47 protein-coding genes (1 of these 47 running past the window's edge) are annotated in these 57,671 nt (G+C 29.9%); 45 read left to right on the forward strand and 2 right to left on the reverse strand.

Annotation, left to right across the window (positions count from 1 at the left end):
• Positions 1–310: 310 nt before the first annotated feature.
• From L1S46_RS17595 to L1S46_RS17700, 22 genes are all read left to right on the forward strand, one after another.
• Positions 311–1,099: a phage replisome organizer N-terminal domain-containing protein gene (locus tag L1S46_RS17595; RefSeq protein ID WP_238900574.1), complete on the forward strand. Its 789-nt coding sequence runs from the start codon at positions 311–313 to the stop codon at positions 1,097–1,099.
• A gap of 303 nt (positions 1,100–1,402) precedes the next feature.
• Positions 1,403–2,611, forward strand: coding sequence for an NADP-dependent isocitrate dehydrogenase (locus L1S46_RS17600; protein WP_238900575.1), 1,209 nt, complete (start codon positions 1,403–1,405; stop codon positions 2,609–2,611).
• A gap of 815 nt (positions 2,612–3,426) precedes the next feature.
• On the forward strand, positions 3,427–3,636 hold the full coding sequence (locus L1S46_RS17605; RefSeq protein WP_012060355.1) for a FeoA family protein: 210 nt from the start codon (positions 3,427–3,429) through the stop codon (positions 3,634–3,636).
• 13 nt (positions 3,637–3,649) lie between these two features.
• Positions 3,650–3,871 (forward strand): ferrous iron transport protein A, encoded by a 222-nt coding sequence (locus L1S46_RS17610; protein WP_012060354.1) that lies wholly within the window; start codon positions 3,650–3,652, stop codon positions 3,869–3,871.
• 74 nt (positions 3,872–3,945) lie between these two features.
• Positions 3,946–6,105 (forward strand): ferrous iron transport protein B, encoded by a 2,160-nt coding sequence (gene feoB / locus L1S46_RS17615; RefSeq protein ID WP_238900576.1) that lies wholly within the window; start codon positions 3,946–3,948, stop codon positions 6,103–6,105.
• 63 nt (positions 6,106–6,168) lie between these two features.
• Positions 6,169–6,333 (forward strand): FeoB-associated Cys-rich membrane protein, encoded by a 165-nt coding sequence (locus L1S46_RS17620; RefSeq protein WP_012060352.1) that lies wholly within the window; start codon positions 6,169–6,171, stop codon positions 6,331–6,333.
• Between the two features lie 458 nt (positions 6,334–6,791).
• Positions 6,792–7,838 (forward strand): sulfate ABC transporter substrate-binding protein, encoded by a 1,047-nt coding sequence (locus tag L1S46_RS17625; RefSeq protein WP_275299021.1) that lies wholly within the window; start codon positions 6,792–6,794, stop codon positions 7,836–7,838.
• A 542-nt stretch (positions 7,839–8,380) separates the two neighbouring features.
• Positions 8,381–9,424: a sulfate ABC transporter substrate-binding protein gene (locus L1S46_RS17630; protein ID WP_343217274.1), complete on the forward strand. Its 1,044-nt coding sequence runs from the start codon at positions 8,381–8,383 to the stop codon at positions 9,422–9,424.
• Positions 9,425–9,623: 199 nt separating this feature from the next.
• A complete protein-coding gene (cysT, locus tag L1S46_RS17635) occupies positions 9,624–10,448 on the forward strand; it encodes a sulfate ABC transporter permease subunit CysT (RefSeq protein WP_238900577.1) in 825 nt (274 codons plus the stop codon).
• A 27-nt stretch (positions 10,449–10,475) separates the two neighbouring features.
• Complete coding sequence (gene cysW / locus L1S46_RS17640) at positions 10,476–11,291, forward strand: sulfate ABC transporter permease subunit CysW (RefSeq protein ID WP_238900615.1); 816 nt, start codon at positions 10,476–10,478, stop codon at positions 11,289–11,291.
• A 5-nt stretch (positions 11,292–11,296) separates the two neighbouring features.
• On the forward strand, positions 11,297–12,361 hold the full coding sequence (locus L1S46_RS17645; RefSeq protein ID WP_012060347.1) for an ABC transporter ATP-binding protein: 1,065 nt from the start codon (positions 11,297–11,299) through the stop codon (positions 12,359–12,361).
• A gap of 46 nt (positions 12,362–12,407) precedes the next feature.
• Complete coding sequence (locus tag L1S46_RS17650) at positions 12,408–14,114, forward strand: adenylyl-sulfate reductase subunit alpha (RefSeq protein ID WP_238900578.1); 1,707 nt, start codon at positions 12,408–12,410, stop codon at positions 14,112–14,114.
• Entirely contained in the window at positions 14,098–14,415 is a 318-nt protein-coding gene (locus L1S46_RS17655; RefSeq protein ID WP_065418791.1) for a ferredoxin family protein, read from the forward strand. The genes L1S46_RS17650 and L1S46_RS17655 overlap by 17 nt, the downstream gene beginning before the upstream one ends.
• Positions 14,416–14,547: 132 nt before the next feature.
• On the forward strand, positions 14,548–15,447 hold the full coding sequence (gene cysD, locus L1S46_RS17660) for a sulfate adenylyltransferase subunit CysD (protein WP_023973163.1): 900 nt from the start codon (positions 14,548–14,550) through the stop codon (positions 15,445–15,447).
• A gap of 1 nt (position 15,448) precedes the next feature.
• Positions 15,449–17,137: a GTP-binding protein gene (locus L1S46_RS17665; RefSeq protein WP_238900579.1), complete on the forward strand. Its 1,689-nt coding sequence runs from the start codon at positions 15,449–15,451 to the stop codon at positions 17,135–17,137.
• Positions 17,138–17,403: 266 nt separating this feature from the next.
• Positions 17,404–18,450, forward strand: coding sequence for an HD-GYP domain-containing protein (locus L1S46_RS17670; protein WP_238900580.1), 1,047 nt, complete (start codon positions 17,404–17,406; stop codon positions 18,448–18,450).
• A 667-nt stretch (positions 18,451–19,117) separates the two neighbouring features.
• Positions 19,118–19,543, forward strand: coding sequence for a chemotaxis protein CheW (locus L1S46_RS17675; protein WP_238900581.1), 426 nt, complete (start codon positions 19,118–19,120; stop codon positions 19,541–19,543).
• Between the two features lie 11 nt (positions 19,544–19,554).
• Entirely contained in the window at positions 19,555–21,711 is a 2,157-nt protein-coding gene (locus L1S46_RS17680) for a chemotaxis protein CheA (RefSeq protein WP_238900582.1), read from the forward strand.
• Positions 21,712–21,744: 33 nt separating this feature from the next.
• The gene (locus L1S46_RS17685) at positions 21,745–26,166 is read left to right on the forward strand and encodes a methyl-accepting chemotaxis protein (protein WP_238900583.1); all 4,422 of its coding nucleotides are present in this window, start codon (positions 21,745–21,747) and stop codon (positions 26,164–26,166) included.
• A 160-nt stretch (positions 26,167–26,326) separates the two neighbouring features.
• Positions 26,327–27,139 carry a protein-glutamate O-methyltransferase CheR gene (locus tag L1S46_RS17690; protein ID WP_238900584.1) on the forward strand — a complete coding sequence of 271 codons (813 nt, stop codon included), beginning with the start codon at positions 26,327–26,329 and terminating at the stop codon, positions 27,137–27,139.
• Positions 27,139–28,203, forward strand: coding sequence for a chemotaxis response regulator protein-glutamate methylesterase (locus L1S46_RS17695; RefSeq protein ID WP_343217276.1), 1,065 nt, complete (start codon positions 27,139–27,141; stop codon positions 28,201–28,203). Before L1S46_RS17690 ends, L1S46_RS17695 begins: the two co-directional genes overlap by 1 nt.
• A 215-nt stretch (positions 28,204–28,418) precedes the next feature.
• Positions 28,419–29,333 carry an AEC family transporter gene (locus tag L1S46_RS17700; RefSeq protein WP_238900586.1) on the forward strand — a complete coding sequence of 305 codons (915 nt, stop codon included), beginning with the start codon at positions 28,419–28,421 and terminating at the stop codon, positions 29,331–29,333.
• 9 nt (positions 29,334–29,342) lie between these two features.
• Here L1S46_RS17700 and L1S46_RS17705 read toward each other — a convergent pair whose 3' ends face one another.
• Positions 29,343–29,894 carry an XRE family transcriptional regulator gene (locus L1S46_RS17705; RefSeq protein ID WP_238900587.1) on the reverse strand — a complete coding sequence of 184 codons (552 nt, stop codon included), beginning with the start codon at positions 29,892–29,894 and terminating at the stop codon, positions 29,343–29,345.
• A 120-nt stretch (positions 29,895–30,014) separates the two neighbouring features.
• Here L1S46_RS17705 and L1S46_RS17710 point away from each other — a divergent pair, with 120 nt between their 5' ends.
• The 16 genes from L1S46_RS17710 (at position 30,015) to L1S46_RS17780 (ending at position 46,908) form a co-directional block, all read left to right on the forward strand.
• Entirely contained in the window at positions 30,015–30,749 is a 735-nt protein-coding gene (locus tag L1S46_RS17710; protein WP_238900588.1) for an AzlC family ABC transporter permease, read from the forward strand.
• Complete coding sequence (locus tag L1S46_RS17715; RefSeq protein WP_238900589.1) at positions 30,746–31,066, forward strand: AzlD domain-containing protein; 321 nt, start codon at positions 30,746–30,748, stop codon at positions 31,064–31,066. Before L1S46_RS17710 ends, L1S46_RS17715 begins: the two co-directional genes overlap by 4 nt.
• A gap of 124 nt (positions 31,067–31,190) precedes the next feature.
• Positions 31,191–32,435 carry a sensor histidine kinase gene (locus L1S46_RS17720; protein WP_238900590.1) on the forward strand — a complete coding sequence of 415 codons (1,245 nt, stop codon included), beginning with the start codon at positions 31,191–31,193 and terminating at the stop codon, positions 32,433–32,435.
• Positions 32,436–32,462: 27 nt separating this feature from the next.
• Entirely contained in the window at positions 32,463–33,353 is an 891-nt protein-coding gene (locus tag L1S46_RS17725) for a response regulator (protein WP_238900591.1), read from the forward strand.
• A 274-nt stretch (positions 33,354–33,627) separates the two neighbouring features.
• Positions 33,628–34,350 (forward strand): amino acid ABC transporter ATP-binding protein, encoded by a 723-nt coding sequence (locus tag L1S46_RS17730; RefSeq protein ID WP_077855316.1) that lies wholly within the window; start codon positions 33,628–33,630, stop codon positions 34,348–34,350.
• A gap of 82 nt (positions 34,351–34,432) precedes the next feature.
• On the forward strand, positions 34,433–35,245 hold the full coding sequence (locus tag L1S46_RS17735; protein WP_012060329.1) for a transporter substrate-binding domain-containing protein: 813 nt from the start codon (positions 34,433–34,435) through the stop codon (positions 35,243–35,245).
• Positions 35,245–35,973, forward strand: coding sequence for an amino acid ABC transporter permease (locus L1S46_RS17740; RefSeq protein ID WP_012060328.1), 729 nt, complete (start codon positions 35,245–35,247; stop codon positions 35,971–35,973). The genes L1S46_RS17735 and L1S46_RS17740 overlap by 1 nt, the downstream gene beginning before the upstream one ends.
• 2 nt (positions 35,974–35,975) lie before the next feature.
• On the forward strand, positions 35,976–36,608 hold the full coding sequence (locus tag L1S46_RS17745) for an amino acid ABC transporter permease (protein WP_238900592.1): 633 nt from the start codon (positions 35,976–35,978) through the stop codon (positions 36,606–36,608).
• A 368-nt stretch (positions 36,609–36,976) separates the two neighbouring features.
• A complete protein-coding gene (locus L1S46_RS17750) occupies positions 36,977–37,648 on the forward strand; it encodes a response regulator transcription factor (protein WP_023973148.1) in 672 nt (223 codons plus the stop codon).
• Positions 37,645–38,658 (forward strand): sensor histidine kinase, encoded by a 1,014-nt coding sequence (locus L1S46_RS17755; RefSeq protein WP_077855312.1) that lies wholly within the window; start codon positions 37,645–37,647, stop codon positions 38,656–38,658. Before L1S46_RS17750 ends, L1S46_RS17755 begins: the two co-directional genes overlap by 4 nt.
• 341 nt (positions 38,659–38,999) lie before the next feature.
• Positions 39,000–39,767, forward strand: a complete 768-nt coding sequence (locus L1S46_RS17760; protein WP_017211416.1) for an ABC transporter ATP-binding protein — start codon at positions 39,000–39,002, stop codon at positions 39,765–39,767.
• Positions 39,757–41,784, forward strand: coding sequence for an FtsX-like permease family protein (locus L1S46_RS17765; protein WP_238900593.1), 2,028 nt, complete (start codon positions 39,757–39,759; stop codon positions 41,782–41,784). The genes L1S46_RS17760 and L1S46_RS17765 overlap by 11 nt, the downstream gene beginning before the upstream one ends.
• A gap of 149 nt (positions 41,785–41,933) precedes the next feature.
• Positions 41,934–43,703, forward strand: coding sequence for an HD domain-containing phosphohydrolase (locus L1S46_RS17770; protein WP_238900594.1), 1,770 nt, complete (start codon positions 41,934–41,936; stop codon positions 43,701–43,703).
• A gap of 507 nt (positions 43,704–44,210) precedes the next feature.
• Complete coding sequence (locus tag L1S46_RS17775; protein ID WP_238900595.1) at positions 44,211–44,588, forward strand: spore germination protein GerW family protein; 378 nt, start codon at positions 44,211–44,213, stop codon at positions 44,586–44,588.
• Between the two features lie 94 nt (positions 44,589–44,682).
• Entirely contained in the window at positions 44,683–44,805 is a 123-nt protein-coding gene (locus tag L1S46_RS26385; protein ID WP_275297312.1) for a hypothetical protein, read from the forward strand.
• 354 nt (positions 44,806–45,159) lie between these two features.
• A complete protein-coding gene (locus L1S46_RS17780) occupies positions 45,160–46,908 on the forward strand; it encodes an HD domain-containing phosphohydrolase (protein WP_238900596.1) in 1,749 nt (582 codons plus the stop codon).
• Positions 46,909–47,073: 165 nt separating this feature from the next.
• Here the strand turns inward: L1S46_RS17780 and L1S46_RS17785 are convergent, their stop codons facing one another.
• A complete protein-coding gene (locus L1S46_RS17785) occupies positions 47,074–47,838 on the reverse strand; it encodes a MerR family transcriptional regulator (protein WP_238900597.1) in 765 nt (254 codons plus the stop codon).
• Positions 47,839–48,054: 216 nt separating this feature from the next.
• Between L1S46_RS17785 and L1S46_RS17790 the strand changes: the two genes are divergently transcribed.
• The 7 genes from L1S46_RS17790 to L1S46_RS17820 form a co-directional block, all read left to right on the forward strand.
• Positions 48,055–49,767, forward strand: coding sequence for a methyl-accepting chemotaxis protein (locus L1S46_RS17790; RefSeq protein WP_238900598.1), 1,713 nt, complete (start codon positions 48,055–48,057; stop codon positions 49,765–49,767).
• A 213-nt stretch (positions 49,768–49,980) separates the two neighbouring features.
• Complete coding sequence (gene htpG / locus L1S46_RS17795; protein ID WP_238900599.1) at positions 49,981–51,915, forward strand: molecular chaperone HtpG; 1,935 nt, start codon at positions 49,981–49,983, stop codon at positions 51,913–51,915.
• Between the two features lie 249 nt (positions 51,916–52,164).
• Positions 52,165–54,633, forward strand: coding sequence for a LuxR C-terminal-related transcriptional regulator (locus L1S46_RS17800; protein ID WP_238900600.1), 2,469 nt, complete (start codon positions 52,165–52,167; stop codon positions 54,631–54,633).
• A gap of 199 nt (positions 54,634–54,832) precedes the next feature.
• Positions 54,833–55,096: a PTS transporter subunit EIIB gene (locus tag L1S46_RS17805; protein WP_012060315.1), complete on the forward strand. Its 264-nt coding sequence runs from the start codon at positions 54,833–54,835 to the stop codon at positions 55,094–55,096.
• A 209-nt stretch (positions 55,097–55,305) separates the two neighbouring features.
• The gene (scfA, locus tag L1S46_RS17810; protein ID WP_003371542.1) at positions 55,306–55,443 is read left to right on the forward strand and encodes a six-cysteine ranthipeptide SCIFF; all 138 of its coding nucleotides are present in this window, start codon (positions 55,306–55,308) and stop codon (positions 55,441–55,443) included.
• Between the two features lie 61 nt (positions 55,444–55,504).
• The gene (gene scfB / locus L1S46_RS17815; protein ID WP_238900601.1) at positions 55,505–56,866 is read left to right on the forward strand and encodes a thioether cross-link-forming SCIFF peptide maturase; all 1,362 of its coding nucleotides are present in this window, start codon (positions 55,505–55,507) and stop codon (positions 56,864–56,866) included.
• Positions 56,867–57,243: 377 nt separating this feature from the next.
• A protein-coding gene (locus L1S46_RS17820) for a pitrilysin family protein (RefSeq protein ID WP_238900602.1) crosses the window boundary here: on the forward strand, positions 57,244–57,671 show its 5' end (the start). It continues 817 nt past the right edge of the window; the window shows 428 of its 1,245 coding nt (coding positions 1–428); the start codon lies at positions 57,244–57,246; its stop codon lies beyond the right edge, outside the window.

A 57,671-nucleotide genomic window follows, 5' to 3' on the forward strand; every position in this document is an offset into this window, starting at 1 on the left:
TGCCTCTAAATATAAATATTTATTTTAAAAAACCTACTAAAAAAGTGTTGATTTTTCTTAGCAGGTTTTTGCGTATATATTAATTGGAAGGATAAATATGCACCGATAAAAAGAGCAGCTATGCTGCAATGCGGAACCTTTCTGAATATAGTAACCTTTTTTGGATTAATTTATTAAGAAGTAAATATGGGGGAAATGATGAATATGAGAGAAAGAAGATACGCACATTGAAAAGAGCAGCTATGCTGCATATAAGAACATTTTTTTGAATTAATTAGTGGTATATGAGTATGAAAGGGGATTGATGAGCATGAGAGAAAGAAAGTATGTTAAATTTAGAGTTGATATGTATGATGACACAAAATTTAAAATAATAGATAGAATGTCTAATAGAGATCTTATTCACTATGTTTGGAACAGGATGGTTGTTTTAGCTGGAAAGGTAAATCAAGAGGGAGAATTATATATGTCAAGAAATATTCCATACACAGTAGAGAGCTTATCAATAGAATTTAATAGAGAGATAAGTGAAGTAAAAGCTGCGTTAGACGTTCTAATGAATTTAGAAATGATTGAAATCGTAGATAATAATGTATACAAGGTGAAAAATTTTGTAAAGCATCAAAATATCAAAGTCAAGGAAAAATCTGAAATTGTAAAAAAAGAAAATGAGATAGAAATTTTAGAAAAGACTGATATGGATAAAAGTAAGAATATAGAAGTAAGTTCTAAAGGTATGACTAACATACAAGGAAAAGTAGATATTAAAGAAAATAAGAATGATGAAATAGCACTTTTAAAAGTAGATGATCCAAAACTAAATAGTGAAAATGAATTTGATAACAATAGTAATGTGACGGAAGTAAAGAAGGATGAGATTGATCAACATAATAATTTTCCTGTAATTTTTGAAGTTAAAAAAGATGTAGGTAAGAAGAGAAAAGTAAATAAAAAGAAAAATGAGAGTATTATAGAAGTGTATGATGAGGATGATTCTACAGATAATAGACATAGGGATGATGCTATTTGCTGGCTTAGTGACGGTGATATTACTTTAGGAGAAGGAGAAACTATAATAGCTGAGTGGTCTTTTGAGTAATTGTAATATATATGGCAATTCACAATTACGGTTAAAATTCTTGCAATATTTTTAGAAGTATCATGAAGAATTATTATATATATTAAAATTGAGTTTCGATATTTTGCCTTAATTAAGTGCTTAGCCTATTAGAAATTTAAATATGAATTTATTATTAAAACATATATAATAATGCTAATTGTTTGAAAATAGGGAGTTAATATTGTATAATTATTTATAGAAATTAAGATATCTAAAAGGAAAAAGAAAGTTAGTTTCTAAAGATTTTTAAAGTAAATATAAGCAATATAGGAGGCAATAAATATGGAAAAAATAAAAATGTCAACTCCGTTAGTTGAAATGGATGGAGATGAAATGACAAGAATTATTTGGGGCGCAATAAAAGAGGAATTATTAAATCCTTTTATCGAATTAAATACAGAATATTATGATCTTGGATTAGAGTATAGAAATGAAACTGACGATCAAGTTACTGTAGATGCTGCAGAAGCTATCAAAAAGTATAAAGTTGGTGTGAAATGTGCAACTATTACACCAAATGCAGCAAGAGTTAAAGAGTATGATTTAAAAGAAATGTGGAAAAGTCCTAATGGAACTATAAGAGCAATATTAGATGGAACAGTATTTAGGGCACCAATTATAGTAGAACCAGTTAAGCCATATGTTAGAACATGGAAAAAGCCTATTACGATAGCAAGACATGCTTATGGGGATGTATATAGGGATGTTGAAATGAAAATAGAAGGTAAAGGTAAATGTGAACTTGTATTTACCTCTGAGACTGGCGAAGAAAAAAGAGAGTTAGTACATAACTTTGCAGGTGATGGAGTAGTCCTTGGTATGCATAACCTTAATAAGTCTATTGAAAGTTTTGCAAGAGCTTGCTTTAATTTTGCACTAGATACTAAACAAGATCTATGGTTTGCAACTAAAGACACAATTTCAAAGAAATATGATCATACATTTAAGGATATTTTTCAAGATATTTTTGATGATGAATATAAAGCTAAGTTTGATGAGGCAGGAATTGAATATTTCTATACGTTAATTGATGATGTTGTTGCTAGAGTTGTTAAATCAGAAGGTGGAATTATCTGGGCTTGTAAGAACTACGATGGAGACGTAATGAGTGATATGGTTGCTACAGCATTTGGTTCACTTGCAATGATGACATCTGTACTTGTCTCACCAGAAGGAAACTATGAATATGAAGCGGCACATGGAACTGTTCAAAGGCATTATTATAAACACTTACAAGGTGAAGAAACATCAACAAATTCTATTGCAACAATATTCGCATGGTCTGGAGCCTTAAAGAAAAGAGGAGAATTAGATAATAATTCAGCTTTAGTGGATTTTGCAGATAAATTGGAAAAGGCTTCAATTAAAACAATTGAAGATGGAATAATGACTAAAGACCTAGCATTACTTGCTGAGCATGATAACATTCAAACATTAAATACATTTGACTTTATTAAAGCTATAAGAAAGACATTAGAGGAGATACTTTAATCTTATTTTGTGTGATTTAATATTTAAGAATGAATACACGCAATGTTATATCTGTGTTTTAATAATAGATTTATATTTAAAGTCTAGCACAACAAGTGCTAAGTTATGTTGAAAATTTAGAAATTTAACTAATACATATATAAAGTATAAATGAAAATAGGCTGTGCAAGATAGAATGTTTTTCTATTTTGGATAGTCTATTTTTTATATTCATTTTGAATAAAATGAATATAAAAAATATAGGAAACTTAGTTGATGATGTTATGTATATATATATGTTGCAATTTAGAATGTACATTTTACAATTCACAATAATTCTAAAAAAATTTTGCAATATTTTTAGAGTTAGGATGAAGAATTATTTTGGTAATATATATTGAAATACACGGCATATGTTTGAGAATTTTAGTTAATAAAGTTTTTGAATAAGAGTAGAGTCTATATATTTAGCTAATAAAAATATATGTTTCTATAGTAAGAATTCTTATTTTTTATGAAAAAGTCATTTGAATTATTGAAGTTCATAGAATCAAATAAGATATTAACAATTATAAATTTATTAAAATAATTAAGTAAATTTAACAAAAAAAGCAAAAATGCAATAATAAAACGTTACCAATTAATGAAAATATAATTTTTAAAAAAAGTCATTGAAAATCATTTTCAATGGGAGTGAAAAGTGCTATTATTATTTATAGAGAAGTTAATTAAAATCATTATCAATTGATTGTGACTTTAATTGGCGATAAAATATAAGGAATTATACATAAATAATTTATACAAAGATTAGTGAATCTAATTAAGGGGGAAGCATTATGCCATTAATATTAGCTAATAAGGGAAATGAAATGAATATTAAAAAGATTACTGGAAATGATGAAACAAAAAGATTTTTAAACAGTTTAGGGTTTGTTACAGGTGAAACGGTTAAAATTATTTCTGAACTTGGAGGAAATCTAATAATAAATGTTAAGGATAGCAGAGTTGCATTAGATAAAAGAATGGCAAGTAGAATTATAGTTTAGGAGGATTTTTATAATGAACACATTAAAGGAGATTAAATGTGGACAAACTGTTAAGGTTAAAAAGGTTGATGGGTTAGGACCAGTCCGTAGACGTATTATGGATATGGGAATAACAAGAGGGTGTGAAGTGTATGTTCGTAAAGTGGCGCCACTTGGAGATCCAATAGAAGTAACAGTTCGTGGATATGAATTATCACTTCGTAAAGCTGATGCAGAAATGATACTTGTAGAGTAATTCAATACAAAAAAATATATACCATAGTTCAATTTAATAAAGAAAGGTATATATAGTGATGAGGAGGAATAGAAATGTCAATTAAAATAGGGCTTGCAGGTAACCCTAATTGTGGAAAGACAACTATGTTTAATGAACTTACAGGTTCATCACAATATGTTGGTAACTGGCCAGGGGTAACTGTTGAAAAAAAGGGTGGTAAGTTAAAAGGACATAAGGAAGTTGAAATTGTCGATTTACCAGGAGTTTATTCTCTATCACCATATACACTTGAAGAAGTTGTAACACGTAATTTTATGATAAATGATAGACCAGACGCAGTAATTAATATTGTGGATGCATCTAATATAGAAAGAAATTTATATTTAACAACTCAGATTTTGGAATTAGGAATTCCTACAGTTATAGCACTTAACATGATGGATATTGTAGAGAAAAATGGAGATAAAATAGATATTAATAAATTATCAAAAACTCTAGGGTGTCCAGTAGTTGAAACTTCTGCACTTAAAGGGAATGGTGTTAAAGCAGCAGCGGAAAAGGCTATAGAAATAGCTAATTCAAAGAAAAAGCCAAATTTTCAAGTGCCATTTTCAAAAGAAGCTAGAGATGCTTTTAAAGAGATAGAAAAAATTGTCCAAGGTAATATACAAGGTAAAGATACTAATATTAATTGGCTTTCTATAAAATTATTTGAGCGTGATAAAAACATAATAGATAATTTAAAAATTCCAGAAAAAATATTAAGTGATATAGAAGCAGTAATACAGAAATATGAAAATGAACTTGATGACGATAGTGAAAGTATTGTTACTTCAGATAGATATGCATTTATAGGAGATGTAGTTTCAAGTGCGATTAAAAAGAGCAGTAATGGAAGAGAAACAACATCAGACAAAATTGATAAAATTGTTACAAATCGTTTCTTGGCATTGCCAATTTTTGTGGTTATTATGTATGCAGTATATTATATTGCAATAACAATAGGGACAATAGGAACTGATTGGATTAATGATACGTTATTTGGAGAGATAATTCAAGGAAGTGCTTCAGATTGGATGGCAAGTGCAAATGTAGCTGACTGGTTACAAGGATTAGTCATTAATGGAATAATTAGTGGAGTAGGTTCGGTAATTGGATTTGTACCACAGATTATACTTTTATTCTTATTCTTATCTGTACTTGAGGACTGTGGATATATGGCCCGTGTAGCATTTATTATGGATAGAATTTTCCGTAAGTTTGGTCTTTCAGGGAAGTCATTTATACCAATGCTTATTAGCTCTGGTTGTGGTGTACCTGGTATTATGGCAACACGTACAATGGAAAACGAGAGAGATAGAAAAATGACAATTATGTTAACTACATTTATTCCTTGTAGTGCTAAGTTGCCAATTATAGCTTTAATTGCATCAGCATTCTTTAATGATTCAGCGTGGGTAGCTCCATCAGCATATTTCTTGGGAATAATAATGATTGTTGTTTGTGGAATTATATTAAAGAAAACAAAATTATTTTCTGGAGATCCTTCACCATTTGTTATGGAATTACCACAATATCATATACCAAGCGCAAAAAGTGTAGTCATTCATATGTGGGATAGAGTAAAAGCATTTATAGCAAAAGCCGGAACAATAATTTTAGTTTCTTGTGCAGCAGTATGGTTCTTACAATCATTTAATTGGTCATTCGAAATGGTAGACGCAGATAATAGTATATTAGCAAGCCTAGGAAATATTATTGCACCTATATTTGCACCACTTGGCTTTGGAAATTGGCAATCATCAGTTTCAACAGTTACAGGACTTGTTGCAAAGGAAAATCTTGTTGGAACATTTGGTGTCTTATATGGAATAGCAGATGCATCTGAAACTGATCCGACATTAATTAATAATGTTGGTGCAATGTTTACAGCAGCAAGCGGGTTTGCATTTATGGCATTCAATTTACTTTGTGCTCCTTGTTTCGCGGCAATTGGTACAATAAGACGTGAAATGGGAAATTGGAAATGGACATTTATTACTATAGGATTCCAGACAGCAACTGCATATATAGTGGCACTTGTTATTAACCAAGTTGGTAATTATATATTGGGGGTTGGAAGTTTAGTTGGAGCTGTAGTTTCAATTATAATTGCAGTAGCTGTAGTATTTATAGTTATAGCAACAGGAAGAAAAGGATCAAAAGGATCAAAAGAAAAAGTAGTTAATGCTAATTTAAGTTATACAAAATAATGTTTATACAACTAGATTTAAGTATAACGGTTTACTTAGATTAAGATTTGAGGAGTGATAATTATGGTGGCAACAATTATATTAGCTGGTATAATATTTGGATTTATGGCATTTGTAATAGGGAAGCAAATAAAAAAAGCTAAAAATGGAGAAAGTGGTTGCGGATGTGGATGCTCCGGTTGTTCATCAGCTAATGCATGCCACGGAATAAAAATAAAGCAAAAATAGAATGCTAATAATTAAATATGTTGCAATTAGAAACCTATATTTTAGTATTAAATGAGCAATTAGTTTATTAGTATATTAGATGTAAATATTGCGGCATATATGTTAAGTAGTTGTTTAAGGCAACTACTTTTTTTATTCTCCAGATTCTAAAGTCTCCTATGATTTTGTTCTTTTCTTGAAGTTTATATTTGTGGAGAGAAAACTGTGGGTACTGTTTTTTTGTTAATGGAATTTTCTTGAATAAATGTATTGACAAAGTGAATAATATAAACTATAGTATAAATCATATAAATCCTATTGAAATAATAGGGATTAAAACAAATATCAGTATAACCAATAAAATAATACGAATTATTGATGTTGTTATAAATTCTTTAATTGAGATTTAGATAGGCAATTATAACTAAAAGCCTACTAAACATATATGATAAATAATAAATTTGAAAGGGGCAAATGTTATGAAAAAGAGAAGAATATTAAGTGTTACGCTTTCGATAGCTTTAATAATGGGGGCTTTTATAGGTTGTGGAAAGCAAGAAGCTAATAGTGAAAATTCAAACAGTAAAAAACCTGTAGAGCTTTTGAATGTATCATATGATCCAACAAGAGAATTATATACAAAATTTAATGATAGTTTTATAAAATATTGGAAGGATAAAACTGGACAAGATGTAACAATAAATCAATCACATGGAGGCTCTGGTGCACAGGCGCAATCAGTAATTGGTGGATTGGAAGCTGATATTGTAACCTTGGCATTGGGTTATGATATAGATGCTATAAGTCAAGCTGGTCTTGTAAATAATGATTGGCAAAGTAAATTTAAAGAAAATAGTTCACCATATACATCGACTATAGTTTTTCTTGTTAGAAAAGGAAATCCTAAGAATATAAGGGATTGGGATGATTTGACAAAGGATGGAGTTTCAATAGTAACCCCGAATCCAAAAACATCAGGAGGAGCTAGATGGAACTACTTGGCAGCTTGGGCCTATGCATCGAAAAAGTATAATGGTGATGAAAAGGCTATAAAAGATTTTATGTCAAAATTATACTCAAATGTAGTAGTATTGGATTCAGGAGCTAGGGGGGCAACAACAAGTTTTGTTGAGAGAGGATTAGGTGATGTACTTATAGCATGGGAAAATGAGGCCCTTTTATCACTTAATCAACTTGGAAAAGATCAGTATGAAATAGTAGTGCCATCATTAAGTATTTTGGCAGAACCGCCTGTTGCTGTAGTTGATAAAGTTGTTGATAAAAAGGGAACTAGAGAAGTTGCGCAGGGGTATTTAGATTATCTATATACTAAAGAAGGACAAGAAATAGCAGCAGAAAATTACTATAGACCTAGAGATAAGGAAGTTGCTGAAAAGTATAAGAGCACATTTCCAGAAGTTAATTTAGTTACAATAGACAGTGAATTTGGAGGATGGGCGAAAGCTCAGGAAACTCATTTCTCAGATGGAGGAACATTCGATCAAATTTATATTCCTAAAAAATAATGATTCGATGAGCCCAATAAGTTAATATTAAGTTTATAATCATAAATACAAACTTTGGTAATTTCAAAATATAAACAAGATTTTACAAAATAATAATTTCAAAAACTTACTAAATAAAATTTAACATTTTCATTTGGTAAGTTTGGTTTTTGTTAAAAATTAATATTTTTAAGTTAATTTTATTGACAAAAACATAAATTTCCCTTATAGTATATTTCATATAAAGTTTATAAAATTAGTAGGAAATAAAAAAGACATTATACATATTTAGTTAAACGGTGCAATCATCACATCAAGCATTATTTTATATAATACATTGAGATAAAGTTTTAATAATATGTGAATTAATTAGGTTTCTATATGGCAGTCTCAATTGGATCTTAGATTAATAAAACTTTAAGTGTAAATTTATTACTGCAACGTATACTAAAGCTTGTTATTTGCAGGGCGTTATTTAATTAAAACCCTACTAAACATATATGAATATTGATTTTTTACATATGAGCAATAAATATTTATGAAAAAAGATTGGGGAGAATATTGTGAAAAAAACTGGGATTTTATGTTTGATGCTTTCTATTACATTAATTACTGGGACTTTTGTTGGATGTGGAAAGCAAGGAACTAATGGCGATAATAGCAAAAAACCAGTGGAACTCTTGAATGTATCATATGATCCTACAAGAGAATTATACACTAAGTTTAATGAAAGTTTCATAAAGTACTGGAAAGAAAAAACTGGACAAGATGTAACAATAGATCAATCTCATGGAGGATCTGGTTCACAAGCGCAGGCAGTTATGGGAGGATTAGATGCTGATATTGTGACTTTAGCATTAGGATATGATATTGATGCCATAAGCAAAGCTGGTCTTTTGAATAGTGATTGGCAAAGTAGGTTTAAAGAAAATAGTGCACCATATACTTCAACTATTGTTTTTCTTGTTAGAAAAGGAAATCCAAAGAATATAAAAGATTGGGATGACTTAACAAAGGATGGTGTTTCGATTGTAACACCAAATCCAAAAACTTCAGGTGGAGCTAGATGGAATTACTTAGCGGCCTGGGCTTATGCATCAAAAAAATATAATGGTGATGAAAATTCTATAAAAGAGTTTATGTCCAAGTTATATTCGAATGTAGTTGTATTAGATTCAGGATCAAGAGGAGCAACTACTAGTTTTGTTAGAAGAGGATTAGGTGATGTTCTTATAGCTTGGGAGAATGAAGCTATGTTATCACTAGAGCAGCTTGGAAAAGATAATTATGAAATAGTAACTCCATCTTTAAGTATTTTAACAGAGCCATCGGTTGCAGTTGTAGATGAAGTTGCTGATAAAAGAGGTACTAAAGAGGTTGCTGAAGCATACTTGGGCTACTTATATACTAAAGAAGGACAAGAAATAGTAGCTCAAAACTATTACAGGCCAAGAGATAACGAAGTTGCTGAGGAATATAAGGATACATTTCCTAAATTGGATCTTGTAACAATAGATGATTCCTTATTTGGAGGATGGAAAAAAGCTCAAGAGACTCATTTCTCAGATGGAGGAACATTTGACCAAATCTATATTCCTAAAAACTGAGAATATTAGAGTATAAAGTGAAAATCGATTTAGAGGGGGATACCAAAAGGAATTTTAGTTGGACTTATACCATCAAGGAGAATCAAATCTGGGAGATTGCCAGTTTTATATCCAACTTAAATAAGAGGAAGATAAAAGTGGCTAGGTATCAGAGAAATTCTTAAATATAGTAATTATTTTGTTAGAGTGGGGGATGAATATGAGCAAGACAAAAAGAGTTATTCCTGGATTTAGATTGACAATGGGTTTTTCTCTTGTTTACCTAAGCCTTATAGTTTTAATTCCTTTATCAGCTTTAGTCATAAAGTCAGGGGGAATGGGATTAGATAAATTTCTTAGTACAGTATTAAATGCTAGAACATTACACGGATACTTGGTAAGTTTTGGTGCTGCATTTATAGCAGCGATAATAAATAGCATATTCGGAGTTATCTTAGCGTGGGTTTTAGTCAGATACGATTTTCCATTTAAAAGATTTATAGACGGAATAATTGATTTACCATTTGCACTGCCAACAGCTGTTGCAGGTATCTCACTTACTACCTTATATTCTGAGAATGGTTGGATAGGAAAAATACTTTATTCATTTGGAATAAAATCATCATTTTCTATTTTAGGAATTGTTATAGCTTTAACATTTATAGGAATTCCGTTTGTTGTAAGAACAATTCAACCGGTTCTTGAAGATTTAGATGGACAATATGAAGAAGCGGCGGCAATGCTTGGAGCCAGTAGAGTAAGAACTTTTTGCAAAGTAATATTTCCAGAAATATCAGCACCATTATTAACTGGATTTGGTTTAGCCTTTGCAAGAGGTGTTGGTGAGTATGGAAGTGTAGTGTTTATCGCAGGAAATCTTCCAATGAAAACAGAAATTGCACCTCTTTTAATTATGTCAAGATTGGAACAATACGATTATAGTGGTGCTACGGCTATAGCTTTAGTTATGTTAGGTGCTTCATTCTTAATATTATTCGTTATAAATGGAATTCAACTATACAATAGTAAATTAAAGCAGATATGAGGTGAGTAGTAAGTGAAAAAAACATCGATGAATAGAAGTGAAAATAAATTATTGAAATACGGTTTGATAGGTATAAGTATAGTTTTTCTTACATTAATGCTTATTATTCCACTGATATCGATAATTTCTGAAGCTTTGGCTAAAGGATTTAGTGCATATATTAAAGCAATTTCAGATGGATATACTCTTAAAGCTATGAACCTCACATTAATAGCTACGTTAATAGCAACAATCATGAATACTATATTTGGTATATGTGTTGCATGGACTATAACAAAATTTAAATTTAGAGGGAAGAACTTGCTAGGAACCTTAATTGATTTACCATTTGCAATATCACCTGTTATTGCAGGATTAATATTCGTATTAACATTTGGAAAAGGGAGCTTTTTAGAAAATATTTTAGTTCCAAATAATATAAAAATAGTATTTGCTGTACCAGGGATAATATTAGCAACTATATTTGTAACCTTTCCGTTTGTAGCGAGAGAGATAATACCTTTAATGAATGCTCAGGGAACTGATGAAGAAGAAGCAGCAGCGATGATGGGAGCTAATGGATTTAATATATTTAGAAAAATAACTCTTCCTAATATTAAATGGGGACTTATATATGGAGTAATACTTTGTGCAGCAAGAGCAATGGGAGAGTTTGGGGCAGTATCAGTGGTATCTGGTCATATTAGAGGAAAGACAAATACTCTTCCATTACACATTGAAATCTTATATAACGAATATCAATTTTCAGCAGCTTTTGCAGTTGCTTCAATATTGGTAATCATTGCAGTTATTGTTTTAATATTGCGTAATATTGTGGAATGGAAAACTAAGAAGGGGGTGTAGTATCTATGTATGTGGAACTAAAGAATATTAATAAAAGATTCGGAGATTATAAGGCGTCTGACAATGTTAGTTTTAGGATAGAGCAGGGAAAATTAATTGGTCTTTTAGGCCCAAGTGGAAGTGGTAAGACTACTATACTTAGGATGATAGCAGGTCTTGAAACTCCAGATGAAGGAGATATCATTATTAATGGAGTTAAAGTCAATGATATAGAACCGGGAAAAAGAGGAATTGGCTTTGTATTTCAAAGTTATGCTCTATTTCGTCATATGACAGTTTATGATAATGTAGCGTTTGGTCTTGTGGTACAAAAAGCTAAAAAAGATTATATACATGAGAGAGTTATGGAACTTATAGAGCTTATTGGTCTTAAAGGTCTTGAAAAAAGGTATCCAGGCCAATTGTCTGGTGGACAAAGACAACGTGTAGCTTTTGCTAGAGCACTTGCTCCTAATCCACAGTTGTTACTACTAGATGAGCCTTTTGCAGCAATTGATGCGAAGGTAAGAAAAGAACTTAGAAGATGGCTTAGAGAAACAATATCGAAATTGGGAATAACAAGCATTTTTGTAACCCATGATCAAGATGAAGCTGTAGAAGTGGCAGATGAAATAATAATAACAAATAGAGGGAAAATTGAGCAGAAAGGTAGCCCAGTTGAGATATATAAGAATCCAAAGACTCATTTCGTAGCGCAATTTATTGGTGAATCCAATCTAATAGATGATTATACTAAGCTAAAAGGATTTGAAGTTGTGAACCCTAAAGAAACAAAAGCAATAGTACGTCCTGAGTTTATACAAATTGCTAAAAATGATAAGGAGATTTTGACTCCTCTTGCAGCAGAAAAGGGAATTGTAAAAGGTATTGCATTTAGAGGAAATAATCTTGAAATAGACGTACAGGTAGGGAACCAAATATTTTATGGATATCGTAGTTTGGAAGATGAAGAATTAAAAATTGGTGAAGAAGTTTTCGTTTTAATCCATAGAGTTTATGCATTTGATGAAAAAAGTGCAAATGTTGTGGAAAATAAGATTAAAACAGAAGAAATGTCTGTATTTATTTAACACGGCACAATCAAAAAATATTGACCTTAAAAAAAGGAGATATGCTATGAGTAAGAACGTTCAAGTAAAACAATTAGAAACTGATATATTAATTATTGGAGGAGGTACTGCTGGGTGCTATGCGGCCTTAACCATACGTGAAAATTCTAATGCATCCGTACTTATACTTGAAAAAGCTAATATTAAGAGAAGTGGGTGCTTAGCAGCCGGAGTAAATGCAATCAATGCATATATAGTTAAAGGAAGAAAGCCTGAAGACTATGTGGATTACGCTAAAAAAGATGCAGATAATATTGTGCGTGAAGATCTACTTCTTACAATGTCACAAGGTTTAAATAAGGTAACAAAAAAGTTAGAGGATTTAGGGCTTGTTATCTTAAAAGATGAAAATGGCGAATATGTGGCTAGAGGAAATAGAAATATAAAAATTAATGGTGAAAATATTAAACCTATTTTAGCAGATGCAGTGCAGGAACTAAACGATGTTACTGTTATGAATCAAGTTAATGTTATTGATTATATTGTAAAAGATAATCAGATACTTGGCGCTTTTGCAGTTGGTGTAGAAGAAGAAATTCTATATGAAATTAAAGCAAAAAAGGTAATATGCGCAACTGGTGGAGCAGCAGGTCTTTATAAACCTAACAATCCAGGTTTTTCAAGACATAAAATGTGGTATCCTCCGTTCAACACTGGTGCAGGGTATGCTATGGGAATAAAAGCAGGGGCTGAAATGACTACTTTTGAAATGAGATTTATTGCTTTGAGATGTAAAGACACGATTGCACCAACGGGTACAATTGCTCAAGGTGTAGGCGCAAAGCAGGTAAATTCAAAAGGAGAAGTTTATGAAACAAAATATGGTCTAACTACATCAGAAAGAGTTTATGGAACAGTAAAGGAAAATCAAGAAGGAAGAGGGCCTTGTTATTTAAGAACAGAAGGTATTACTTCCGCTCAAGATGAGGAATTAAAAAAAGCATATTTAAACATGGCTCCTAGTCAAACTTTAAAATGGATAGAATCAGGAAAAAATCCAAGTGAGCAAAATGTAGAAATTGAAGGAACAGAACCATACATAGTAGGTGGACATACTGCTAGTGGATATTGGGTTGACACTAAAAGAGAAACAACAATAAAAGGTCTTTATGCAGCAGGTGATGTAGCTGGTGGATGTCCACAAAAGTATGTTACAGGAGCATTAGTAGAAGGCGAAATTGCAGCAAAGGCAGCAGTTGAAGCAATAAATAATAGTGATAAAAATGTTATTACTTTATCAACAGTTGAAGAAGATTTACTTATAAAGAAAAAGAAATTAGAAGTTGAAAAAGTATTAAACTCTGAAAATCAGATATTTAATTTTGAACAACTTGAAGAAGCAATGCAGAAGGTAATGGATACTTATGCAGGTGGAATTGGAAGTAGTTATCAATTTAATGAAAAGCAGCTTGAACTTGCAATGGAGAAAATCGATCAAATTGAAAAATTAAGTGAAAATCTTTATGCAGAAGATATGCATGAATTGATGTTTGTATATGAATTAAAAGAGAGACTTACTCTTTGTAAATCTGTAATTGCCCATTTAAAAGCGAGAAAAGAAACTAGATGGCATAGCTTTGCAGAAAATCTTGATTATCCAGAGAAAAGCGATGAATGGTTAAAATATGTTAATTCGAAGCTTGTAGATGGCAAACTTACAATGTTATATAGAGATTTAGTGGGAAGAGGTGAAACATATGAGCATAGCAATTAATAAAAATAAATGCATAGGATGCAAAAGATGTTTAGCTGTGTGTCCAGGAAGTCTTATAAAATCAACTGAAGATGGCAAGAAAGTATATATAAAATATCCTAAAGATTGTTGGGGATGCTCTTCTTGCATAAAAGAATGCCCTACAGGTTCCATTTCATTATATCTAGGAGCAGATATGGGTGGAAGAGGAAGCAAACTTACAGTTAAATTTAAAGATGATATTGCAGATTGGAAGATTGAAGAAACTGATGGAACAGAGCATTCAATTAAAATAAACCGTAAGGATTCAAATCAATATTAGAATCAATTCACGATTCACAATTAAAGAATATTTAAAGAAATTACGAAGTAATTTCATCTAAAATTGTGAACTGTGAATTGTGAGATAAGACATAGATTTTAAATTTTAATTAGCAAATAGGGGGACTAATATATGAGCGAATTATCACATCTTGATAAATTAGAAGCAGAAGCAATTTATATTATTAGAGAAGTAGCAGCAGAATGTGAAAAGCCAGTAATGTTATATTCCATTGGTAAAGACAGTTCTGTTATGTTACATCTTGCAATGAAAGCATTTTATCCTGAAAAGCCACCATTTCCTTTCATGCATATAGATACAACATGGAAGTTTAAAGAAATGATAGAATTTCGTGATAAGACAGCAGAAAAATTAGGAATTGAGATGATTGTCCATTCAAATGAAGAAGGTATAAAGCAAGGGATTAATCCTTTTGATCACGGATCAGCATATACTGATATCATGAAGACACAAGCTTTAAAACAAGGATTAAGTAAATATGGATTTACAGCAGCATTCGGCGGAGGACGTCGTGATGAAGAAAAATCTCGTGCAAAGGAAAGAATTTTTTCTTTTAGAAATGAAGCACAAGCATGGGATCCTAAAAATCAAAGGCCAGAAATGTGGAAGCTTTATAATACTAAAATAAATAAAGGTGAAAGTATGAGAGTTTTTCCAATTTCAAATTGGACTGAAAATGATATATGGCAATATATAAAGCGTGAAAATATTGATATAGTTCCTTTATATTTTGCAAAAGAAAGACCATGCATTGAACGTGATGGCAATATAATTATGGTAGATGACGATAGATTAAAACTATTACCAGGTGAGAAAGTTGAACATAAGAAAATAAGATTCAGAACACTTGGATGTTATCCATTAACAGGTGGTTTTGAATCAGATGCAGTTACTTTGGATGCTATTATTGAGGAAACCCTTAGTGCCGTATCATCTGAAAGAACAACTAGAGTTATTGATAGTGAAGCAGCAGGTAGTATGGAAAGAAGAAAGAGAGAGGGGTATTTCTAAGATGAAGAGCTTATTAAAGTTTATAACATGTGGTAGTGTAGATGACGGAAAATCTACTCTTATTGGGCATATTTTATATGATTCAAAGCTTTTATATGCGGACCAAGAAAAAGCTTTAGAATTAGATAGCAAAGTTGGAAGCAGAGGAGGAGCAATAGACTATTCTCTACTATTAGATGGTTTAATGGCAGAACGTGAGCAAGGAATTACAATAGACGTTGCATATCGTTATTTCACAACTGATAATAGAAGTTTTATAGTAGCAGATACTCCAGGACATGAAGAATATACTAGAAACATGGCAGTAGGTGCATCCTTTGCAGAGCTTGCTATTATATTAATAGATGCAAAGCAAGGTGTGTTAGTACAAACAAGAAGACATGCAAGAATTTGTTCTTTGATGGGTGTAAAACATTTTGTATTTGCAGTTAATAAGATTGATTTAGTAGGTTACAGTGAAGAAAGATTTTTAGAAATTGAAGAGCAAATTAAAGAATTAGTAAATGAACTTTCATTAGAAAATGTTCATTTAATTCCTGTATCAGCTACGGAAGGGGATAACGTTACTAAGAAGTCAGAAAATACTCCATGGTATCAAGGGGAAGCGCTTTTACCATATCTAGAAAATGTAGAGATTGATAGTAAGTCAGAAGAAGGCTTCTATATGCCAGTTCAAAGAGTATGTAGACCGAATCATACGTTTAGAGGATTCCAAGGAGAAATTGAAGCTGGAAGTATTTCTGTAGGAGATGAAATTACAACACTTCCTAGCAATGAAAAAGCATTAGTAAAAAGTATTCATATTACCGATAAGGAATCGCAAAGCGCTGGAAAAGGTCAATCTGTTACAATACAGCTTAATAAAGAAGTTGATGTATCAAGAGGCTGTGTACTTACAAAAGAAACTGATATTACTACAAGTAAGTTAATTAGTGCAAAGATTCTTTGGATGGATGATTCGGAATTAACGGCTGGTAAAGAGTATTTTGTAAAAGTAGGTACTAAGATGCTGACTGGTGTTGTTACAGATGTAAAATATAAAATTGATGTCAACACAGGAGAGCATTTACCAACTGGTTATTTAACAAAAAATGAAATAGCGGCATGTGATATTCTATTATCTGAAAAGATAGTTGTTGATAAGTTTGATGCACATAAAACATTAGGAGAACTTATTTTAATAGATCGTGTTACTAATATGACATCAGCTTGTGGTGTTATAGAAGATGTTCATAATAATGATACTAAAAATGCAAAATTTGCTTTTGAGTATAATGAATTAAAAGCAAGAGGAGATATTTTTGAAGAATTCTATTATGATACAGAAACTTTATCTATATTCAAATATAAACCAGAAGAAAAGACTTATACTGTAGGCGATGAGCTTCCAATAGAAGGTGATAGCTACAAATATCCAGATAACTTTGATTTACTAGTTCTTCGTGACTCAATAGTAATTGAAATACGTGATAAGAAAATTACAGATATTAAATCTATTGGCGATTATAAATATCAAGAAGTTCCAGTTATTAATGGCAGAGGATTTGAAGTTAAGGTAAATTCTAATGAAGAAGTTGTAAAATTCTTAAATGAATATAAAGAAGCTAACGAGAAAACTCTAGGAGATTTCTTGAATAGATGGGTTAGATTTGAAACTTATAGAAGAGTAGTTTTTCATAGTACTAAATAGAAAATGTATAAAGGTGTTGTCTTAAATACAGAATATAAAAAATAAATCAAAGAAGCCTTAAAAATGATTGGTAAATTATTTTTGAGGCTTCTTTTACTAACGTTTATTATTAATAAATGCAATTACTAGATTTTAAATTCGAAGTTATATAATGTATTATTATGTTATAATATTAGGAAAAATATACTATATTTATATTTGTTTTATTGAAAAAGGAATTATTTGATGATAAAGTTTAATGTAGGTAGATAGGGGTGATTAATTTTATGAAACATAAAATATTATTGTTTAATTGTAAACCTGGCATGATTTTGGCTGAGGACATAATATGTAATGGTTTAAAATTAGCGTCTAAGAATACAATACTCAATTCATATATAATAGATAAATTGATTAGTCTTGGAGAATATAGTGCTCATATCTATGTTTCGGGAGAAAACAATAGCTTGGGCAAAAGTAATATGGATAAAATTAAAGAATTTGAAGAGGATTATGATGTAAGTATATTCAATATTAAAGAATTAATAAGAGGATTGATTACAACAAATAAAATGAATTCTGAGAGTATTTCTAAAATATCTAAATCGATAATAAAGTATTTAGATGAGCCTAACATCATAATTAAGTGTTTAGTTGCGTTAAATAAAGCAGATGAGTATACTTATACGCATTGTATAAATGTAGCAATATATTCAATGCTTATAGCAAAATGGATGAATTTATCTTCAGGCACAGTTAAAGAAATTATTGAATCAGGACTTCTTCATGATATCGGCAAGATTAAAATAGACAATGAAATATTGAACAAGCCAGGTCAGCTAACAAGAGAAGAATTTGATGAAATTAAGAAACATACTATTTTAGGATATGATATAATAAATGATTATGATTATTTTAGTAGAAGTATAAAAGATGCAATACTTATGCACCATGAAAGAATTGATGGATCTGGATATCCGTTTGGAAAGTTAGGAATAGATATTACATTAAATGCAAAAATTGTTGCAGCAGCAGATACATTTGATGCAATGATATCAAATAGAGTATACAAGAAAGGCGTAACTCCACTTAAAATATTTCAAATGTTTTTGACTGAAGGAGTAAAATTGTATGATACTTCAGTTATTTTTACACTCTTAGAAAATATAAGCCCATATTATATAGGAATGAAGGCAAGGCTTGAGGATGGTAGGATAGGTGAAATTATGTATATACCTCCAAATGATATACTAAGTCCTATTGTAAAAATTAATAATGAGCTTATTGATTTTTCAAGAAGAACAGACTTAGATATAAGTGATATATTTGTATAGTGGTTAGCAATATAGAAATGCGTAAATTTAAAACTTAAAAAAATACTGTGTGTATATGTCGAATCGTAATTCCATTTTTGGAAATAATATAGATAAATAAAATTAGAATCTTAATACATATAAAAAGAAACTTTTATTAATGTAAAAAAAGTAAATGGAATATCAGTTGAAAATTAGACGAAGTATTTTTCTCCAAACATAGGCTCAAAGTAGATTTTAAGCTACTTTGAGTCTGTTTTTTTGTAGAAATTTATAGAAAGTGTAAATGGGATTTTAGAATGAAAAGATTATTTAATTATATAATTAGATAAAAATTATTAGATGATAATACCAATTAGTACAATATATTATTACTTTAAACAATATAATATCATTATTGACAAATAAGACCAGAAATTATACTATAAAATTAGTGGGAATCAATATTTTTTTATAGTGCAGATAATAAAATGTTAGTTTTTCGAAAATTATATAAAATTAAATTATAAAAATAAAAAAATATATGAAGAAATTTGTGCTTGGAGGAGTGGATGTGAAAAAGGTTCTTGTAATCTAGAATTAATGGAGCTAGAGGATTCACTATAAAACCATATAAACAAGGTTATTTAGCTGATACTTTAAAAAAATTATAGTGAATTTTACTAGAATATTTGTGGAGGAAGACTATATGAATGAATTATTGGATATTCAACACATTGCTTTTGAATTAGCAAGCGAGAAGTATGCTCTTAAGATTAGTGATGTTTATGAAATTATTAGAATGCAGCAAATATCTCCAACACATAATAGTAAATTCTTTTTGGAAGGCGTTATTAATTTAAGGGGAAAGGTAATTCCGGTAGTTAATTTACATAAAAGGTTTAAACTAATAGAATGCGCTAGAACTAAAGAAACTAGAATAATAGTGGTAAAAAGTAGGGAAGAGATGATTGGGATAATTGTGGACAAGGTTGATTCAGTCATACAATTCGATGATATCCAACCAACGCCAAAAGTTGTTGCAGGTATTGATGGAGAGTACTTTGAAGGAATAGGAATTACAGAAAATGGAGTGATAAGCTTATTGAAGATAGATATAGTTCTTCATGATTAGGGGGATGTGAAATGTCTAATATATATGAAATGCCTGAAATGGTAAGTGCATTTTTGGATGAAGTGGAAGAGCAGATACAACTTTTAGAACAAGGAATTTTAGAATTAGAAAAGAAAGATGAAGTCAGCAAAGTTATACAAGATATTTTTAGGGTAGCACATACATTGAAGGGATCCTCTTCAGCTATGGGGTATGAAAAGATGAAATCGCTTACTCATGAGATGGAAAATGTACTTGATAAAATTAGGAATAATTTTATGGAAGTAACGGGGCCAATAATTAACGTTTTGTTTGAATGTACTGACTGCTTAACTTTATTAAAAAGAGATTTTATAGAGTATAAGAATGATACAGAAGTAGACATTGATGATATCATAGGAAAACTTAGGCGTATACAAAGTATTGATGTGGACAAAACTGAAGGCAATCAATTTATGGGAGTAAAAAGAGAAATTAGTCATGAATATGACAATGAGATGATAGTATTTGAGCTAGATGATGAGAAAAGGCATACAATAGAAAATGAAAGGCTAAATGGGCGCTCTTGTGTTGTTTGTGAGATTAAGATCTCAGAGGATAGTCTTATGAAAGCAACGAGAGCTTTTCTTATACTTAATTCGTTAAATGATATTGGAGAGGTTGTAGGATCTAGTCCTAATGTATTAGAACTATTGGATGAAGATGAAAATATTAATACTATAAATTATTTATTAATTTCAAAATTGGGGACAGAGGAAATTGAATCAAGAATTAAGCATAAATTAATGGATATTGATGATGTTAATGTGTTTGATTATGAATTTACAAAATTAGATAAAGAAAAGATAGATACTAAAGATATAGAAAATATAGCTAAGATAGAAGGAGAAATAGTAACGGATAAAATTGATGAGATAAACGGTGAAAAGAAAGTTCTACAAGAGATTAAAAATGAAAAAAAATTATCACAAACTATTAGAGTCGATATAGAACGTCTTGAACATATGATGAATTTGGTTGGAGAGATGGTTATTGAACAGACTAGAATTGCTCAAGTAAGCAATACTTTACATAACAAATATATAGCTGATGATTCAGTTGAAGATTTAATTGGAATATCAAGTCGTGTATCAAGAGTAGTTAGTGAACTTCAAGAAAGCATAATGAAAGCTCGTATGGTACCAGTGCAACAGCTATTTAGTAGATTCCCGAGGTTGGTAAGAGATCTTGCTAATTCATTAGAGAAAGAGGTGGAGTTGGTTCTTGAGGGTGGAGAGACAGAAATGGACAGAACTATAATTGAAGATATTACTGATCCTTTGATTCATCTTGTAAGAAATTCCCTAGATCATGGAATAGAAAAACCTAGTACTCGTATAGGCAAAGATAAGCCTTCAAAAGGAACTTTGAAAATAAAGGCATTTCACCAAGAAAACCATGTAATTGTGACAATTGAAGATGATGGTGCTGGTTTAAATTTAGAAAAGATAAAGCAATCAGCAATTAAGAAAGAAGTAATTTCAGCTCAAGAAGCAGAAATATTATCAGACCAAGAGATAATAAATCTTATTTTTCAAACAGGGCTATCAACAGCTAATAATGTAAGTGACGTTTCAGGTAGAGGCGTAGGAATGGACATTGTTAGAAATCATATAGATAAACTAAATGGGATTATTGATGTAGAAACAAAAGAGGGAGAAGGAAGTAAATTTACGATTAAACTACCACTAACGCTTGCAATACTTGCAGGGTTATTAGTTAAAATTCATAATGAAATTTATGCTCTTCCAATGAGTAACATAATTGAGATAGTAAGAAAACCAAAGAGTGAAATTGAATATATTAAAAATCAATCTGTTGTTGTGATTAGAGACAAAGTCCACCCCCTAGTGTGGTTGCATGATTATTTTAAGTTACCTAGAGAAAACAAAAAGAGAAATGTATTTATTGTGGTTTTAGGTATTGCAGAAAAAAGGTTCGGTATTGTAGTTGATGAATTAGTTGGAAATCAAGAAATAGTAGTTAAACCTTTAGGTTCTTACATAGGAAAAATTGAGGGGATATCGGGTGCAACAATACTTGGTGATGGAAGTGTTGCTCATATATTCGACGTAGTAGGAATATCAAAAATGATTAGTAACAAAAATATAAAAGATAGTGATAATTTTAGTAACAATGAGATTCAATAAGCAAAAGATCAGAAAGTGTGGAGGCGTATATAAATGGGTAGTTTTAAAAGAAATATCGGAATTAAGCTTATGGGAGGTTTAAGAAGTGTAGATAATACAGTTCTTGCATCTAAAAAGCTTGATGAGAAATTAAAAGAATTATCAAGTATAAATGAACAAGTTACAAAAGGAACAATTGATCAATCAGAAGCTGTAAAATCAGTAAATTCTCTTACAAGTGAAATGTCTAAATCTATAAATGGAGTTGTAATAAATGCAGAGCAATTAACGAATGCTGCTCAAAAGTCGCAAAGATCACTTGAAGAAATAGCTGTATCAGCAAAACAGGTCGCAGGTAATAGCGAAAGTGTATCAGGTTCAATTGAAGAAATATCAAATTCAATTGAGGAAATGGGTAAATCAATTAAAGTGGTCGCAGGCAATGCGGAAGAAATGACTGGATCAGCTAAGGAAGTTTCAGAAGCAATACAAGAAATGGTGGCATCAATTCAGCAAGTAGCAGGGAATGGAGAGAGCGCATCAAAATCAGTAGAAGAAATATCTTCCTCAGTAGAGCAAATGGGGAAATCAGTTAAAGGAGTAGCAGGAAATGCAGAAAGTTTAACTTCTTCAGCAAAAGAGGTGACTGCATCAATTCAAGAAGTGGTGACATCAATTCAGCAAGTAGCAGGAAATAGTGAAAGCACAGCAAGTTCAGTAGAACAAATATCAGCATCTATTGAAGAAATGGGAAAATCAATACAAGGGGTTGCAAAAAATGCAGAGGGATTGAAGGATACTGCCGAAAATGCAGAAGAATCGGTGCAATCAATTGTGGTATCAATTGAACAAGTTGCAAAAAATAGTAAAAGTACAGCAAGCTCAGTAGAACAAATATCATCATCTATAGAGCAAATGGGAAAATCAATAAAGAGAGTGGCAGGGAATGCCGAAAGTTTGAAAGGTTCAGCAGAAGAATCTACAATGGCTGTTCAAGAAGTAGTAGCATCAATTCAGCAAGTAGCAGGAAATAGTGAAAGTACAGCAGGTTCAGTAGAACAAATATCATCATCAATAGAACAAATGGGAAAATCAATAAAGGGAGTAGCCGGGAATGCCGAAAGTTTAAAAGGATCAGCAGAAGAAGCTACAGAAGCAGTGCAAGAAATAGTAGCCTCAATAGAACAGGTGACTGGAAACAGTGAAAGCACAGCAAAATCAGTAGAAGAAATATCAGTTTCAATAGAACAGATGGGAAAATCAATAAAGGGAGTAGCAGAAAATGCAGAAAGTTTAAAAGGATCAGCAGAAGAAGCTACAGCAGCAGTACAAGAAATGGTAGTTTCTATTCAACAAGTGGCAGGAAATAGCGAGAGTACGGCAAGTTCAGTAGAAGAAATATCATCATCAATTGAAGAAATAGGAGCTTCAATAAAAGGAGTAGCAGGTAATGCAGAAAATTTAAAAGGATCTACAGAAGAATCATCAGTTGCAGTTCAAGAGATGGTAGCATCAATCCAACAAGTAGCAGGAAATAGTGAAAGTACAGCAAGTTCAGTTGAAGAAATATCATCATCAATTGAAGAAATGGGTGTATCAATAAAAGGAGTAGCCACTAATACAGAAAGTTTAAAAGTTTCAACAGATGAATCAGCAGCGGCCATACAAGAAATGGTAGCATCAATACAGCAAGTAGCAGGAAATAGTGAGAGCACAGCAAGTTCAGTTGAACAAATATCGTCATCAGTAGAACAAATGGGTAAATCAGTTAGGGGAGTAGCAGGAAATGCTGAAAGTTTAAGAGGATCTGCAAATGAAGCAGCGGCTGCAGTTCAAGAGGTAGTAGTATCGATTCAGCAAGTAGCAGGAAATAGTGAAAGTACTACAAGATCAGTAGAAGAAATATCTGCGTCCATAGAAGAAATGGGAAAATCTATTCAAGGAGTAGCGGGTAATGCTGAAGAACTGCAAAAAGCTTCAAATGAAACTTATAAGACGGTTGAGGACATGGCGGCATCAATAAGTCAAGTGGCTCAAAATGCTCAAAATGTAAATTCATTAAGTGATTTAGTGAAATTGGATGTTAAGGATGGACAAACAGCTGTAGCTAATACATTAGTCGCTATAGGTGAAATATCTGAGGTTATCCACAAGGCAGAAAGTGTAATAACTAACTTAGGAAAGAGTTCTGATAAAATTGGAAGCATTATAGATGTAATAGATGATATAGCAGATCAAACAAATTTGCTTGCGTTAAATGCAGCAATTGAAGCTGCAAGAGCAGGGGAACACGGAAAAGGATTTGCGGTAGTAGCTGATGAAGTGAGAAAACTAGCTGAGAGAACGGCTACAGCTACAAAGGAAATATCTGAACTTATAAAAGGAATCCAGGGAGAAACTACCAATGCAATTAAGGCGATAGAAGTTGGCACTGAGAAAGTTGAATATGGATCAAGATTAAGTAATGAAGTTGGGACTGTAATAGAAAAAATAGTTGGTGGAATAGAAAATGTGACTAATGAAATCAAAGAAATAACTCTGGCAACTGATAGTCAAAATAAAGGAAGTAGAGAAATACTCGAATCTATGAGAAATGTTACTAATCAAGCATCTATGGTTACACAGGCTACAAGGGAACAAGCTATAAGTGTAGAAAATGTAATAAAAGGTGTAGCAAATGCAAGAGAACAAGTAGTGCAAATTAATATAGCAATGAATGAACAATCTAAACAAGGACAAAATATTGTTGGAGCTGTCGAAAATGTAACAAATCAAGCAGATGAAGTTGCAATAGCAGTAAAAGAACAAGTTATTGGCATAGATGAAATAATAAAAGGTGTCGAAAATTCAAGAGAACAAGTAAGACAAATAACAGTAGCGGTAAAAGAACAAGCAAGTCAAGGGGGAAATATTAGTAAGGCCATAAATAACGTTGTTAATCAAACAAATGAGGTTACAATAGCAGTAAGGGAACAAGCAGCTGGCGTAGAGGAAGTAATAAAAGGTGTTGTAAATGCTAAGGAACAAGTAAGGCAAATAACAGTAGCAGTGAAAGAACAGGCAAAACAAGGAAAAAATATCGCTTTGTCTATAGAAAATGTTGTTAATCAAACAAATGAGGTCGCAGTAGCAGTAAAAGAGCAAGCAGCGGGAATTGATGAAGTAATAAAAGGTGTAGCGAACGCAAGAGAGCAGGTAAGACAAATAACAGTAGCAGTAAAAGAACAGGCAAAACAGGGACAAGATATTGTTGGATCTGTAGAAAATGTAACAAATCAAGCAGCACAGGTGACTACGGCTGTTAAAGAACAAGCAAATGGAGTAGATGAAGTAATTAAAGGCGTTGTAAATGCAAGAGAACAAGTAATACAAGTAACACTTGCGGTAAAAGAACAAGCAAAACAAGGTGGAGATATTGTAGCAGCGGTAGAAAATGTAGCAGATCAAGCAGCTCAAATAGCTTTAGTAACTAATGAGCAAACAATAGGCGTAGAAGAAATAGTTAAAGGAATAGTTAATGCAAGAGAGCAAGTAAGACAAATTACTGTCGCAGTAAAAGAACAGGCAAAACAGGGACAAGATATTGTTGCATCTGTAGAAAATGTAACAAATCAAGCAGCACAGGTGACTATGGCTGTAAAAGAACAAGCTAATGGAGTAGATGAAATCATTCAAGGTGTAGTAAATGCAAGAGAACAAGTTAAGCAGATAACTGATGCAATGATGTCACAGACGATACAAGGGAAATCAATGACTAAGCTAGTAGGAGAGGTTACAAGTCAAACTGCAGAAGTAACACAAGCTATGAAAGAGCAAGCAGCTGGAGTATTTGAAATAGTAAAAGGAATAGAAAATGCCAGAGAACAAGTAAAACAAATAACAGTAGCAGTGAAAGAACAAGCAAAACAAGGGAAAGACATTGTAGCTTCTGTAGAAAATGTAGCAGAACAATCAGAGCAAGTGACAAGAGCAGTGAAAGAACAAGCTATAGGAGTTGAAGAAGTGGTCAAGGGAATAACTAATTCTAGAGAACAGGTAAGACAAATAGCTATAGCAGTAAAAGAGCAGGCAAAGCAAGGAAAGAATATTGTAAATTCAGCAGAAAATGTTACAAGAGTAGCACAACAAGTTACTGAGGCATCTAAAGAGCAGGCATCAGGAGTAGAAAATATTATAAAAGGTGTAAGACGTTCTAGGGAAGATATGAAGCAGATAACTTGGACTATGAATGAACAAACAAAATCTACTGATAGAACCACAGATAACTTTAAGAATGTTACGGAACAAGCAAGTGAAGTAACAATGTCTACTAAGGTACAGGCAAGAGAAGTTGAAGAGCTTAGAAAACATATTGAAGATATAAATAATGTAGTTAATTTAAATGTAAGAGATGTTCAAAAAACTTCAAGTATTACTAGAGAACTTTCTGAGTATACGTTAGAAATAAAAAAATCATTAGAGGAGTTAGTTGAATAATTAGATAATAAATTCTATATGAGTATATAAGTTGCTAAGGGAAAATTATATTAAGGTTAATTATGAGAATTTAGTAATTCTAAATTTTAAAATATTTAGAGCAACTTATATATCAAAGGAATAAATTGTGGTTTTAAATATAAGGAGGAAATTTTAAATTATGAGTATTATGGCATTAGAACAATTGGCGAGTTATATATATGAATTCTGTGGCATTGACTACTCCAAAAATCTTCCTTCACTTGAAAGTAAGATAACCTATAGAATTAAAGAACTTAGACTTAGTATTTGGGAATATTGCGGGTACGTTAAAATAGAAGAAAAAGAAAGAGATACATTAATTGAACTAATAACAGTAAATGAAACTTATTTCTTTAGAGAAGAAAATCTATTAAGAGAATTGCAAACTAATATTTTACCAAAATTTGAAGACTATTTAAAGGAAAAAACTTTTAGAATCTGGTGTGCGGCATGTTCAAGTGGGGAAGAACCCTATACATTAGCAATGTTAATAAAAGAAACAATGCTTTTTGAAAAAAGTTCTGTTGAAATAATAGCCTCAGATATTAATAAAAAAGTATTAGATAAAGCTGAGAAGGGAGTATACAGTAGTAAATCTTTATCCTTTAGGAAGATGCCTTATGGAATGTTAGATAAATATTTTGATAAAATTGAAGATGACTACAAGGTTAAGGATGAAATAAGAAAACTTGTAAAGTTTAAGAATTTAAATATGTTTGATAAAAATATCGAACAAGAAGTTGGAAGAGTTGATATAATACTCTGCAGGAATGTTTTGATATATTTTGATACAGAATTTACTAAAAAAGCTGCTCTTTCGTTTTACAATATTCTTAATGAAACAGGATATTTATTTTTAGGCCATGCAGAAACAGTTACTAATGTCAATCCAGGCTTTGATACTGTTTATACTCCATCGATCTTTTATTATAAGAAGGGAGAGAAAGCATGATGAAACAATATGGTGTTTTAGTTGTAGATGATTCCTCCTTTATGAGGAGATGTATAAGCCTTATTATAGAAAAAGATCCTCAATTTTTTATAATAGGAATCGCGAGAAATGGATTGGACGCAATAGAAAAGATACAAAGATTAAAACCTGATATAGTAACATTGGATGTAGAAATGCCAGAAATGGATGGAATAAGTGCCCTAAAAGAAATTATGAAAACTTGCCCTGTACCAGTTGTGATGCTGAGTAATCATACGGAAGATGGTACTAGGACAGCACTAAAGGCTTTAGAGCTCGGAGCAATCGATATTTTCTTAAAAGGTTCATTAGTAGGGGAGAACATAAAAGAGGAAACAATAAATGATTTTCTTAGTAAACTAAAAGTAATTGCAGACAGTAGTAAGGTACAAAAGAATAAAGAAGATAGTAATGCAGATTTAGAAAATATTAAATATGATAAACAGCAGATTAATTGTGGTGAAAAACTCATGAAGAGGGAGCTGCTTATTATTGGGTGCTCAACAGGAGGACCATCCGCACTTCAATCAATATTGCCAAGATTTCCAAAGGATTTATGCAGGCCAGTTATTGTAATCCAGCATATGCCTCCAGGATTTACTGGACCGCTAGCTGAAAGATTTGATACCATATGTAATCTACATGTTAAAGAAGTAGAGAATGGAGATATACTTGAACGAGGAAAAATATATATAGCACCAGCGGGATTTCAAACACTATTAGAAAAAAGCCAGGATAATAGCATAGTTTTTAAAGTTGAGGATATGAAAAATGTAGACAGCCTATACAAGCCATCAATTAATGTTACTTTAAATTCGGCAGCGCCTATTTTTAAAGATAAGCTAGTCTCTGTAATTTTAACGGGAATGGGTAATGACGGGTTAGCAGGCTGCCAGAATGTAAAAGATAATAATGGATATGTTATAGTTGAGGCAGAAGAATCCTGTATAGTTTATGGCATGCCTAAAGTAGTGTTTGAAGCAGGTCTTGCAGATAGTCAGGTAGCACTAAGCGACATGTTTGAGACAATAATGTTGAATTTATAAATTAATATAAAATTAAAGCTAATTTAAATGTTAATAAGCTAGTAATATATATGGCTAGCTTACTAATATTTAAATTTATTGTTTTTAAGACTTGTATATTAAAATAGGTAATTGATATAATGATTTATCAGAAGGAAAGAGTTAGTTTATGATGAATTACCATGTAAAACACTCATATATTTAAAGTTATTTTTAGAACGGAAGGATAAAATATTATGGAGATTATTTTTACAATAGTTGGACAAGTGAGCATCATGTATATATTGATGGCAATTGGCTTTATAGTCTACCGCAAAAAATTAATTAATGAAGATGGAGCCAAACAAATATCTAATCTTTTAGTTTGGGTTATTAATCCGATGATTATGTTAACGCGGTATCAAATGGAATTTTCGATAGATAAGTTAAAGGAGTTAGGAATTTCTTTTTTTGTTTCTTTATGTGCAATGTTAATGGGGTTTCTTATAGGAAAAATTATTTTTAAGAAAGATCAGAGAATAGATAAATTTGCAATTGGGTTTGCAAATGCAGGATTTATTGGTATTCCATTAGTCACTAGCATAATGGGGATAGAAAAGGTGTTCTTTTTATCAGCATACCTAGTTTGTTTTAATATATTGAGTTACACTTATGGCATATATGCAGTATCAAATAATAAAAATTTAATTACATTAAAAAGTGTTTTATTTAATCCTGGAATAATAGCTGTGGCATTTGGATTGCTTGTTTTTATTTCACCCGTAAAGATGCCAAAGCTTTTTTATGATGCGTTTAACTTAGTTGGACAAACCAATACGCCTATTGCTATGATTTTACTTGGTACGTATATTGCTAAGTCAAAACTAATTACATTATTTAATGATAAGCATGCTTACTTTGTAGCATTTATAAAACTTATCGTTATTCCAGTTATAATAATGATATTATTTAAATTTTTACCACCGTATTTAATAGAAATAAAAAAAGTTGTATTAATAGCTATGGCTACGCCAGTAGGTCTAACAGTACCAATGTTTTCTCAGATGTATGGAGGAGATTATGAGTATGGAGCTAAATTGGTTGGCCTAAGCACATTGCTATCACTGATTACTATACCAATAATTTTGTATCTGGCAAATGCTATTTGGTAAGCGGCTAGCTTATATAACGTAATAGTTAATTATAGTCATTCTTATCATGCTATTAGTCAAGTTTGTATATGAATGTGGCTTGGATGAATCAAACACTATGGAATCACCAGGAGTTAGGATATAAGTTGTATTATCCACATTTAAAGATAACTCACCATCATAAACTATTATATATTCTTGAGTCTTTTCACCATGAGAATTGGATTCATATGTGCTATTGCCATCTAGTTCTACAGTAAAAAGTTCAAAATTCCTATTTGAATTGCTTGCAAAATAGCAATAAACTCTATATTTATTATCAGGAGATTCTTGGTGCTTAGAATCTTCTTTTTTTATTAAAATATCATTTTTTATTGGCTCATCAATAAGGGATGTATATGGAACCCTAAGTCCACCAGCAATTTTCCATATTGTATTAATAGTCGGATTAGATTCACCACGTTCGATTTGTCCTAGCATTACTTTACTGACGCCACAAATATCAGAAAGTTTACTTAAACTTAATTGTCTTTCGTTTCTTAATCTTTTTAAATTCCCAGCAATAATATTATTTAAATTCATATTTTCACTCCTTGACAAATATAAAGTACAAATGTAAGATATAGCATAATATAAAGTATAACGTACAATGTATATAATATATATTACGGTTTTATACAAAAAGTATCAAGGGGGCATTTTATGGAATTGGGGAAAATACCAAATGATTCTTTAGAAATAAAGAATAAAAACAATTCGTATTATTTTATTCAGGGAGTGAAAGACTGTATTCCAACTATATTTGGGTACATAAGTTTAGGGCTTGCATGTGGAATTTTGAGTAAATCTTGTGGTTTGACAGTTTGGGAAGCAATGGGGATGAGTGCTTTTATATATGGAGGATCATCGCAATTTATAGCTTCTAGTATGATTTTATCATCCTCACCAATACCTAGCATAATATTTACTATTTTCTTTGTTAACTTTAGACATTTGTTTATGAGTGCATCAGTAGCTCCATATTTCAAAGAGAATTCAGTCTTAAAAAACTTTTTTATAGGATTGCTTTTGACAGATGAAACTTTTGTAGTTGCATCAGCAGAGGGATTGAAGAATAAGAAAATTAATAATTTATGGATTACAGGTTTAAACATTACTGCATATATAAATTGGATTTTTGCAACAGGAATTGGAGTTGTTATTGGTGGATTTATTCCAGATTATAAGGCTTTAGGGCTAGATTTTGCATTAACTGCCATGTTTATAGGTTTGCTAATTTTATCTGTAAAAGGAAATATAAAGATAAGAAAAGCTTTGATAATTATTATTGTATCTGCAATAGTTTTACTAATAAGCACAATATATGTATCTACTAGTATTAGTGTTATTATATCAGCAATTGCTGGTGCTTTAATTGGGGTGGTGATTAAAGAATGAATTCTTATGTATGGAGTGTTATCATAGGTGGTTGTATTGTAACTATGTTGCCGAGAGTTTTACCAATAACTATATTATCAAAGATAAAATTAAATAAGAAAGTGGAAGAGTTTTTGACATGTATACCTATATCTATACTAGCTTCATTAATAGTGGCAGAACTTTTCATTACCGATAATAAATTTTTACTTCAAGGAAAATCTCCAGAATTGCTTGCTACAATACCAACAATATTGATTGCTCTTAAGAAAAATAATTTATTATTAACAGTATTAACAGGAGTTATTTCAATAGCAATTTTAAGATTAATATTTTAATTCGTAAAAACTTGAATTGACTTGATGATAATCTAAGCGTATTATTTTCTATAAATAAATTATAGAGCAATAATGGATTTTATTACATGGTGAAGGAACAAATATAATGATGTATAAAATTAAAATGACAGAGAGAACTAAGATTTGTTTAAAGAATAGTGTATTATTTTCTGTTCTGATAAGTATTTTGGCGCAAATATATATTTATCCATTTAATAGTAGGTTTGTTTTGGGAGTTGGAGTCATTGTAATTGGGCTTATATTTTCTATATCGGAAAATATATATCCTGTTTTAATTGGAATAATCACAGGAACTATAACTGCCTCTATTCGTAGCATTGGATTATTAATGTCATCTTCTAACTATTCAAATGATATTATAATGCAGTTTATGCCGGCAGCTATTTTTTATATTATTTATGGTATTTTAGGAACTATATTTCCACTAACTAGGAGAAATAAGTCTATAATACATTTATACTTGTCATTAATAAGCTTTGATATAATGTGCAACACAGCAGAAATACTTGTTAGAAATATGTTTTCTATATCAACTATAAAAGTTATTATAGTAACAGCACTTGTTAGAGCATTTATACAATGTTCAGCTTTTTTAATATATAAATATCAAAAATTATATATTAAGACACTAGAGCATCAAAAACGTTATGCTGAATTAAATTTAATGGTGTCAAAAATATATGCGGAGGCTTTTTATTTACAAAAATCAACAAATGATTTAAATACTATAATGAGGGAAGCTTACAATTTGTATGAAATGAATAAGGATAAAGAAGAATTTTCAGTTAAGGCGTTATCACTTGCACAAAATGCTCATGAAATCCGTAAAAATAATGACCGGGTTCTTAGAGGAATCAATCAATTAGTACAAAATGTTGAGAAGGCGGAGTACATGTCTATGTCAGAGATTTTCTGCATAATATCTGATAATACAAAAAGACAAATAGATAATGTAAATTCTAATATATTTATAAAATTCAAGCTAGAAGAAGATTATTCGATAAAAAGATATTATGATATATTTGCTATTCTAAATAATTTAATTATTAACGCAATTGAGGCATGCAGTGGCGATAATATGATAAATGTGATTGGGGAAATTTCGCAAAAAGAATTACTACTTGATGTTTCAGATAATGGGACAGGTATTGATAAAGATGTACTTCCGTATATATTTAATATAGGATTTTCAACAAAATTCAATGAGGAGACAGGGGCGATGTCTACGGGGATTGGGTTATGTCATGTAAAAAATCTCTTAGAGAATTTGGGAGGAAGTATAGAAGTTGAAAGTGATATTGATAGGGGCACTAAGTTTTTAGTGAAAATACCGTTATCTAGTATATAAATTATTTTCATAATAAGGGGGCTATTTATGGAAACAACGTTTGTTATTATTGATGATGATATGGCAGTATGCAAAATATTAGAGCAAGCAATTAAAAAAAATAACTTTGGAAAAGTATTATCCATTTTAACGACAGGAAAAGATGCCAAAGATCAAATAATAAAATTAAAACCTGATATCGTATTAATTGATTTACTGCTACCAGAAGTAGATGGAATTGAAATTGTGAAAAGGACATTTAGCAGTGGATATACTGGTAAGATTATAATGTTATCTCAGGTTGAAGAAGGAAAAATGATTTCGAATGCTTACAAAAGCGGAATACTTTTTTATATTAACAAGCCAATTAATATGATTGAAACAATTAGCATTATTAATAATGCTAAAAAACAGATTGAATTAGAAAAATCTATATCAATGATTAAAAGTGTAGTTTTTGAGGGAAATACTGAGAAAGATAAAAAAGTTGAGAATGAAGCGGAAATTTATTCTCAAGAAGAAAAGCTATTGCGTATATTTTCTGATATTAACATTATTGGCACTACAGGAATAGAAGAATTAAAACTCGTAATACTGAATATCATTAATAAAAAGAAAATGAATCCATCTAAACCTTATCAACTAAAAGAGGTTTATATGGATGTGGCACTAGTTCTATATGGAGATTCATTAGCAACTATTAATTGCAGATCTATGGAGCAACGCATAAGAAGAACTATTATGAAGGCTATGGATTCAATAGCTAGTTTGGGAAGTGAAGATAGCGATAATAGCATATATAGGGAATATTCAGCATCACTTTTTGAGATAAAGCAGGTTAAACAGGAAATCAAGCATTTAAAAAATCCAATATACAGTCAAGGAAAAATAAATACAAAAAAATTCATTGAGGGTATATTAATAAAAATTCTAGGTTAACGCATATACAAACTACAGAAAACTACAAAAAACACAGTATGTTAAAAGTCATTGACTAGGGAAATGGAAAAATATATAATTTAATCAAGATTTAAAAAAGCAATGGAGCTTTGGTATATATGCCAGGGCTCTTTTTTGTATTTCAAAATTTACAGAGTCGAAATTACTATTGAAATAGAAATATTAGATAAACAGAATCATTGAAAAAATTAATAAAGAAAAAGTTGATTAATTTCTATTAAGTTAATATTGTGCCAAAATAGGGGGAGAATAAATGATTAAATTAGAGAATATAGTCAAGAACTTTGGAGATATACATGTTTTGAAAAATGTGAATTTAAATATAAATGAAGGTGAAAAGCTTGTTGTAATAGGGCCAAGTGGATCAGGAAAATCTACTTTAATTAGATGTATGAATTATCTTGAGGAGCCGACCTCGGGGAAGGTAATCATAGATGAATATGATTTAAGTCTGAAAAAAGATTTGGCTAGAGTTAGACAATCTACTGCAATGGTTTTTCAACAGTTTAACTTATATCCACATATGACAGTGCTTGAGAATCTTATTTTAGCACCAATAAAACTCCAAAAGGTAAGTAAAAAAGAAGCAGAGGAATCTGGATTGAAGTATTTAGAAAAAGTGGGATTAAAGGAAAAGGCCGATGCTTACCCTAATCAATTATCAGGAGGACAACAGCAAAGGGTAGCGATAGCAAGAGCACTTAATATGCATCCTAAAATAATGTTATTTGACGAACCAACATCGGCGTTAGATCCTGAAATGATACAAGAGGTATTGGATGTGTTAATAGGATTATCTAAGGAAAATATAACAATGGTTGTAGTAACTCATGAAATGGGTTTTGCAAAGCAAGTTGCGGATAGAATTGTATTCATGGATGGAGGACAGATTATTGAAGAGGCTCATCCGGAAGAATTTTTTTCAAATCCTAAGAATGATAGGGCCAAAGCGTTCTTAAATAAAATTATAAGATAAGAAACATAATTAACAGTGTATAACGCATAATTAATGAAAACTTCTATGAAGTTTTAAAAAATTTAAATAGGGGGATAAATATATGAAATTGAGAAAATTATTTTTAGCGGTAGGATTAGGTGTATGTATGATGATGGCTGGATGTAGCTCATCAACACCAACAAATACAGGAGGAAATACTGCGGAAGCAAAAGAAATACAAGCAATAAAAGATAGAGGCGTATTAAAGGTTGGGGTAAAAGTTGATGTACCTAAATATGGTTACAAAAATCCACAGACAGGTGAAATGGAAGGTTTAGAAATTGATTTATCAAAAGCAATAGCGAAAAAAATATTAGGAGATGAAAGTAAAGTTGAATTTCAAGGGGTTACAGCTAAAACAAGAGGACCACTTCTTGATAATGGAGAAATAGATATGGTTGCTGCTACATTTACTATAACTGATGAAAGAAAAAAGAGTTATAATTTTTCAGATCCATATATAAAGGATGGAGTTGGATTACTTGTTAAGAAAAGCCTTGGTGCGTCTTCACTTAAAGATTTAGATGGAAAGACTATTGGAGTTGCTCAAAGTGCTACAACTAAAACTGCGCTTCAAAAAGAAGCAGAAAAGGAAGGAATAACTCTTAAGTTTTCTGAGCTTGGTGGATATCCTGAACTTAAGGCAGCATTAGATTCAGGCAGAATAGATTGTTTTGCAGTTGATGCATCTATTTTGAATGGTTATGTTGATGATTCAACAGTAATATTAAATGATAGATATGATCCTCAAGAATATGGTATTGCAACTAAAAAAGATAATACTGAACTTGCGAAGGAAGTAAATGAAGTTATAAATGATATGAAGAGTTCAGGTGAACTAGATAAATTAATTGCAAAGTGGGATATTAAGTAATGAACGGACCTTTTGCAATATTTAAGTGGGAAGCACTTTTTAAAGATTTTAATATATTTCTTGAGGGATTCTTAACAACACTTGAAGTATCAATACTAGGGCTTATACTTGCCTTAATGCTTGGAATTATTTTTGGAGTACTTTCTACAAGCAAAATAAAAATTTTTAAGGTAATAAATAGAATATATGTGGAGGTGATTCAGAATACACCTCTTGTAATTCAGGTATTCTTTCTATTTAATGGATTACCATATATAAAGGTGGTATTACCGGTGTTTTTAATTGGAATACTTGGAGTCGGTGTATACCATGGAGCATATATATCAGAAGTTGTGAGAACTGGTATAACATCAATACCAAAAGGACAATTTGAGGCTGCAAAATCTCAAGGATTTTCTCATACTCAAACTATGAGGTATATAATATTACCTCAAACTGTAAAGATTATAATACCACCACTTGCGAATCAACTGGTAAATCTAATAAAGAATACTTCAGTATTAGCTATGATTGCAGGTGGAGATCTAATGTATACAGCTGACTCTTGGTCAAGTGCCAATATGTACTATGGACCAGCGTATGTTATAACTGGAGCATTATATTTTATAATGTGTTATCCATTAGCAATGATTTCAAGAAAGCTTGAACTTAGAGAGAAAAAGAAAGCATTAGTTGATATTGAAGATTCTATAACAGAACAATCCGTTGCAACAGAGGGAGGGCTATAATAATGTCAAGTGTATTTAATCAAGCAAATATGATGTTTCTTTTACAAGGAATGAAATTAACCCTAATTATAGCCATTATATCAATTGTATCGAGTATGTTTTTTGGAATAATTCTTGCCATATCAAGAAATTTCTCTAAGGGAATTATGGGGAGAATTGCAACAATATATATAGAGACATTTAGAAATACACCTAATTTACTATGGATATTATCTATTAGGTTTTTGGTTCCAATAAAACCGATGTATTCAGGAATCTTGTCTTTTACTTTATTTACTTCGGCGGTTATGGCGGAAATATTTAGAGGAGGAATGAATTCTGTAAGTAGAGGTCAATATGAGGCAGCATATTCTCAAGGTTTTACGAAGTTTCAAACATTAAGATATATAATACTACCTCAAAGCTTTAGGCGCTGCATTCCAACAGTTCTATCCCAATCAATTACTGTAATAAAAGATACATCTTTTCTATGGGCCGTTGGGATAGAAGAATTTACAGGAAAAGGTATGATTCTTATGGGAAGTTTTGTTTCATCATCCCAGATATTTTTATTGTTTGGAGCTATAGCTGCAACATATTTCATAATAAATTTTACAATATCGTGTTGCGTTAGAACAATTAAAACAGAGTACTAGGTATAACCTAATTAATAGATTTGCAGATGTCTAACTTTAAATCTAGATTTATGATTTCTAGTGAAGATATGAACTTAAAACTTTAGAAAATTTGTAAGTATTTTTTCTGATAAGTCAAAACCTTAAAATGAATAGAGATATAATTTTAGAGAATAATTTAAATTAGTCATTTAAATTATTCTCTTCTATTATTTGTATTCAAATAATGAAAACTATACTAAATAAATTAGTGCTTAGTATACATTTTTGTTATTAGGAATTTTATGCTAGAATTAGAAATAACTAAAATAAGATTTGATAATAAATTAAAGGTATTTTACAGATTATATTTAATTAACGATGAAGCAATAATTTTAAGGAGGATGTATATGCCTAAAATCATGATAATAGAAGATAATGAGAATATAAAAAAAGAGCTTGTAGAGTTTTTAAAAAGATATGGTTATGAAGCTTATGCACCAGCTAATTTTGAAAATATAGTAAAAGTAGCACTAAAGGATGAACCGGATTTAATTCTGTTAGATATAAATCTTCCATATTATGATGGTTATTATATTTGTAAGGAAATAAGGAAAGAAAAGAATATACCTATAATAATAGTAACTAGCAGAGATAGCGAGATGGATGAGATTATGAGTATGAATCTTGGAGCGGATGATTTTATAACAAAGCCATATAATACGCAAATACTTCTTGCAAGGATAACTGCTGTATTAAGAAGAACTCTAGGGAACAATTCGATTTCTGAGATAGTTGAACACAATGGTTTAAAGTTAAATGTCTCTAATGGAAGCGTGATATTTGGAGATGAAAAGATTGATCTTACTAAGAATGAATTTAGGATATTACTTTGCCTTATGAAAAATAAAGAGTGCATAGTTAGCAGAGAAGATCTAATGGATTATTTATGGAATTCAGATCTTTATATTGACGATAATACTTTGTCGGTGAATGTTACTAGATTAAGAAAAAAACTTCAGGAAATTGGATTTAAAGATGGAATAGAGACTAAGAGAGGAATTGGTTATATATTACTATGAATATAAAGGAATATTCTATTTCAAAGTTGCCATACATAATAATTAATCTAATAATATACTCTTTATTTGCAGCTATAATGAGCATAGCTAAAACACCAGTTGTAATACTATTTGTAGTTTTTATTATTTGGTTTTTACCACTATCAATCTATATAATCATTGAGTTTATAGTGAAAAAAAAATTCTATGATGATATTGTGGGAGTTAGTGGCAAATTAGATAAAAAGTATTTATTACCCGAAGTAATAAAAAGTCCAAATTATTATGAAGGAAAAGTTATTTATGAAGTATTAAGCGATAGTAATAGGGATATGCATGAGCATGTTAACTTCTATAAAAATCTTCAAAAGGAGTATAGAGAGTACATAGAAACTTGGGTTCATGAGGTAAAAACACCAATATCATCTGCAAGATTAATTGTAGAAAACAGCAATATTAATGAAAAGAAATCATTGGAAGATGAACTTAAGAAAATTGAAGAATATATAAATCAGGCTCTTTATTACTCGAGAAGTACAGATGTTAAGAATGATTATATTGTCAAAGAGTTTGAAATAAAGAACATAATTCAGGAGGTTATTAGAAACAACAGGCGTGATTTTATTAGCAAAAAGATTTCAGTAAGTATTGATAATATTTATGGGGCAGTGGTTACGGATCCAAAGTGGGTAAAGTTTATTATAAATCAGATTATTATCAATTCAATAAAATATAGTAAAGATAAAAATGGAGAAGTTAAAATTTACACAAGTAAAGGTAAAGAGAATATAATATTAACTATTGAAGATAATGGTATAGGTATTTCGAAAAATGATTTAAATAGAGTCTTTGATAAAGGGTTTACAGGGGAAAATGGAAGAGTATATGGAAAGTCCACAGGAATAGGATTGTATTTATGTAAAAAGCTATGTGAAAAGCTTGGACTGGGGATAACTTTAGATTCAATAGCTGGCAAAGGAACTAAAGTTAATATAATATTCCCTATTGGAGGTTTCATGAGTTTTAAGTGAGGCGTATGAAATTGTTATTTTTTGATTATGCCTAATACATGCTTAGTAGAATTTTATGTATTTCTAATTTATATAAGACACAAAGTCTAGGAGATTGGTTCCTAGGCTATTTTTGATATTGGGAATAAAAATGTTTTATAAATGATATTTATTATTTGCAGTTTTTAATTAAATTCAATTAATATTTCAAATTGTTATCTACATCTTACGAAAATGTAAGTTAAGTGAAAGATATTTCAATATGAGAAAAATATCAAAAGCTTTAAAATGTAGTCATGAGGTTAAATAAATTTGGAATGAATAGCGATTATAAAAGTTGCTATAAAAATAGGAGGAAGATTATGGAGAACATTTTAAACATTCAAAATGTAGAAAAATATTATGGAAATAAAGATAATGTCACAAAGGCACTTGATAATATAAGTTTTAGAGTAGAAAAAGGTGAATTTGTTGGTATAATGGGGCCTTCAGGCAGTGGGAAGACTACTCTTTTGAATTGTATATCTACAATAGATAAAGTGACTACCGGATCAATTATGATTGATGGAGAAGATATTACAAGGCTTAAAAGTAAGAAACTTGAAAGGTTCAGAAGAGATAAGTTAGGCTTTATTTTTCAGGATTTCAATTTACTAGATACATTGACAGCATATGAAAATATTGCATTAGCATTAACTATTGCAGGAAAGAAAGGTAAGGAAGTTGATGAATTAGTAAGAAATTCAGCTAAAAACTTAGGAATACTCGAAGTATTAGATAAATATCCTTATCAAATGTCTGGAGGTCAAAAGCAGAGGGTAGCATCAGCAAGGGCAATAGTTAATAATCCAAAACTTATTTTGGCAGATGAACCTACAGGGGCTTTGGATTCTAAGTCAGCTAAATTACTTTTAAATTCTATTGAAACCTTAAATAAAGAATTAGAAGCAACAATTTTGATGGTTACACATGATGCGTTTACGGCAAGTTATGCACATAGGATATTATTCATAAAAGATGGAAATATATTTAATGAATTGGTAAGAGGCGAAGATTCAAGAAAAGATTTCTTTAACAAGATAATAGATATTGTTACACTACTTGGAGGTGATTCAAAAGATGTATTCTAGAATTGCTTTTAATAACGTAAAAAAGAGCTTTAAAGATTATACTATTTACTTTTTAACTTTAACTTTTGCAGTATGCATATTCTATAGCTTTAATTCAATCGATTCTCAGTCAGTAATGGCAGATATGAATTCTGGACAAACGGAATATGTTAAGATGATGGCGCAACTTATTTCGTTTATATCTATTGGCGTTTCTGTTATATTAGGTGGTTTAATAATATATGCTACAAAATTTTTGATTAGTAAAAGAAAAAAAGAATTTGGGGTATATATGATTTTAGGAATGGGAAAAAGAAAAATGTCACGGATATTGCTTTTTGAAACTTTATATATAGGCATAATATCCTTGGCAGCAGGACTTTTACTTGGAATGTTGTTTGCACAAGTTCTTTCTATATTCACAGCTAAGCTTTTTGCGGTGCAAATGACTAAATATAGTTTTTCAATTTCAATAAGTGCTATACTTAAGACTATATTATATTTTGGGATAATGTACTTATTAGTTATGATATTTAATGTGATTATAGTTTCAAAATATAAATTAATTGACTTATTGCATGCAGATAGAAAAAATGAAAAAATTAATATTAAAAATCCATATATAGCTCTATTTATATTAATAGCTGCACTTATTGTTTTAGGTTATGCTTATTATCTTGTTAATTTAGCAGGGTTGAATTTTGATGACAGCAGATTTAAATTATCAATAGCATTAGGGGTTGTTGGAACAGCATTTTTCTTTTATGGAATCGCATCGGTTACATTTTCTGCACTTAGAAAAAATAAGAATTTATATCTAAATGGTCTAAATGTTTTTAATATAAAACAAATTTCGAGTAAATTTAATACTAATTTTATTTCCATGACAATAATTTGTTTAATGTTATTTGTTACTATAGGAACTTTATCAACTGGATTAGGTGTAAAAAATGCTTCAGAAAGCTCATTAAAAAACCAAACTCCGTTTGATGCATCAGTACAAGTATTTGATAAAAATAATAGTAATAGAACTTCAGTTTTAGATGCACTAAAGCAGCTAAATTATAATGTTGATGATAATGCTGACTATGTTGTGATTAGACAATATAAGAATAATATGAGTTCTAGAGATGTATTAGCTAAATATGCACTATCTAGCGACCAAAAAGAGATGTTGAATTTTAAAGTGTTCGATACTATAGATATGATTAAAATTTCAGAATACAATAAATTAAGAAAATTGAAGGGTGAATCTAGTATAGATTTAAAAGATAATGAGATATTAATATGTTCTAATTATGAGCCTTTAAAGGGGTTACTAGAAAGCTTTATTAAAAATGAGAATTCACTACAGATAGATAATAAGGAATTTAAAATAAAAGATAAAAGGATTGAAACTGGTGCTATTTCCACATCGCCTTCAAGTGATGCTATGTTTACCTTAGTCGTGCCAGATGATTTAGTAAATGGAATAGATAAATATGATGAGATCTTAAATTTAAATTTTATAGGTGATAATAAAGAAGAAGCCAAAAAAGAATTAACTACTATATTTAATAATTTTAAGTTTAATGAAAATGAATATAAAAATTTAAACTTTAGTCTCTATGGTGGGACAAGAGAAATGGCATATGACGATAGTAGAGGATTATCTGCAATAATATTATTTGTAGCGGTATATATGGGAATTGTATTTCTATTGTCAAGTGCAGCGGTACTTGCGCTTCAACAATTATCGCAATGCAATGACTCTATAGAAAGGTATAGATCTTTAAGAAAGATTGGAGCAACAAAGAGTATGATTAATAAAAGTATATTTAAACAAGTTGCTGTATTTTTTGTATTGCCTCTAGCTCTTTCAATAGTTCATTCATATGTTGGAATTACTGTAGTAAATAAATACTTAATGGTATTGGGGTCTAGCAATAAAATACAACCGATTTTAATGACAGCATTAATGATGCTTATTGTTTATGGTGGATATCTGTATGCAACATATGTAGCTTATAAAAACATAGTTGGAAATGAATATAGATAGAAATAAATACAGTAATATAAATTGGTAAAACTAGCAAATAATAAGTATGCTATTAATATTTGAATATAGTTGCTTCGGTAGACAATTATGTTAAGAGATAGTAAAATCAAATTATAATAAACTTAACATAAAAGGGGAATACCGAAGCGATGGAAGAAAAGTATTTAGGGGAAATATATAAATCATTTTTAAGTAATATACCTTGGCCGATTTGGATTGAAGGAATTGACACGACAATAATATTTTTTAATAAGTATTATGAAAATATGTATAATGTGAAGCTGGAAGATGTTAAAGGCAAGACAAATAAAGAGGCTTTTCCTTTAGAGAAAGCAAAAATATATGATGAGCAAATAAATGAGTGCCTAAGGAAAAGGAAGACTTATGTTGTAGAAGGTATAGTAAATGACAACTGTGTTGAGTGTTTTATATTTCCCATACTAGATAATGATGGAGAGCCTAAAGCCGTAGCTGGTATTATAATTGATATAAATGATAGAAAATTAAGAGAAGCAGAAATAGAAAAACAAAAAAACATATTAAGAACAATAATTGATGCAGTGCCAGAATCTATTTTTTATAAAGATAAGGAAAGTAGATTTCTTGGATTTAATAAGAAGTTTGAAGATTTTTATAAAAAGAGAGGCGTAGAAGAAATAATAGGCAAAACTGATTTGGAGATATATGGAAATTACAGTGAAGCTAAAAAATTCATTGAACAAGATAATAAAATCATGGTAACAAAAAAAGCTACTTATTTTGAGCATAGGATACAAAATGAGAATGGTAGAGAAATAGTTGAAGAGAATGTTAAAATACCTGTTGTAGATAAAGATGGACAAGTATGGGGATTGGTAGGGTTATCTAGAGATATAACGGAAAGAAAGATCTTAGAAGAAAGATTACGATATTTAAGTGAAATAGATATTCTCACAGGCTTATATAATAGATATAGTTTTGAAGAAAAGATTAAAGAACTAAACCATGAGGAATATTTGCCATTAGGAATAATAATGGGAGATGTAAATGGGCTTAAAATAGTAAATGATACTTTAGGACATCTAGAAGGAGATAATTTACTTAGAAGTATAGCTGGAGTTCTTAAAGAGATATGTCATCCTAATGGATATGTATTTAGGTGGGGCGGAGATGAATTCATAATTCTTATACCTAATTGTGATGAATCAAAATGTGAAAAAGTTATTAGAAAAATCACAAAAAAATGCGAACAAGCAGATTATAAATTTATGCAATTAAGCATTGCATTAGGTGAGGGAATAAAATATTCATTACAGGAAGATATATATGATTGTATAAACAAGGTAGAAGAAAAAGTATATCGACAAAAATTATTAGAAAAAAAAAGTATTAGAAGCTCAATTATGGATTCATTGAAAAAAAGTCTAGAAGAGAAAAATATGGAAACCAATGAACATACTGAAAGAGTAACAAAATATGCTTTAGAAATAGGAAAAAAATTGAGGTTAAAAATTTCAGAGCTAGACGAGTTAGCATTAGTTGCAAGTTTACATGATATAGGTAAAATAGGTGTTAATGAAGATATATTATTAAAGCCAGGAAAGTTGACCAAAGAAGAGTTTGAAATAATGAAGACTCATACAGAAAAAGGATACAGAATTATAAATGCATCCAGCGAGCTTGGAAATGTTGCTAAATGTGTATTAACACATCATGAGAAATGGGATGGAAATGGGTATCCTTTAGGATTAGTTGGAGAAGAAATTCCGTTAATGGCGAGAATAATTAATGTAGCGGATTCTTATGATGTTATGACTAATGACAGAGTGTATAAGAAGGCTATAGGTAAAGAAGAAGCTATAAAAGAGTTGAAAAGGTGCTCAGGGACTCAATTTGATCCCCAAATAGTAAAATGTTTTACTGATTATTTAAAAAAATAAGATTCTACATTAAGTATAATTACCTATGATTGGATAATGTTAATTTTACCAAAAATAATAAATGAGATTTAATTAAGTAAAAAGCTTTTAGAATATAAGAATGAAATATGATTTAGAGGATATTTAGAGAAAAATATATCCTCTGAGTCATATTCTTTTATTTTTTGCGAATCAAAACTTTATAAAAATACAAGTGTGATGTAGGTTAAAAATAATGACATTTTAATATTTATTAATAAGAGAAAAGATTTAAATTTTGAGTTATTGGGAAATAATTACTAATATATTTATTTAAGTGTATAATGCTTATCTTTAAGCTGATTATACTAAATATTAAAATGCTGATATATATTACAAAAATAATTCTTCATGATAATTCTAAAAATATTGCGAGAATTTTAGACGTAATGGTGAATTGTGAATTGAAACATATATAGTTTTATAGAAGTATTTAAAATAGATGTATTAAATGCTACTAAGCTTATATTAAATCTAGGAGGGAACAATGTGGATAATAGAGCTAAAAAAGAAGATATAGATGACTTATTTATTAAATTAGGAAAACATTTCATAACAGAAAGAGTTATAGGAAAACCCGTTATTTTAGAAGAAGTAATTCTTATACCTATTATAAGTGTTATGGTTAGTTGCGGAATAGGGGGAGAAAAATGTGATGGTTTTAAAGAAATGAAAGGTGTAGACATTGGCGAATGTATAGGGGTAAGTGCATCTGTAGATGCAATTTTAATAATTAGAGATGGTGAAACTACTATAATGAAACTAAGGGGACTAAATGATATAGATGATATACTTAGATGTATTCCTGACAGAGTTGGGAAATTTAATATTAATAAAGAAAATATACAAGGAAGAGATAAATTTTAGTTCATAAATAGGTATCGTATAGAACTAATTGATGAAATGCTATAAAGTATATTACATAAATATTTATTTAACTTAGAGGTTGGGAGGAAATAAAATGTATAATAAGATAATTGAATCAACTAAGTATATTAGAAGTAAGGTAAACAGAATGCCTAAAATTGCCATAATATTAGTGTCAGGTCTAGTGATTTATGCAGATGGGTATCAGAAATTATAAAAGAAATTTGATTATGGATTATGATACTAGCGCAGTCTAATTAACTGATTCATTTTTATATTTTTCGTTATAGAAATAAAACAGTCTAATTTATGTATGTTATGCAAATTGGACTGTTATTCGTGTTAGAAATTATATATATATTCGACTAATAACTCTACATTTAAAAATCTAGTAATCAAAGCACTTGATTAAAGAGGCAATATAGAAACTTAATTGAAAATTGCATATTATAAGAAATAAAAGAATATAATTAAAAAATATTATAGCTAATTATGTATAAAAAATAAAAACATTATGGTTATATTTAATATATTTAAGGTATAATGGAAGAATAATAATGAAAATAGGAGAATGCTTATGTTAATTAAAGAGAAGGGTTTATCGCGTTTATCGAAGAATAAATATTCCTTTAAGTATGAAAATATTAAAATATGCTTAATATATGCAGCAATAGGATTGATATGGATTTTTGTATCGGATGCTATTATTGATTTAATTACGAATGGACAAGATAATGTGTTAAAAATTAGCATATATAAAGGTGTTCTGTTTATAATAGTTACTACAAGTATTCTTTATGTATTGACAAATAAGTTTTTAAAAAAAATATGTAATACAGAGCAACAACTTAGAAATAGTTATAAGGAGCTAGAAATATATGTTAAACAATTGAGTGATTATGAGGATGAATTGAAAATTCAGTATGAGCAAATACGAAAAGACGAGATACAGATAAAGGAAATTGAAGAGAAAAGTAGAGCAATTATTAAAGCTATACCAGATATTTTATTTACTTTTGACTCTAATGGTGTTTTTATAGATACTGAAGCTAAGGATGAGAATATATTGATGTTACCTAAAGAAGAGTTTATTGGTAAGACAATATCAGAAGTGATGCCGGAAGAGATTGCTGATTTAGCTTGTGAGAATTTGAGATTAGTTCTAGAAACGGGTAAGTTACATACTTTTGAGTATAAACTATTAGGTAACTATTGTGAAATTAGGATGGTTAAGTGTGGAGAAGATCATGTTTTAGCTGCATTAAGAGATATGACTGTTAAAAAAGAACTAGAAGAGAGATTAGAATACTTATGCTACAATGATCAATTAACAGGGCTATATAATAGAAGATATTATGAGGAGGAGCTAAAACGTTTAGACGTTAAAGAGAATTATCCTTTAACTATTGTTCTGGGTGATGTAAATGGGCTAAAGTTGATTAATGATTCGTTTGGACATGTTGTGGGGGATGAACTGATTAAAAAATCGGCACAGATAATAAAAAACGGATGCAGATCCCATGATGTTGTTATCAGATTGGGTGGAGATGAGTTTGTCATTTTATTACCGAAAACAGATACTTATGAGGCAGAGAAGATCGTTGAAAATATTAATAATCTAGCTAAAAAAGAAAAAATACAAGGTTTGGATATATCTATTTCATTCGGTTATGAAACTAAATGTCATGAAGATGAAATGATTCAAGAAATATTTATAAAAGCAGAAGATTATATGTATAAGAGAAAGCTTTTTGAAAGTTCAAATATGAGAGGTAAAACTATTGATACAATAATAAACACTCTTAATGAGAAAAATAAAAGGGAAGAGCAACATTCTGTGAGAGTTGCTAATCTGTGTGAACTTATGGGAAAGAATATTGGCGTACCTAAAAGGAAAATCCAAGAATTAAAAAATGCCGGATTACTACATGATATAGGCAAAATAGCAATAGAGGAAAATATTCTTAATAAGCCAGGGAGACTTACAGAGGATGAGTATAATGAAATCAAACGTCATCCAGAAATAGGGTATAGGATATTAAGTACAGTAAATGAAATGTCAGAAATTGCAAAGTATGTACTTTCTCATCATGAAATGTGGAATGGAGAAGGATATCCAAAAGGCATTAAAGATATAGATATACCTTTTGAATCTAGAATTATATCTATTGTGGATGCATATGATGCTATGACTAGTGAACGTCCTTATAGAAAAGCATTATCAGAAGAATTTGCTATAGAGGAATTAAAAAGAAATTCGGGAATTCAATTTGATCCTGAATTAGTAAATGTATTTATTGAAAAGGTATTGAATAAATAACAAAAAAAATAAGCCCTGTAAGAAATATGTAAACCGAATTCAATAAATTGAGATAATAATAATCAAATTATAATATATAGTATAATCATTTAATAGGCTGTCGATAAAATCGACAGCTATTAATTTTGGAATAGTATTTTCACTGATATATTTAAATTTATAAAATTATTTTTTTATTCCAGTGTATATAAAAATAGCATCTCTTAAAAAAGCGGCCAGGCCAGGTTGATCCTTATCATAATAGGCAGTAAATCGTTCATCATCAACATACATTTGGGCAAGACCTGCATGGGCTTCCTTTGAGTACTCGCTCCAAGAATAAACTAGCCATTGGCGGTGTAAATCAGCAGCTTTTTGTGCAAGCTCGCTTGAAGGATCATTAGTTTTAAAAGCATCCTTTAGTGTATCCATAAGTTTAATACCTAACTTTTCGAATTCTTCATATCGTTCTTTACTCATACTTTGAAATTTCTTATTTGATTTATTTACAATATTATCACTATATTTAGAACGTATTTCATTACCATATTTCTTTTCATTTTCATCTATCATCTTTTGTTTAAAGCCTTCAAATTTTTCTTTATCACTCATTATAATTCTCCCTTCTGATGAAGCTAGCGTTTTATCCACATTAGCTATTAATATATCTAGTTGTTTGCGTTTTGCAAGAAGATTTTCGCGATGCTCTTTGAGTGCATTGGTATTATTGAAATCTGGTGATAACAACATACTTTTTATACTTTCAAGATCTACTCCTAATTCCTTATAAAATAATATTTGCTGTAACCTATCTATTTCTTTTTGGCTATAAATCCGATATCCAGATGAATTGATTCTTGCCGGCTTAAGAATCCCTATCTCATCGTAATATCTAAGTGTTCTTGTGCTGATACCAGCCAGTTTACTTAGTTTTTGCACTGTATATTCCATGTGATTGCCTCCTTACAAGATTAATTTACACCTTTACGTAGCGTTAATGTCAATAGTATTATTTGTAATTGTTTTAATAAAAAATAATATTGTACAAATTAATTTTTGGAATTTAGTGAAAAATACAAAAAATAAGTGCAAAAATGGGTAAATTATGTTAAAATTTTAATAAGAATTATTAGTTGATTACAAATATCAACAAAGGGGGAGAATAGTATGAGATGGTTTAATAATTTGAAAATAAAATATAAATTACAGCTTAGCTTTTTTATAATATCTATATTTATTGCCGTAGTTGGAGTTATAGGAATACTTAGTGTAAGTAAAATAAATTCTAATTCTAATGCGTTATATGAAAAAGATTTTCAAGTGCTAAAAAATCTACAAGATTTTAACTCAAATACATTACATTCTAGATTAGAAATTTTGAATTTATTAAATAGTAAAGATTCTAGTAAAGTTAGCCAAACAATAAGTAATATAGATGGTTATAGAGATGAAAACAATGAGATCCTTAAAATATATGAACAATCAGACATAAATGAAGATGAAAATAAAATATATAAAGAGATAAAAAGTGATTTAACAGATTATAGAAATTCATCTGATAAAATAATAAGTCTAGCAAGTGATGGAAAGTACGACGAAGCTATGAGTTTTAGCAAAGAAAGTGCAAACATAAGAGAGAAGTTAACTAATAATATTGATAAATTAGTTAAAATTACTGAACAAAAAGCATCAGATAAAAGTTCTTCAAATAATAATGTCAATAATAAATCTTTTTATATAATGGTAACAACAATTATTTTAGGTTTTATTACTGCAGTTCTATTAGGCGTTATAATTGCTACAATCATATCAAATAATTTAAAAAAAGTATTATTATATGCACAGCACTTAGAAGAAGGAGATTTAACTCAGGAAATAGAGATAAGCTCTAAGGATGAAATTGGAAGTATGGCAAGAGCCTTAAATAAAGCTAATGAAAACATAAGAAGGTTAATAGGGGTAATAATAGATGGATCCAATGATATAAGTTCATCAGGAGAAGAACTATCGGCTACAACACATGATGTTTCTTCTAAGATGAATGATATAAATGAATCAATTGAACAAATATCTAAAGGAGCCCAAGATCTGAGTGCTATAACAGAAGAAGTAAGTGCATCAGCAGAAGAAATTGGAGCGACAACAAATGAACTTGCTAATAGAGCAAATGATGCGGCTGTTTCAGTAGGGGAAATAAAAAATCGCTCTCTTGAAATAAAGAGAAAAGCTTCAGAAAATATAGAACAAGGAAACATTATTTATGAGGAAAAGAAAGAAAATATTATAAAAGCCATCGAAGATGGTAAAGTAGTAAATGAGGTGAAATTGATGGCTAATGCTATAGGGGACATAGCATCACAAACTAATTTACTTGCACTTAATGCAGCAATTGAAGCAGCAAGAGCTGGTGAAAACGGAAAAGGATTTGCTGTGGTTGCAGACGAGGTAAGAAAACTTGCAGAACAATCATCAGAGGCAGTTTCAAGTATACAAGGTATGGTTTTACAGGTGCAGGCTGCATTCGAAAATTTATCTCAGAGTGTAGAAGATATACTTAACTATATAGCTCAAAATGTAAAGCCAAGCTATGAATTACTTATGAATACTGGTATTCAATATGAAAAAGACGCTGAATTTGTTAATGAAATGACTGAAGAATTTGCATCTTCATCTAATCAGATAAATGAAGTTATAGAACAAATAAATCAAGCTATGCAAACTGTATCTGCGACAGCAGAAGAGTCAGGTGCAGGTTCAGAAGAAGTACTGAATAGTATTAATGAAATAACATTAGCTGTTAGTGATATTGCAAAATCTTCGCAAAGTCAAGCCGAACTATCTCAAAAGCTTAATGATATTGTGTTAAAATTTAAGATATAATCAGATTTTGATTCTAATATATAATTTAGAATATATTTTGTACTATATCAAAATGATAGTTTTAGGCTATTATGTGAGAAATACATTTTACAACATATATTCTTTCTTTATTAAATTAATGTATAAGTTTAAAATAAAGTTATAAGAAGAATTTGACAATAAATATTCTTTGCATTAAAATATTTTCTAGAAAAAATAACAGGAGGTAATATCATGATAAAAGAAAATGGTAACATATCAATTGACACAGAAAACATATTTCCTATTATTAAAAAATGGCTATACTCTGATAAAGATATATTTATCAGAGAAGTTATAAGTAATGCATGCGATGCAATTAGTAAATTTCAAAGATTAGTTTCCCTAGGAGAAGCAACAATAAACGGAGACGAGCAATACAAAGTTGTTGTATCAATAAATAAGGAAAAGAAGACTCTTAAATTCATAGACAATGGTATTGGTATGACAGAGGAAGAGGTTAAGAAATATATAAATCAGGTTGCATTTTCTGGAGCAACAGATTTTATGGAAAAGTATAAAGATAAAATGGATGAAGGTAAAGATATAATTGGCCATTTTGGATTAGGATTTTATTCAACCTTCATGGTGTCTAATAAGGTAGAAATAGATACACTGTCATTTAGAGAAGGCGCTGAAGCTGTTAAGTGGGAATGTACAGGTGGAACAGAATATGAAATTGGATCTTCTAGCGAAAGAACAACAAGGGGTACAACAGTAACACTATATATAGATGATGAAAGCTCAGAATTCTTGGAAGAATATAAGGTAAGAGAAATAATCAAGAAATACTGTTCTTTCTTACCTACAGAAATATATTTAGAAGATGAAAATAAGCCAAAAGAAGAACCTAAATATGAAACAAAGAAGAAAGAAGATGGAACTGAATATCAAGAATTAGTAGAACCAGAAGTACCAAAGCCATTAAACGATACAAATCCATTATGGGTTAAAGCACCTAAGGATTGTACAGATGAGGAATATAAGGATTTCTATAGAAAAGTATTCATGGACTTTAATGAACCATTGTTCTGGATTCATTTAAATGTAGATTATCCATTTAATTTAAAAGGAATATTATATTTCCCTAAATTAACTCATGAATTTGAAGCAACAGAAGGTCAAGTTAAGTTATATAATAACCAAGTCTTTGTTGCAGATAACATTAAAGAAGTAATACCTGAATTCTTATTATTATTAAAGGGTACTATTGATTGCCCAGATCTACCTTTAAATGTATCGAGAAGTTTCCTTCAAAATGATAAGGAAGTTTCAAAAATATCTAATCATATAGTTAAAAAGGTAGCAGATAAATTAGTTGATTTGTTTAAAAATAGCAGGGAAGAATTTAATAAATTCTGGCCAGATATACAAATATTTATTAAATACGGCTGCTTAAGAGATCCAAAATTCTATGATAAGATAAAGGAAATAATAATATTTAAGAATTTAAAGGGTGAATTCCTAACATTAAAGGACTATCTTGAAGCTAATAAAGAAAAGCATGAAAACAAAGTATTTTATGCTAATGATGAAAAACAACAATCTCAATATATAAAGATGTTTAAAGAGAATGATTTAGATGCTGTTATATTAGATTGTTCACTAGATGATCATTTTATTTCGTTCTTGGAAATGCATGAATCAGGAATTAAATTCAATAGAATTGATTCTGATATTTCAGATACATTAGGAAGTAAAGAAGATGAAAATGATGAGACTATAAAAGTTTTAAATAAGGAAATAGAGGATCTATTTAAGACTGCACTAGGAGACAAAATTAAGAATTTGTCTATTGAAGGATTGAAGAATGAAGAAACTCCAGCGCTTATTTTAGTTTCAGAAGAGTCAAGAAGAATGGCTCAAATGAGTAAGATGTATGCAAAATCAGGAATGAGCTTCCCAGGTATGTTCGATGAAGAAAAAACTTTAGTTATAAACAATAAGAGTGCAATAATTAAGAAGCTTCTAGAAGTTTCTAAGAATGAAAGCAAAAAGGAAGATGTTAAATTTATCTGTGAGCATATTTTAGATTTAGCTAAAATTGCAAATAAGGAATTAGATGCAGCTGAAATGGATGAATTTATAAAGAGAAATAATATGCTTTTAAATAAAGTAGTTGCTCTTTAATATAGTATTAATAAAGTTCCAAGTTTAAGTACTTGGAACTTTATTTTTCTTTGGGAAATTATTAATGAAGTTAAATCCGCGGATAACTTTTGAAAGTATTAGAAATACATAGTCTACGAAACAGATTTTTATATGAAATTTAGTATAATTTTAACAGTAAAGGTTAAATTTGAAATGAAATTTTAAGTATGATAAAATATTCTAATGTAGTTTTCACATACATTTGCTTAAATGAAGGGATATTTATATATGAAAAATGAAATTTTTAGACCTAAACTATTATATAGAAAGCGCATTAATAAGTTATTGCAAGAAATTTTTCGAATACCTATATATTTTATATCAGCATCTATGGGCTACGGAAAATCCATTGCAGTTAGAAATTTTATAGAGAAGAATAAACGAGTGCAAACAATTTGGCTTGATATAACAAACGATGAAATTGATGATATGTGGATATGGAAAAAATTTTGTGATTTAATTAAAAATATCAATTTTAAGTTAGGTGAAATATTATATGCCTACGGGGTTCCTAATAATAATAAAGATGTTTATAAGATAATAGATATAATTAGAAATGAGATAAGGCAAGAAACCATCATTATTATTGATGACTGGGATGATGAAAAAATAGTTTATATTAATCATTTAATAAAAGCTATAATATTGGAAGATATAAGTAATTTACACATAGTTATAATAAGTAGAAAAAAGCCGGCAAATGAGTATATAGAATTTGAGCTAAAGCAAAAATGTATGATAATGCGTCAGGAGGATATTGCATTCACCTTTGATGAAACGATAGAGTTCTTTAAGATTAATGGAATAATATTGACGGAAGCAGAAGAAAAAGAACTATACGAATATACTGGTGGATGGACTTCAGCTATGTATCTTGCGTTAATTCAATATTACAGTCAAAATACATTTGATGATATACCAAAAGCAACAGAGTTAATTAAAATAGCTGTATATGATAAGTTTGATGAAGTTACCAAGCAGATTTTATTAAAACTCGCATTTGTTGAGAATTTCACGATCGAACAGGCTATGTATATTACGGAAGATGAAAGATCAAAGGAGGTAATTAGAAGAGTATGTTCCAATAATTGCTTTATAAGATACGACAAGAAGGAAAAAATATATAGACTACATTCAATCCTTAAAAATGCATTAGAAGAAGAATTAGCATTATCAAATGTAGATTTAATGGAAGTAAATAACATTTGTGGTGATTGGTATGCTAAAAATTTTAATGACATATATGCAATGGAATACTATTATAAGGCTAAGAATTACGAACGTATACTAGATTTAATAGAGCGAAATTATACAATAGATCTTACTAATTTATATAAAGAAATTATAAAACCAGTTTTTAATGAGCTTACTATCAGTGAGAAGATAAAAAGGCCTATAGCTTATTTAACTTATTTATTTTTTTATATTCTTTACGGAAATAGAATAGCTGGTGCTAAGTTATTGTATGAGGCTAAGGCTATCTATATAGAAGATAAAAATCTTAAAGATAAAAATCAAATACTAGGTGAAATTGCATTTTTGGAGAGCATATTAGTCTTTTATAATGTTAGGAGAATGATAGAGTGCCATAAAAAGGCCTACGAGCTCTTTAAAGGAGGGGGGTCGAGAATAGCAAATAATAAAATGCCGGCAACTTTTGGATCACCTCATTTTTTATACTTATTTCACAGAAAAGTAGGCAATTTGAAAGAGTTAGTGGAATTTTTTCAACAAGGAATAAATTATTTTATTCATATATCAAATGGTGGAGCAGCAGGTGCAAATTATCTCATGATGGCTGAATATTTTTATGAAACAGGAGATTCTAAAAATGGAGAATTGTTTGCATATAAGGCATTTCATAAAGCTAAAACAAAAAAACAGACAAGCATAATAATTTGTTCATTATTTCTGTTAACAAGGATTTGTGTGAATAAAAATTATAAAAATGAGGTTAAAAATAATTTCTATAATCTGATTAAAGAGTATGAAAATCTTAATATTCCAATCTTTCTTAACGGTTCACAGATAGCTATAGGATATATTGATGGAATTACTGGTAATTTAGAAAATTTAAATAAGTGGATTAAAAATATAGAAAACCATGAATTAAAAAATATTATGCCTGTTATAGGAATGAACCATGTTATAACAGGTTTAGCGATGATACTTAAGGGGAGTTACATAGAGTTAGAAATCCAAGTAGAAATTATGTTGGAAGTTTATACGGGTAAAAAAAGCATATTTGGAATAGTATATGCATACATATTTGATTCAATCGCAAAGTACAAGCTATATGGAAAAGAAATCGCTAAAAAGTCACTGCTAAAAGCCATTGAGCTAGCAGAAAAAGACCACATTGTAATGTGTTTTGTTGAATTAGCCCCACATATATTGCCATTACTCGAATCTATTAAAAATGAAAGTGCGTATGTAAAATGTTTAATCCCAAAGTGCAAAGAATATAATCAGATATATCTAAAAAGATATTGCAATTTAGAAAAAATAGAGTTGACTCCAAGGGAAATTGAGATAATGAAGTTGGTATATCATGGATATAAGCAATCTGAGATTTCAGATAAACTAAATATTGCTTTAGTTACTGTAAAAAAACATATTGCATCTGTTTATTGCAAGTTAAATGTGAGAAACAAAACAATAGCAATTAATCAATTGAAAGAAAAAGGGATAATATAAAATGCTACAAATTAAATCAAAATTATACTTTAGTATAATACACAAATCATTTATATGTAGGTATAATCATCTCATGAGATATTAATAATACTTTAAAACTGAATAAAGTTATAAAAGCCAGCAATTTTTAATATTTAATTTATTGAGTGTTGGCTATTTTTATTATAGATTGCTAATTGAAGGATGGGGGAAAAGAGAGATGATCACAGATTTTGGTAAGATAGCAAGGGAACTTTTTAATTTGGTTGGATCAGAAGAAAATATTTTGTGTGTAGAAAATTGCATGACTAGATTAAGATTGAGATTAAAGGACACTAAAAAAGTGGATGTTGGAATTTTAAAAAAGATAGAAAGTGTACGTGGCATTGTAGAGACGAGGGAACAATTTCAAATTATTATTGATGGTACTGCTGCAAGAATATTAATTAGTGAGTTTATTAATATATATAAGACAAGAAAGTAATATTGTGGTAGCAGTTTGAAGATCTAGTGATTTAAATAAAAAAATATGGAACAACCTCTAGCTAAGAACTTTTGACAGTTTATTTATTATTTCTATTTATAATTTTATATAAACAGAAATATAAATAAAAAGAGGGCCAGCAAATCTTTTATACTTTAGTATATTATGATATAATAGCTAAGGATATATTTAAAATGGAGGATTTTGTAATGAAACATATAAAAACTATAAACAAAACAAACATTAAAAATAGTTTATGTAAGCCAGGATGCAAAGAATGTGCAAATTCATGTCAATCAGCTTGTAAGACATCTTGCACAGTTGCAAACTTAGAATGTGAAAACTAATAATCTTCAAGCAGTAACTATATAGTTACTGCTTACTTTATATGTTTAGGAGGAAAAAGAATTGTCTTTAATACATAAATTTAAACAAGGCGAAAATTATTTTGTTTTAGATGTGAATACAGGAGCTGTTCATGTTGTAGATGAACTAGTTTATGATATATTAGATGATAGCCAATTAAGAAATAAGAAAGAAATATTAGAGGAACTTAAGGGAAAATATAATGAAGAAGAGATTTCAGAGGCTTATGATGAAATTCAAGAGTTAGCTGAAGAAGGAATTTTATATTCAGAAGATCAATATGAAGAAATAGCTCATAGCTCTATGGATGATAGAGATTACATAAAGGCTATTTGTTTAAATGTAATTCATGGATGTAACCTTAGATGTAAGTACTGTTTTGCTGACGAGGGTGAATATCATGGACATGGCGGAGTCATGAGTGCAGACACAGCAAAAAAAGCAATTGATTATGTGATTAAGAGAAGTGGACCAAGAAAAAATATAGAAATAGATTTATTTGGTGGAGAGCCAACTTTAATTATGGACACAATAAAAGAAATAATTAAGTATGCTAGGGATAACGAAGAAAAATGGGGAAAGAGAGTAAGATTTACAATGACCACTAATGCTACTCTATTAACTCCAGATATGATGGATTATATGGATAAAGAAATGGGAAATATAATTCTTTCTTTAGATGGCAGAAAAGAAGTTAATGATAATGTTAGAATTAAGCCAGATAAAAGCGGTTCTTTTGATGATATAGTTCCAAATATAAAGGAAATGATTAAGAGAAGAACTAAAGGAAAAACTTATTATGTAAGAGGAACGTTCACAAGAGAAAATACAGATTTTTATGAAGATGTAATGGCAATGGTTAATGAAGGGTTTAGAGAGTTATCCATAGAACCAGTTGTTTTAGAAAATGGACATCCACTTTCATTAAGAGAAGAAGATATAGATACAATCTTTGAAAACTATGACAAGCTATATGAAGAAATGGCAAGAAGAAAACGAGAAGGAAATGATGAATTTAAATTTTATCATTTTAATATAGACCTTCAAGGGGGACCATGTGTTTACAAGAGAATTTCTGGATGCGGTGCAGGATTTGAATATGTAGCTATAACTCCTCAAGGAGAAGTGTATCCATGCCATCAATTTGTTGGAAAAGAAGAGTTTAAGTTAGGAAGTATACACGAAGATACTTATAATGGAGAATTAGCTCAAAAATTTAAGAAAGCACATATATACAATAAGCCTAAATGTAGGGAATGCTGGGCAAAATTCTACTGTAGTGGTGGATGTCAAGCTAATAATTTTAATTTTAATGGGGACATGAACATTCCTTATGAAATTGGATGTAAGATGCAAAAGAAGAGAATTGAATGTGCAATTGCGCTAAAAGCTGAAGAAAATTAATTTTTATATAATAACATAATAAAAAGAAGGGGAACTCCATTGCCTTTGCTACTGAGAGAATATTATTTGGGACATACTGATAAAAGTTTTAACAACCTGTACTTGTTTCTTGAATTAATTAAAATAAGTATAGATGAAATAGCTTCTACTTGGTAATTTCCATAGATGATTTTTTATCGAGCACTTCGCAAGAGGAGGTCTCTTTTTATATAATAAAATTGATATAATAACATTTTAAATGAACATCTTGGAATTAAATATAATATATATTGCAATTGGAGTTCCGCATTTCAGCTCTAACTGAGAAATTTTTATAAATAAGATTTTTTATGTAAATCTTCTATTGCAATGTATAAGAATGTAAGGAGAATAGATATTTGGAAGAATACATTTTGGAAAATGATTTGAGATTAATTTATAAACATACAGATTCAGAACTATCATCAATTTGTATTTCTTTAAATGCAGGAGCTGGAGTTGAGAACGAAAAGTTTGGAGTAGCTCATGCAACTGAGCATATGGTTTATAAAGGAACAAAAAATAGAACTGAGAGAGAAATAAATGAAGAGCTGAGCAGTATCTTTGGATTTAATAATGCCATGACTAATTATCCATATGTAATATATTATGGAACTCTGCTCGGAGAAGATTTACAAAAAGGTGTGGAAATTTTAAGTGATATAATAATTAACCCGGAATTTGGAGAAAATGGATTCAAAGAAGAAATGGATGTCATAAAGGAAGAATTAAAAGAATGGGATGAGGATATAGATCAGTATTGTGAGGATAATTTATTTCTTAACTG

This window comes from Clostridium sp. YIM B02500 (assembly GCF_022324665.1).
GTDB lineage: Bacteria > Bacillota > Clostridia > Clostridiales > Clostridiaceae > Clostridium > Clostridium beijerinckii.

Excerpts from the sequence above, each read along its gene's own strand:
- L1S46_RS17725 (WP_238900591.1), top strand. The coding sequence starts at position 32,463 with ATGGAAACAACGTTTGTTATTATTGATGATGATATGGCAGTATGCAAA.
- L1S46_RS17595 (WP_238900574.1), top strand. The coding sequence starts at position 311 with ATGAGAGAAAGAAAGTATGTTAAATTTAGAGTTGATATGTATGATGAC.
- L1S46_RS17600 (WP_238900575.1), top strand. The coding sequence starts at position 1,403 with ATGGAAAAAATAAAAATGTCAACTCCGTTAGTTGAAATGGATGGAGAT.
- cysW (WP_238900615.1), top strand. The coding sequence starts at position 10,476 with ATGAATAGAAGTGAAAATAAATTATTGAAATACGGTTTGATAGGTATA.
- L1S46_RS17730 (WP_077855316.1), top strand. The coding sequence starts at position 33,628 with ATGATTAAATTAGAGAATATAGTCAAGAACTTTGGAGATATACATGTT.
- cysD (WP_023973163.1), top strand. The coding sequence starts at position 14,548 with ATGAGCGAATTATCACATCTTGATAAATTAGAAGCAGAAGCAATTTAT.
- cysT (WP_238900577.1), top strand. The coding sequence starts at position 9,624 with ATGAGCAAGACAAAAAGAGTTATTCCTGGATTTAGATTGACAATGGGT.
- L1S46_RS17655 (WP_065418791.1), top strand. The coding sequence starts at position 14,098 with ATGAGCATAGCAATTAATAAAAATAAATGCATAGGATGCAAAAGATGT.
- L1S46_RS26385 (WP_275297312.1), top strand. The coding sequence starts at position 44,683 with ATGTATAATAAGATAATTGAATCAACTAAGTATATTAGAAGTAAGGTA.
- L1S46_RS17750 (WP_023973148.1), top strand. The coding sequence starts at position 36,977 with ATGCCTAAAATCATGATAATAGAAGATAATGAGAATATAAAAAAAGAG.
- feoB (WP_238900576.1), top strand. The coding sequence starts at position 3,946 with ATGTCAATTAAAATAGGGCTTGCAGGTAACCCTAATTGTGGAAAGACA.
- L1S46_RS17705 (WP_238900587.1), bottom strand. The coding sequence starts at position 29,894 with ATGAATTTAAATAATATTATTGCTGGGAATTTAAAAAGATTAAGAAAC.
- L1S46_RS17710 (WP_238900588.1), top strand. The coding sequence starts at position 30,015 with ATGGAATTGGGGAAAATACCAAATGATTCTTTAGAAATAAAGAATAAA.
- L1S46_RS17805 (WP_012060315.1), top strand. The coding sequence starts at position 54,833 with ATGATCACAGATTTTGGTAAGATAGCAAGGGAACTTTTTAATTTGGTT.
- L1S46_RS17650 (WP_238900578.1), top strand. The coding sequence starts at position 12,408 with ATGAGTAAGAACGTTCAAGTAAAACAATTAGAAACTGATATATTAATT.
- L1S46_RS17665 (WP_238900579.1), top strand. The coding sequence starts at position 15,449 with ATGAAGAGCTTATTAAAGTTTATAACATGTGGTAGTGTAGATGACGGA.
- L1S46_RS17680 (WP_238900582.1), top strand. The coding sequence starts at position 19,555 with ATGTCTAATATATATGAAATGCCTGAAATGGTAAGTGCATTTTTGGAT.
- L1S46_RS17700 (WP_238900586.1), top strand. The coding sequence starts at position 28,419 with ATGGAGATTATTTTTACAATAGTTGGACAAGTGAGCATCATGTATATA.
- L1S46_RS17745 (WP_238900592.1), top strand. The coding sequence starts at position 35,976 with ATGTCAAGTGTATTTAATCAAGCAAATATGATGTTTCTTTTACAAGGA.
- L1S46_RS17735 (WP_012060329.1), top strand. The coding sequence starts at position 34,433 with ATGAAATTGAGAAAATTATTTTTAGCGGTAGGATTAGGTGTATGTATG.
- htpG (WP_238900599.1), top strand. The coding sequence starts at position 49,981 with ATGATAAAAGAAAATGGTAACATATCAATTGACACAGAAAACATATTT.
- L1S46_RS17780 (WP_238900596.1), top strand. The coding sequence starts at position 45,160 with ATGCTTATGTTAATTAAAGAGAAGGGTTTATCGCGTTTATCGAAGAAT.
- L1S46_RS17685 (WP_238900583.1), top strand. The coding sequence starts at position 21,745 with ATGGGTAGTTTTAAAAGAAATATCGGAATTAAGCTTATGGGAGGTTTA.
- L1S46_RS17785 (WP_238900597.1), bottom strand. The coding sequence starts at position 47,838 with ATGGAATATACAGTGCAAAAACTAAGTAAACTGGCTGGTATCAGCACA.
- L1S46_RS17695 (WP_343217276.1), top strand. The coding sequence starts at position 27,139 with ATGAAACAATATGGTGTTTTAGTTGTAGATGATTCCTCCTTTATGAGG.
- L1S46_RS17645 (WP_012060347.1), top strand. The coding sequence starts at position 11,297 with ATGTATGTGGAACTAAAGAATATTAATAAAAGATTCGGAGATTATAAG.
- L1S46_RS17605 (WP_012060355.1), top strand. The coding sequence starts at position 3,427 with ATGCCATTAATATTAGCTAATAAGGGAAATGAAATGAATATTAAAAAG.
- L1S46_RS17755 (WP_077855312.1), top strand. The coding sequence starts at position 37,645 with ATGAATATAAAGGAATATTCTATTTCAAAGTTGCCATACATAATAATT.
- L1S46_RS17715 (WP_238900589.1), top strand. The coding sequence starts at position 30,746 with ATGAATTCTTATGTATGGAGTGTTATCATAGGTGGTTGTATTGTAACT.
- L1S46_RS17740 (WP_012060328.1), top strand. The coding sequence starts at position 35,245 with ATGAACGGACCTTTTGCAATATTTAAGTGGGAAGCACTTTTTAAAGAT.
- L1S46_RS17720 (WP_238900590.1), top strand. The coding sequence starts at position 31,191 with ATGACAGAGAGAACTAAGATTTGTTTAAAGAATAGTGTATTATTTTCT.
- L1S46_RS17790 (WP_238900598.1), top strand. The coding sequence starts at position 48,055 with ATGAGATGGTTTAATAATTTGAAAATAAAATATAAATTACAGCTTAGC.
- L1S46_RS17800 (WP_238900600.1), top strand. The coding sequence starts at position 52,165 with ATGAAAAATGAAATTTTTAGACCTAAACTATTATATAGAAAGCGCATT.
- L1S46_RS17770 (WP_238900594.1), top strand. The coding sequence starts at position 41,934 with ATGGAAGAAAAGTATTTAGGGGAAATATATAAATCATTTTTAAGTAAT.
- scfA (WP_003371542.1), top strand. The coding sequence starts at position 55,306 with ATGAAACATATAAAAACTATAAACAAAACAAACATTAAAAATAGTTTA.
- L1S46_RS17765 (WP_238900593.1), top strand. The coding sequence starts at position 39,757 with ATGTATTCTAGAATTGCTTTTAATAACGTAAAAAAGAGCTTTAAAGAT.
- L1S46_RS17670 (WP_238900580.1), top strand. The coding sequence starts at position 17,404 with ATGAAACATAAAATATTATTGTTTAATTGTAAACCTGGCATGATTTTG.
- L1S46_RS17690 (WP_238900584.1), top strand. The coding sequence starts at position 26,327 with ATGAGTATTATGGCATTAGAACAATTGGCGAGTTATATATATGAATTC.
- L1S46_RS17625 (WP_275299021.1), top strand. The coding sequence starts at position 6,792 with ATGAAAAAGAGAAGAATATTAAGTGTTACGCTTTCGATAGCTTTAATA.
- L1S46_RS17675 (WP_238900581.1), top strand. The coding sequence starts at position 19,118 with ATGAATGAATTATTGGATATTCAACACATTGCTTTTGAATTAGCAAGC.
- L1S46_RS17760 (WP_017211416.1), top strand. The coding sequence starts at position 39,000 with ATGGAGAACATTTTAAACATTCAAAATGTAGAAAAATATTATGGAAAT.
- L1S46_RS17620 (WP_012060352.1), top strand. The coding sequence starts at position 6,169 with ATGGTGGCAACAATTATATTAGCTGGTATAATATTTGGATTTATGGCA.
- L1S46_RS17610 (WP_012060354.1), top strand. The coding sequence starts at position 3,650 with ATGAACACATTAAAGGAGATTAAATGTGGACAAACTGTTAAGGTTAAA.